37 protein-coding genes and 2 pseudogenes (1 of these 39 cut by a window edge) are annotated in these 54,987 nt (G+C 46.3%); 16 read left to right on the top strand and 23 right to left on the bottom strand.

Going from position 1 to position 54,987, the window contains the following annotated elements; genetic code table 11:
- Nucleotides 1-237: the 5' portion of a response regulator gene (locus EXU57_RS19255; protein ID WP_133269878.1), read on the bottom strand. 189 nt of this gene lie to the left of the window's left edge; only the first 237 of its 426 coding nucleotides appear in the window; the start codon lies at nucleotides 235-237; its stop codon lies beyond the left edge, outside the window.
- Between the two features lie 234 nt (nucleotides 238-471).
- Between EXU57_RS19255 and EXU57_RS19260 the strand changes: the two genes are divergently transcribed.
- From EXU57_RS19260 to EXU57_RS19310, 11 genes are all read left to right on the top strand, one after another.
- On the top strand, nucleotides 472-1,137 hold the full coding sequence (locus EXU57_RS19260) for an intradiol ring-cleavage dioxygenase (protein WP_133269879.1): 666 nt from the start codon (nucleotides 472-474) through the stop codon (nucleotides 1,135-1,137).
- Nucleotides 1,138-1,190: 53 nt separating this feature from the next.
- Nucleotides 1,191-1,673 (top strand): GyrI-like domain-containing protein, encoded by a 483-nt coding sequence (locus tag EXU57_RS19265; RefSeq protein WP_133269880.1) that lies wholly within the window; start codon nucleotides 1,191-1,193, stop codon nucleotides 1,671-1,673.
- A gap of 370 nt (nucleotides 1,674-2,043) precedes the next feature.
- Entirely contained in the window at nucleotides 2,044-2,928 is an 885-nt protein-coding gene (locus EXU57_RS19270) for a helix-turn-helix domain-containing protein (RefSeq protein ID WP_133269881.1), read from the top strand.
- Between the two features lie 36 nt (nucleotides 2,929-2,964).
- Nucleotides 2,965-3,423, top strand: coding sequence for a DUF983 domain-containing protein (locus EXU57_RS19275; protein WP_133269882.1), 459 nt, complete (start codon nucleotides 2,965-2,967; stop codon nucleotides 3,421-3,423).
- A 569-nt stretch (nucleotides 3,424-3,992) separates the two neighbouring features.
- Complete coding sequence (locus EXU57_RS19280) at nucleotides 3,993-5,321, top strand: efflux RND transporter periplasmic adaptor subunit (protein WP_133269883.1); 1,329 nt, start codon at nucleotides 3,993-3,995, stop codon at nucleotides 5,319-5,321.
- The gene (locus tag EXU57_RS19285; RefSeq protein ID WP_133269884.1) at nucleotides 5,248-6,708 is read left to right on the top strand and encodes a TolC family protein; all 1,461 of its coding nucleotides are present in this window, start codon (nucleotides 5,248-5,250) and stop codon (nucleotides 6,706-6,708) included. The genes EXU57_RS19280 and EXU57_RS19285 overlap by 74 nt, the downstream gene beginning before the upstream one ends.
- A gap of 80 nt (nucleotides 6,709-6,788) precedes the next feature.
- Nucleotides 6,789-7,454: an ABC transporter ATP-binding protein gene (locus tag EXU57_RS19290; RefSeq protein WP_133269885.1), complete on the top strand. Its 666-nt coding sequence runs from the start codon at nucleotides 6,789-6,791 to the stop codon at nucleotides 7,452-7,454.
- Nucleotides 7,455-7,574: 120 nt separating this feature from the next.
- Nucleotides 7,575-8,810, top strand: coding sequence for an ABC transporter permease (locus EXU57_RS19295; protein WP_133269886.1), 1,236 nt, complete (start codon nucleotides 7,575-7,577; stop codon nucleotides 8,808-8,810).
- Between the two features lie 26 nt (nucleotides 8,811-8,836).
- Nucleotides 8,837-10,012 (top strand): ABC transporter permease, encoded by a 1,176-nt coding sequence (locus EXU57_RS19300; protein WP_133269887.1) that lies wholly within the window; start codon nucleotides 8,837-8,839, stop codon nucleotides 10,010-10,012.
- 215 nt (nucleotides 10,013-10,227) lie between these two features.
- The gene (locus EXU57_RS19305) at nucleotides 10,228-11,601 is read left to right on the top strand and encodes a sigma-54-dependent transcriptional regulator (protein WP_133269888.1); all 1,374 of its coding nucleotides are present in this window, start codon (nucleotides 10,228-10,230) and stop codon (nucleotides 11,599-11,601) included.
- The gene (locus EXU57_RS19310; RefSeq protein WP_133269889.1) at nucleotides 11,585-12,901 is read left to right on the top strand and encodes a sensor histidine kinase; all 1,317 of its coding nucleotides are present in this window, start codon (nucleotides 11,585-11,587) and stop codon (nucleotides 12,899-12,901) included. Before EXU57_RS19305 ends, EXU57_RS19310 begins: the two co-directional genes overlap by 17 nt.
- Nucleotides 12,902-13,073: 172 nt before the next feature.
- Here the strand turns inward: EXU57_RS19310 and EXU57_RS19315 are convergent, their stop codons facing one another.
- On the bottom strand, nucleotides 13,074-13,433 hold the full coding sequence (locus tag EXU57_RS19315) for a winged helix-turn-helix transcriptional regulator (protein ID WP_133269890.1): 360 nt from the start codon (nucleotides 13,431-13,433) through the stop codon (nucleotides 13,074-13,076).
- 104 nt (nucleotides 13,434-13,537) lie between these two features.
- Between EXU57_RS19315 and EXU57_RS19320 the strand changes: the two genes are divergently transcribed.
- A complete protein-coding gene (locus EXU57_RS19320) occupies nucleotides 13,538-13,939 on the top strand; it encodes a DoxX family protein (protein WP_133269891.1) in 402 nt (133 codons plus the stop codon).
- A gap of 36 nt (nucleotides 13,940-13,975) precedes the next feature.
- Here EXU57_RS19320 and EXU57_RS19325 read toward each other — a convergent pair whose 3' ends face one another.
- The 5 genes and pseudogenes from EXU57_RS19325 to EXU57_RS19345 all read right to left on the bottom strand — a co-directional run bounded on the left by EXU57_RS19325 (nucleotide 13,976) and on the right by EXU57_RS19345 (nucleotide 26,046).
- Nucleotides 13,976-15,799: a cytochrome-c peroxidase gene (locus EXU57_RS19325; RefSeq protein WP_133269892.1), complete on the bottom strand. Its 1,824-nt coding sequence runs from the start codon at nucleotides 15,797-15,799 to the stop codon at nucleotides 13,976-13,978.
- A 157-nt stretch (nucleotides 15,800-15,956) separates the two neighbouring features.
- Complete coding sequence (locus EXU57_RS19330) at nucleotides 15,957-16,859, bottom strand: leucine-rich repeat domain-containing protein (protein WP_165958206.1); 903 nt, start codon at nucleotides 16,857-16,859, stop codon at nucleotides 15,957-15,959.
- Nucleotides 16,860-17,068: 209 nt separating this feature from the next.
- On the bottom strand, nucleotides 17,069-20,143 hold the full coding sequence (locus EXU57_RS19335) for an alkaline phosphatase PhoX (RefSeq protein ID WP_133269894.1): 3,075 nt from the start codon (nucleotides 20,141-20,143) through the stop codon (nucleotides 17,069-17,071).
- A 1,291-nt stretch (nucleotides 20,144-21,434) separates the two neighbouring features.
- Nucleotides 21,435-23,807 (bottom strand): annotated as a pseudogene (locus EXU57_RS19340) (PQQ-dependent sugar dehydrogenase); the annotation flags it as partial.
- Nucleotides 23,808-24,540: 733 nt separating this feature from the next.
- A complete protein-coding gene (locus EXU57_RS19345; RefSeq protein ID WP_133269896.1) occupies nucleotides 24,541-26,046 on the bottom strand; it encodes an MFS transporter in 1,506 nt (501 codons plus the stop codon).
- A 742-nt stretch (nucleotides 26,047-26,788) separates the two neighbouring features.
- On the opposite strand from EXU57_RS19345, the gene EXU57_RS19350 reads away from it, so the two are divergent.
- Complete coding sequence (locus tag EXU57_RS19350; RefSeq protein ID WP_133269897.1) at nucleotides 26,789-27,775, top strand: YihY/virulence factor BrkB family protein; 987 nt, start codon at nucleotides 26,789-26,791, stop codon at nucleotides 27,773-27,775.
- A 460-nt stretch (nucleotides 27,776-28,235) separates the two neighbouring features.
- The gene (locus tag EXU57_RS19355) at nucleotides 28,236-29,684 is read left to right on the top strand and encodes an META domain-containing protein (RefSeq protein WP_133269898.1); all 1,449 of its coding nucleotides are present in this window, start codon (nucleotides 28,236-28,238) and stop codon (nucleotides 29,682-29,684) included.
- A 69-nt stretch (nucleotides 29,685-29,753) separates the two neighbouring features.
- Here EXU57_RS19355 and EXU57_RS19360 read toward each other — a convergent pair whose 3' ends face one another.
- The 13 genes from EXU57_RS19360 to EXU57_RS19420 all read right to left on the bottom strand — a co-directional run bounded on the left by EXU57_RS19360 (nucleotide 29,754) and on the right by EXU57_RS19420 (nucleotide 47,819).
- Nucleotides 29,754-31,196 carry a glycoside hydrolase family 28 protein gene (locus EXU57_RS19360; protein WP_133269899.1) on the bottom strand — a complete coding sequence of 481 codons (1,443 nt, stop codon included), beginning with the start codon at nucleotides 31,194-31,196 and terminating at the stop codon, nucleotides 29,754-29,756.
- A 138-nt stretch (nucleotides 31,197-31,334) separates the two neighbouring features.
- Nucleotides 31,335-32,135, bottom strand: a complete 801-nt coding sequence (locus tag EXU57_RS19365; protein WP_207955536.1) for a rhamnogalacturonan acetylesterase — start codon at nucleotides 32,133-32,135, stop codon at nucleotides 31,335-31,337.
- 279 nt (nucleotides 32,136-32,414) lie between these two features.
- Nucleotides 32,415-33,455: a PmoA family protein gene (locus EXU57_RS19370; RefSeq protein ID WP_207955537.1), complete on the bottom strand. Its 1,041-nt coding sequence runs from the start codon at nucleotides 33,453-33,455 to the stop codon at nucleotides 32,415-32,417.
- Nucleotides 33,456-33,471: 16 nt separating this feature from the next.
- A complete protein-coding gene (locus EXU57_RS19375) occupies nucleotides 33,472-34,845 on the bottom strand; it encodes a Gfo/Idh/MocA family protein (RefSeq protein ID WP_133269900.1) in 1,374 nt (457 codons plus the stop codon).
- 163 nt (nucleotides 34,846-35,008) lie between these two features.
- Nucleotides 35,009-36,301: an alpha/beta hydrolase family protein gene (locus tag EXU57_RS19380; RefSeq protein ID WP_133269901.1), complete on the bottom strand. Its 1,293-nt coding sequence runs from the start codon at nucleotides 36,299-36,301 to the stop codon at nucleotides 35,009-35,011.
- A gap of 405 nt (nucleotides 36,302-36,706) precedes the next feature.
- Entirely contained in the window at nucleotides 36,707-37,510 is an 804-nt protein-coding gene (locus EXU57_RS19385) for a phosphatidylinositol-specific phospholipase C/glycerophosphodiester phosphodiesterase family protein (RefSeq protein ID WP_133269902.1), read from the bottom strand.
- A gap of 29 nt (nucleotides 37,511-37,539) precedes the next feature.
- Nucleotides 37,540-38,382, bottom strand: coding sequence for an endonuclease/exonuclease/phosphatase family protein (locus EXU57_RS19390; protein ID WP_133269903.1), 843 nt, complete (start codon nucleotides 38,380-38,382; stop codon nucleotides 37,540-37,542).
- 367 nt (nucleotides 38,383-38,749) lie between these two features.
- Complete coding sequence (locus EXU57_RS19395; RefSeq protein WP_133269904.1) at nucleotides 38,750-39,244, bottom strand: hypothetical protein; 495 nt, start codon at nucleotides 39,242-39,244, stop codon at nucleotides 38,750-38,752.
- Nucleotides 39,245-39,436: 192 nt separating this feature from the next.
- Nucleotides 39,437-41,329 carry an ATP-binding protein gene (locus tag EXU57_RS19400; protein ID WP_133269905.1) on the bottom strand — a complete coding sequence of 631 codons (1,893 nt, stop codon included), beginning with the start codon at nucleotides 41,327-41,329 and terminating at the stop codon, nucleotides 39,437-39,439.
- The gene (locus EXU57_RS19405; RefSeq protein ID WP_133269906.1) at nucleotides 41,326-41,907 is read right to left on the bottom strand and encodes a YfiR family protein; all 582 of its coding nucleotides are present in this window, start codon (nucleotides 41,905-41,907) and stop codon (nucleotides 41,326-41,328) included. The genes EXU57_RS19400 and EXU57_RS19405 overlap by 4 nt, the downstream gene beginning before the upstream one ends.
- Nucleotides 41,904-43,865 carry a TonB-dependent receptor plug domain-containing protein gene (locus tag EXU57_RS19410; RefSeq protein WP_133269907.1) on the bottom strand — a complete coding sequence of 654 codons (1,962 nt, stop codon included), beginning with the start codon at nucleotides 43,863-43,865 and terminating at the stop codon, nucleotides 41,904-41,906. Before EXU57_RS19410 ends, EXU57_RS19405 begins: the two co-directional genes overlap by 4 nt.
- A gap of 248 nt (nucleotides 43,866-44,113) precedes the next feature.
- Nucleotides 44,114-44,923, bottom strand: coding sequence for an SDR family NAD(P)-dependent oxidoreductase (locus EXU57_RS19415; RefSeq protein WP_133269908.1), 810 nt, complete (start codon nucleotides 44,921-44,923; stop codon nucleotides 44,114-44,116).
- Nucleotides 44,924-45,356: 433 nt separating this feature from the next.
- Nucleotides 45,357-47,819, bottom strand: coding sequence for an outer membrane beta-barrel family protein (locus EXU57_RS19420; RefSeq protein ID WP_207955538.1), 2,463 nt, complete (start codon nucleotides 47,817-47,819; stop codon nucleotides 45,357-45,359).
- 507 nt (nucleotides 47,820-48,326) lie between these two features.
- Between EXU57_RS19420 and EXU57_RS19425 the strand changes: the two genes are divergently transcribed.
- Nucleotides 48,327-48,956 (top strand): hypothetical protein, encoded by a 630-nt coding sequence (locus EXU57_RS19425; protein ID WP_133269909.1) that lies wholly within the window; start codon nucleotides 48,327-48,329, stop codon nucleotides 48,954-48,956.
- Nucleotides 48,957-49,025: 69 nt separating this feature from the next.
- On the opposite strand, the gene EXU57_RS19430 is transcribed toward EXU57_RS19425, so the two are convergent.
- The 3 genes and pseudogenes from EXU57_RS19430 to EXU57_RS19440 form a co-directional block, all read right to left on the bottom strand.
- Nucleotides 49,026-49,982, bottom strand: coding sequence for a D-2-hydroxyacid dehydrogenase (locus EXU57_RS19430; protein ID WP_133269910.1), 957 nt, complete (start codon nucleotides 49,980-49,982; stop codon nucleotides 49,026-49,028).
- Between the two features lie 180 nt (nucleotides 49,983-50,162).
- Nucleotides 50,163-51,929, bottom strand: a complete 1,767-nt coding sequence (locus EXU57_RS19435) for an L-lactate permease (protein ID WP_133269911.1) — start codon at nucleotides 51,927-51,929, stop codon at nucleotides 50,163-50,165.
- Nucleotides 51,930-52,358: 429 nt separating this feature from the next.
- Nucleotides 52,359-53,801 (bottom strand): annotated as a pseudogene (locus EXU57_RS19440) (erythromycin esterase family protein).
- 237 nt (nucleotides 53,802-54,038) lie between these two features.
- Here EXU57_RS19440 and EXU57_RS19445 point away from each other — a divergent pair.
- Entirely contained in the window at nucleotides 54,039-54,539 is a 501-nt protein-coding gene (locus tag EXU57_RS19445) for a DUF1579 domain-containing protein (RefSeq protein ID WP_133269912.1), read from the top strand.
- Nucleotides 54,540-54,987: the final 448 nt, after the last annotated feature.

Below are 54,987 nucleotides of genomic sequence, written 5' to 3' on the forward strand. Positions count from 1 at the left end.
TTTTTCATTTGTAAAAATCTTGTTCCTTAGTTCAAAGCCGTCCATCTTCGGCATGTTGATGTCAGATAAAATTAAAAACGGCTGGTCATCCGACTCATTCAAATAGCGCAGGGCATCATCACCATCCTGGAAAAACCTGATCTTGTTTACATAACCAAGCCGTGCAAATATCTCCACCAGGATCAACTGATCGTCGACATCATCTTCAATAACGATTATCGGCCCCAATTTATTCATATCTGCAGTATTTACTGTAATGTAAATAAATAAACCGGGGTGAAGTAATCACCAACAAACTTCTGCCCGGCAAGCGAAGTTCTTCTCTACTCCCCGCGAGTAAATCAAACATAAAACCTGCGGGTAAGGGTATACCACCTGTGTACCTAATAGCACTACCCCTTACTGCAATTGGGTTAAAGTAAGTAAATTCAATCGCAATTACTTCAGCACCTTTATAAACCTTCACTCCTCATGCAAGCAATAAGAAAATCGGTGTTCCTGCTTATCACCCTTTCCTTACTGGTAAGTTGTAATGGAACATCTACCGCCATGAAAGACGATGGAACAACACAAACCAGGAAAAAAGTCGTTGGCGGAGGTTGCGATGGCTGTGAACTGATGTTTGTTGGTATGCCAAAGAATATCGATCATATTGATACGAGTGCGGGGTGGAATGAAAAAGGACAAAAGCTGGCGATTAGCGGGGCGATATATAAAGCTGATGGTAAAACCCCTGCACCCAATGTGATCCTGTATTACTGGCAAACGGATAATAGTGGCGTCTATTCTCCGGTTGACGGTATGGCCGTTGAAGCAAGATCTCATGGTCATATTCGCGGATGGATTAAAACCAATCCTCAAGGCAGGTATTCAATTTACACCATCCGTCCGGCTCCGTACCGGGATCGTTCAAGCCCGGCACACATTCATATCTCCCTTAAAGAGCCAACAATAAACAACGAATACTACATTGACGATTTCCAATTTGATGACGACCAATTATTGACTAACGCAATAAGACAGCAAGCTGATAATCGTGGTGGAAGCGGGATCTTAAAAACGGTGAAGCGCGGCAACCTGGAGCTCGGCACACGCAACATTATACTTGGATTGAATATACCCGGGTACCCGCGATAAATTGCGAAGCACTATTTGCACGATAAAAAGTTTATTTTATTCAACTGAAGTGTATGCAAGCTCGATTTGAGAAGCTAACCAGGAAGCAAGTTATAGGCGTGAGAAAGCGCATGTCATTCGCTGAAGACCTTACCCCGGCGCTATGGCAAGCATTTATGCCAGGGCGAAAAGAGATAGCAAACGCCTTAACCAGCAACCTTTACTCCATTGAACAATACGATAGTCCTCAATTTTTAGACAACTTCAATCCCCGCGCCACCTATACCAAATGGGCGGCTGTTGAAGTCTCAGATCTAAGCTTCATTCCCAATGGCATGGAGGCGATGACAATACCTGCAGGGGATTATGCTGTGTTTGTACACAGGGGTCCTGCAAGCCTTGCCCGACAGACCTACCAATACATCTTTGAAACCTGGCTACCTTCTGCTGAAGTGAACCTGGACCACCGGCCACATTTTGCTGTGATGGATGAGCACTACCGCGCCGACGACCCGAATGCAACAGAAGAAATTTGGATACCCGTGAAAGCGCGTTAACCATTCCTTGTATTCAGGATAGACAAGACGATTAAAGTTGATTGTTCATTACCCAGGTTTATTCGTGAGCAAAAAGGCATTATAGCGCAAGGGTAGAATATTCTGCGTGATCTGTTCCTGGGCATTCGAAGCAGCTCTAAATAGCCCCGAAGCGCGTAAACATGATTAAACCAAGGCGAGACATCGGGTGCTCACCCGAATAGAAAAAAGAAAATCAAACCCCGCCCATGCTTTGACCCCGATTATCTTGCATGTTATCCGGCAAATCCCTAATCACTCTTAGCCAACCAGTAAAAAGTACCACAGAACACCTGAATAGTACCCTTAGGCCTGGTTAAAGGGCGGTAGTTTTGCATCAGAAATAAAGGTCATGTCAAAGCAACAACTTCCGGTCTACAGCATATGCAGTCTCACGAAAACACCGCAGTTGCCCAACGACTGTATTGCTGACGACTTCAAACATTACCTTGAGGTTCACAAGGACCTACACTTCCCACATAAACATTCTTTTTATCACCTTGTATATTTTTCCGAAGGCTCAGGAAGTCACTCCATTGATTTTCTAACATTCCCCGTACACCCTGGCCAAATATATTTTATGGTGCCTGGGCAAGTACACACTTGGGAGTTTGACAATGGTCCGAACGGGTACATCATTAATTTTTCTGAACAATATCTAAGTGCGCTGATCCAAAATCCGAGATACCTCGACCAGTTTACTTTTTTCTCCGGGCAAGCAAAAGAACAGGTAATTGATATACCGCTGGATGGCAGAAACCAGGTCGAGCAAACGCTTGCTGCGATAGTGCGGGAAGCAAATTCAACCAACAACTTAAAAGATGATTTTGTACGCGCAGCACTGGTGCAATTGTTCATCCAGGTCAACCGGTACACACAAACAGGAGGTCGTAGTCAACTTAATAATTACAACCGTTTACTACTTCGAAACTTTCAAAAACTCATTGAACAACACTTTAAAGAAAAGAAGTTGTCTAAGGAATATGCGGCTATGCTTTATGTGACGCCCAATCATTTAAATGCATTAACTAAAGACATCACTGGTTTATCTGCAGGTGAACTGATCAGGGATCGCATAATTCTTGAAGCAAAAAGATTGCTTGTAAATGCAGATATGTCGATTATGGAAATTGCAAATGACCTGGACTTTCTTGACAACTCCTACTTTTCAAAGTTCTTCAAAAAGTATGTCGGGGTAACGCCTGAAATTTTCAGAAAACAAATACATAAAACTTAGAAGATGGTAACTATACAAGGATCACAATTAAGCGACATGAATTTTACAGAACCGGCAGAAAAAAGGAGCCCGTTAAAGCTCCTTGCCTGCAAATGCCCGAGGTGCAGGGAAGGGGACATGTTTGAGGATAAGAATCCCTGGCACCTGAAAAACACGATGAAGATGTATCCCCAATGCCCCATTTGTAAACAGCCTTTCGACATTGAAGTAGGCTTCTACTTTGGTTCAAGCTATGTAAGCTATGCATTTACAGTTGCCTTAAGTGTGGCTACATTCATTGCATGGTGGGTGATCATAGGTTTCTCCATCAATGACAACAGGATATTTTACTGGCTCACCTTTAATGCCCTGCTACTGATTGCTATGCAGCCTTACCTCATGCGGGTAGCCAGAACCGGGTGGTTGGCCTTTTTGGTAAAGTATGATCGCAACTGGAAAAACAATCAGCCGAAGCCGGTAGAGCGAAACAATCGGGACCAGCAGAACAACTGGTAAAAGCGTATTCAGCTTCAATTGGCTTTTAGTAAAAGAAGCTTTTTGGCTCCGGCGGCAGATCTTTCCCGAACATTGTTGCACGCCCGCCTGCGGCAGTCGGACGGGTGTGACTCCCTTGTACAGCTGGTATTCTGTTCGGCGAACCTCTACGCCGGGGTTTAAAACAAACAAACAGCGGGTATACTTAACTCCCTTTCTACATGCAGTTTGCCCGACAAAATATTTTCATTCAAATGCGAGCCTCATTAAATTGATAGCACAGCGTGGCGCCACTTCGCTTTCTCACTTGATTCAATAAGAAGTCCGTCTACCTTTTAATGGTTTCCAGCCCTGCTTTGCGGGGCTTTTTTTGTTCTTTGCGGATCCCGACTGTAAAAACGCCGGTATGGCGGCATATTGCCTGCCTTGCCCTTTCCATATTCCATCAACTTCCTACCATTGTTTTCCGTTATCAAACATTTTGTCCGGAATCGGATATTTTTCATAATTAAATATTTCGCAAATCAGTGTAAATCACTCGTTTATGTCTGGCACCGTGCTTGGAACATACCAGTTCAAATCAGCACTGTATGGATAAAGAAATTGCGCGGGAGGTTGTAAAAGCAAAACAAAACAAAACGATCGTTTATGCGATCGTAATCGTGCTTGCACTTGCAATCGCCCTTTGGCTACTCCGGTCATCAATCAAATCATCGCTCGATGCCGGATCGTTTACCACTTCAGTTGTAGAAGTGGGTAGTATTGAAAATACCATTACGGCTACCGGGGAAGTATTGCCCGAATTCGAACAGGTGATTACCAGCCCCATCAACGCTGCGATTAAGGAAGTAAGTCTTGATGCCGGCACACACGTAAAAGCCGGACAATCCATCCTGGCGCTGGATAAGCAAGCATCGCAAAACGACTATGAAAAATTGGAGTTTCAATTAGAGTCAAAAAGAAACAGCATAAGCAAGATGCGGCTGGAGCTGAACAAAAGCTTCTTTGATATCAGGTCAAACAACGACATTAAGCAATTGCGCATAAACAGCCTTGAGGCGTCGGTTGAAGATGCAAAACGTTTGTTCAAAGCTGGGGGTGGTACCCGTGAACAGATAGCCCAGGCCGAACTCGCGCTCAAGGTTGCCCTGCTGGAGAAAAAGCAGTTGGAAAACGAGATTACGAGCAAGCAACAAACAATGAAGGTCGACATTCGGGAGAGCGAAATTGCCGCAGCTATTCAGGAAAGCGACCTGCGTGAACTCGGCAGAAAGCTACAACAAGCCACCATCACAGCATCACGCGAAGGGGTGATTACCTGGGTAAATAAAAACATCGGCTCAAGTATAAAAGAGGGAGAGTCACTGGTTCGTATTGCAGACCTGAAAAGCTTCAAAATAACGGGTAGTGTTTCCGATGCTTATCTGGACAAGGTTAAAACAGGTATGCGTACCATAGTGCGCATTAATGACTCAACGATCCGCGGCACCATCACCAATGTAAACCCTTCCGTGCAAAATGGCATTGTTGCTTTCGACATTGGGCTCGACGAAAGAGACAATAGCCTGCTGCGCCCAAACATGAAAGTGGATGTATACCTCGTTACAGCAAGCGAGAACAAAACAATGCGTGTAGCCAATGGTCCGGCGTTCAAAGGCTCTTCCACACAAGACATTTTTGTAATCAGGAACGGCAAGGCGTTTCGCACTACTGTAGACATCGGGATGACCAACTTTGATTACGTTGAAATTAAAAACAATGTAAAACCCGGCGACGTAATCATTACCTCTGACATGAGCCAATTCAAAAATGCAAAGGAGATCATCATCAACAACCAACCATCAAATGAAACGAAAACAACTGCCACTTATTTTCATACTACTGATATGCTGTTTGCAAAGCTGGGCACAGGCAATTGATACCACGGTACTCACCCTACAACAGGTTGTGGAACTCGCAAAGGCAAAATCAATAGCTTCCAAACAGGCTGCAACCCTAAAGGAAACCCGTTATTGGCAATGGCGGACGCATAAGTCGAATTACCAACCGCAGCTTTCTTTAAACGGCAACCTGCCTGGCTATAGCAAAACATTCCGTGAAGTTTTACAACCAAATGGAACCATCGAGTTTCAGCCTGTCCGCTACAACAACTCGTCGCTTAACCTTGCACTAACTCAAAGTATTGCCCGGACCGGTGGAACCATTTTCGCAACTACACAGATGCAACGGTTCGACGATTTTGATCGCAAAACGGTGCTTTATAATGGGGTGCCCTATGCGATCGGCTATAGTCAACCAATATGGAAATGGAACCCGCTAAAATGGGACAACAAGATTGAGCCACTGAAGTATATGGAAAGCAGGCAGGTGTACATTGAATCGATGGAACAAATTGCCATAAACGCGACCAGCTATTTCTTCGATCTCCTGGTAGCACAGGTAAACCTCCAGATCGCCGAAACCAATTATACAAACAACCAGAACATTCTTCGGATTGCACAGGAAAAGTTTGACATGGGCAAAATTTCAAGAAACGAAATGCTGCAACTTCAACTCGAGCAGCTGAAAGCACAGAAAGCAGTTGGGGTTGCAAAACGCGACATGGAGATTGCTACTTTAAGCCTGCGCTCGTATACGGGTTTGTCAACAACAAAAATAAGGCTGTCACTACCAGCATCTTCAATCAGGATGAAGGTGGATACGTCAAAGGTGGTTGCTGAAGCTTTGGAAAACAGGTCGGATGCGATCGCCTTTATGCGAAAATTAGCCGAAGCAAAACGGGACCTGGCAAAAGCAAAAGCGGACAACGGGTTGAATGCGACCTTAACGGCAAGAGTTGGTTTTTCAAAGTCGGCGAGGGACCTGGGTAAGGTCTATCAATCACCGATCAACCAGCAGCAGTTCCAGCTTGAGTTCGACATCCCGATCCTTGACTGGGGCAGGTCAAAGTCAAGAACCAAAACAGCAGAAGCAAATAAGCAGTTTATTGAATATGCTGTTGAACAGGACAAGCAGAATTTCAGCCAGGAAATCTATACCCAGGTAACCTTATTCGAGATGATGAAAAATCAATTGGTGCTTACCGCCAGGGCCGATAGCATTGCTTCGGAAAAGTACCAGATCGCAAAGGAACGGTATGTATTGGGCAACCTGAGCATAACCGATTTAAGTATTGCATTCCAGGAGAACGACCAGGCCAAGAGAGACTATGTTTATGCACTCCGCGACTTTTGGGGATCGTATTACCAGCTTCGCTACCTGTCGTTGTACGATTTTGAAAAGAACACAAAAATCACGTATCGATAAATCCAAAACTTATACATATGCTGCCAACTCAAATGCAGGAAACAAGCGCAACAAACAGATTACAAAAAAAATCCACCCCAATGATTAGTTTAAAAAACATTGAGAAAGTTTACCGCACCGACACCGTGGAGACGCAGGCGCTGAACAACCTGAACCTAAACATCGGTAAAGGCGAATTTCTTTCCATAATGGGACCTTCGGGCTGCGGTAAGAGTACATTATTGAACATCATGGGCCTGTTGGATGTGCCCACCAGCGGTGAAGTGCGAATTGATGACAACACCACAACCAATTTTCCAGACAAACAGCTTGCTGCATTCCGGAATAGAAAGATCGGATTCATCTTTCAGAGTTATCACCTCATCAACGACCTGAAAGTATTAGACAACGTTGAGTTACCCCTGCTGTATCGAAAATCGACCGGTAAAGAGCGAAGCATCCTTGCGGCGCAGGCACTGGAAAAGGTTGGACTCAGCAATAGGATGAAACACTTTCCAACCCAGCTATCCGGGGGGCAAAAACAACGGGTAGCCATCGCCCGTGCAATTGTGGGCCAACCGGAGATCATCCTCGCCGACGAACCTACCGGCAACCTCGATAGCAATATGGGAAACGAGATTATGGATATCCTGCTTCAATTGAATCGCAACGATGGAACAACAATCGTTATGGTTACACACGACGAACAAATGGCCCGTAAAACACACCGGCTGGTCAGGCTGTTCGATGGAAGCCAGGTGCTTTAAGCGCATTCGTTATTAGCTTGTATACACTAGATGGCAGCCCTTACCAGCAGCAACCAGGACACCATTGGTGTTTGCTTAATCAATCATTCGACATCTTCACCGCATTCATAATACTACGATATGCTCAGGAATTATTTTAAAATCGCAATAGCTGTATTGAAAAGGCGAAAGTTCTTCACTTTTATCAGCTTATTTGGGATCAGTTTTACGCTTACCATAATGATGGTAGTAACAGCGTTTATCGACGACGTTTTCAGTTCAGGATACCCCGACTATAATCGCGACCGAACATTATATGTAAACTCCATTAAACAGGTGAATACTAAAAAAGGGCATTCACAAATGGGGCCCGCTAGTTACCACTTTTTCGATTACTATGTCGGGCAACTCAAAACACCTGCAATGGTGGCTGTTTCAACGAACTTTTCCCCGAGCAACACCTATGTGAATAATAAGAAACTTGTGATCAACCTTAAGTACACCAACGCCGACTACTGGAACGTGTTGCAATACCGTTTCGTAGAGGGTAAACCGTACCAGAAAGAGCAGGTGGATCGGGGGGAGAAAGTGGCGGTAATATCGACAGAAACAAAAGACAGTTATTTCGGCAGTAATGCACCGGCAGTTGGAAAATACATCGAAACCGACAATGTCTGTTACCGTGTAATCGGTGTTGTTGACAATGTGCCCGTTACCAGGTTTATGGTATATGGAGATATGTACCTGCCCTATACCGTTTCAAAAGCAGACTACCGTGCAAAAACGCTAATGGGCAGCTACACGGGCATCCTGATGGCGAAGTCTGCCGGTGATGTCGAAAAGATGCAAGAGGAATTTTCCGCGATGGCACGGCGGCTACCCACAGATCGTAAAGAACTAGATAAAGTAATCGTGAATGCTGACCACTACCTCGCAAGCTTTACAAGACAAGTATTTGGAAACGCAGGTAGTACAGGGCTGGCTATGTTTTTTACAGCAGTGGGGTTATTTACGCTCTTGTTTATGCTGCTGCCAACACTTAACCTGGTTAATATAAACATCAGCAGGATAATGGAGCGATCATCGGAGATTGGGGTACGGAAAGCATTTGGTGCCAGCAGCAGTACGCTCGTGTACCAATTTATCATTGAGAACATCATATTAACCATTCTCGGTGGCATCCTGGGTGTAATCTTTTCCTATATCGTACTGCAGATATTTAACAGCAGCAACCTGCTTGCAAACGTTCACTTAAGCATTAACCTGCAGGTTTTACTATATAGTCTCATTGCCTGCATCGTGTTTGGATTACTATCGGGTGTATACCCCGCATGGCGAATGTCGCGGCTGCATGTTGTTACGGCCCTGAAGGCTTAATTAAATCATTTTACAAAAACGCTTATATGCTTTCACACTTGTTTAAACTAATCTGGAATAAAAAAAAGCAAAACTTTCTGCTGTTGATGGAGATGTTTGTATCATTTCTTGTGATGTTTGCTGTATTTACCTTGTTGGTATATTATTACAAAAATTTCAAAGTGCCCCATGGGTTTCAATACGAAAACGTGTGGGCAGTAAACTACAATGATGCTGTTAAACCCGATCGCCTGGACTCTGTTGCCTTATACATGCAAACCGTAAGGCAAACATTGCTTGGCGTAGACGGTGTGCAGGACATTACCTTTACTTCAGCAAACATTCCGTTTTCTTTCACCCAAAACAACAACTTCGTTTCTTACAACAAAAATAAAGTTCTTGCTAATGTATACGAAGCTGAAGACAACTATGCATCACTCTTTAACCTCAGCGTAATTTCGGGAAGATGGTTTGACAAAACCGACATCGCCGGCCAGACGAATACGATTGTAATCAACAACAGGTTAAAAGAGTCGCTGTTTGGTAATGATGAAGCTATTGGCAAAACAATCTTAGCCGGTGACGAAAAACTAAGAGTCATCGGGGTATCGAACGACATGAAAATCGATGGTGATTACCAGCCAACCGAAAATGGTTTTTTTCGAAAATTAGATACCGCAGGTTTAAAATACAACAGCACAATACTGGTCAAGATAAGGCCAGGTATAGATGCTTCGTTTGAGCCAAAACTCTTTAAGGTACTTAACAACGTAATCAGAAATGCCAATATCGAAATTGAACACTTTACAAAAAAAAGAGAGCGTAAAAATACCTTAAGCCTGGTACCGATGATCTTATTATCTGTTGTCGGCGGGTTTCTCATCATTAACGTAGCGCTGGGTTTATTTGGGGTGTTATGGTACAACATCAACAAACGCCGGTGTGAAATTGGCCTTCGGAGAGCCGTTGGCGCAAGTGGTTCAGCCATTTCATGGCAGCTCATTGGGGAGGCACTTGTACTCTCCACACTGGCCATAATCCTTGGATCCTTCTTCGCAGTCCAGTTTCCACTACTCAATGTTTTCGATCTACCTGCAGGTGTTTACCTGACTGCCATTGCCCTCGCAATAGCTTTCATTTATGGGCTCGTTATGATATGCGCATTATACCCTGGAAAACAGGCAGCAGCGATCTACCCTGCGGTTGCATTGCATGAAGAATAAGAAACAAACGGTTTAAGATAGTGTAATACTACGGGGACTCGTTGCCCGCCTTGACGCGGCTAAATTGAAAAGGATCGCTTCGTTAAGAGCTGCGCCCATAATCGATGAATTGGTCTATGGTTGATACCACCAAACAAATACAAATGGAGCAACAGTTTGGGGCGGTATTAATGACATAAATAACAGTAATTTCCCTTTTTGATTTTAACGCAAACATGATACTGATTATCGACGACGATATTGCTGTACGCACATCCCTGATGCTGCTTCTAGATCACGAAGGTTACGAAGCTAAAGCTGTGGATGGACCTGACCAGGCATTGGAAGCTTTACAAAAGGATACGCCTGAGCTGATCATCCTTGACCTAAACTTTTCCATTGACACCTCGGGAGGGGAGGGCATGGCGCTGCTTAGAAAAATCAGGAATATCAACGATGCAATACCGGTTATATTGATAACGGGATGGGGCAGCATTGAACTGGCGGTACAGGGAATGAAGCTTGGCGCAAGCGACTTCCTTAACAAACCCTGGAGCAACGATCATGTGTTGCAATCGGTAAAAACCTTACTTGAACTTAAAGAAAAGAAGACCCAAACGCATAGCCGCAGTCAACTCGATGCGATGTACAACTTCTCACAGATTGTCGGCGAAGATCCGGGCATGCTGGCAATTCTTGAGACAGTCGGAAGGGTGGCAAACACCGATGCATCAATATTAATTACAGGTGAAAGTGGCACAGGCAAAGAGCTGATTGCTGAAGCCATTCATCAAAACAGCCTTCGCGCTAACAAGCCATTTATTAAAGTAAATCTCGGCGGCATTTCCACTTCCCTGTTCGAAAGCGAAATGTTTGGACATGTACGCGGCGCTTTTACTGATGCAAGACTGGACAGGACGGGCCGCTTTGAGATGGCGAACAGGGGCACCATCTTTCTTGACGAAATCGGCGACCTCGATGCATCAAGCCAGGTAAAACTGCTACGGGTATTGCAGGACAGGACCTACGAGGTACTTGGAAGCAGTCGCACCAAAACCGTGGATTTACGGGTAATTTGCGCTACCAACAGGAACCTCGAAGAAATGGTCAGCCGCGGAACTTTCAGGGAAGACTTGCTCTATCGCATAAACCTGATTACCATTAAACTTCCCTCACTGCGGGAACGGCAGAAGGATATTCCAATACTAACCCGTTTCTTCATCAAAAACCTGAAAGAAATCTACCGTCGCCCGAACCTGGATGTCAGCAAAGACGCATTGAAGTGGCTGCAACAGCTGCCCTTACCTGGGAATATCAGGCAGTTGAAAAACCTGGTAGAAAGATCGGTTCTTGTTAGCCGGGGCGATCTACTGGACGTTGCTGATTTTAAATCACAACTCGAACTATCGCCCGGCCGAAAAGGAAGCCTGCAACTACCGGAAGTTGGCAGCATTACGCTCGACGAACTGGAGGTACAGATGATCAGGCGAGCCATGGATTTTCATAAAAACAAAATATCGAAAGCTGCTGCTGCACTGGGTATTACCCGCAGTTCTTTATATCGAAGACTGGAGAAATACAATATACCTTACGATGACGCTTCGGACTAAGTACCTGGTGTTTGTTGCCATCCTCCACGGGGTAACCCTCGTGCTCTCTTACTTTATCTTCAGGGAGCATAAAATCTTGTTTATTGCATCAGAACTGTTGATCATCGGGTCACTGGTTATTGCATGGCAGTTGTACCGGCAATTGCTTCAACCATTGCAGGCACTAATGAGGGGTGTGGAAGCAATCAAAGACCGGGACTTCAATGTTAAATTCGTAAAAACCGGCAAGTACGAAATGGACGAGTTGATTGAGGTGTACAATCGAATGATCGACGAGCTAAGGGATGAACGAACCAGGCAACAGCAACAACATTTTTTCCTTGAAAAACTTATTCAAACCTCCCCTACCGGTATCCTGATCCTGGACCATGATGAAAACATCCAGCAACTGAACCCACGTGCTTGTCAATTGCTGGGTGTCGACGAACAAGGTATCAAAAACAAGCCCATTGCCGGCATTCAAAATCCGATTTTACAGCAGGTAACGCAATTGCCATCCGGCAAAGCAACCACAATCACCATCAATGGCATAAACACCTTTAAGCTTCAGAAATCTCATTTCATTGATCGCGGCTTCCCCCGCCTGTTTGTGATGATCGAAGAACTTACTGCTGAAATTCTTGCGGCAGAAAAAAAGGCTTACGGAAAGGTCATCAGGATGATGGCACATGAAGTTAATAACACCATCGGGCCGGTAAATTCAATTCTACAGTCTACACTAAGCAAGGATGATCTCTGGTTCAACAATAAACACCAGCCTCTCCAACAAGCATTGCAAGTAGCGGTGGATCGCAACCATAACCTAAACCTGTTTATGCGGAATTTTGCAGATGTTGTCCGGCTTCCTGAACCAAAGAAGAAGCAAGTAGACCTGCATATATTAATTGCCAATGTGGGCGTACTGATGCAACATAAAGCAAGCGAAAAACGGGTTCAATTTAAATTTGAATTTGCGCCAGGCAACATTGTGATTAACGCCGACGAACAACAACTTGAACAAGCACTGATCAATATCGTAAAGAATGCCATTGACGCGATCGGGGATGCCGGGTGTATCACGTTTACAACGGGGGAACGTCCCCGCAGGCTTGTTATTACCGATACCGGAAAGGGTATATCCAGTGAAGAGGCCCCTCATCTTTTCAGCCCATTTTATAGCACCAAAAAAGACGGGCAGGGAATAGGTCTTACACTCACGAAGGAGATACTCATCAACCACCAGTTTGCTTTTTCGTTAAGGACGATTGAACCGGGTAAAACAGCCTTTGAAATTCACTTCGACCATGAAGTAATTTCCTGATGTCAATAAAGCAAAGAATGTACGGCTTCCTATTTCGTACTCCATCGATGCCACCTATTCTGCCGTTGAACCGAGCGTGGCAACGATGTCGCCCAAAGTAAACTACAGCCGGTAATATAAAAAAAAGTATGTGCTGTACGGTTTGAAATCCTATGGCACTCATGCCCGAACATCATTTCTTCGACATCATACGTTTTCGGTGCTGTAGTCCCCAGTCCCGCATTTCACCGATAATCTTTTGTAGCGACTGACTGTACTTTGTCAGTTCATATTCGACGCTCACAGGGGATGTGGCGTAGACCGTCCTGGTTACAAATTCATTCAGCTCGAGTTCCTTCAATTCTTTCGACAATATCTTGGGTGTAATCTCTTCAAGTGTCCGTTGAAGGTCCTTGAACCTGGTGGGTCCGGTACTAAGTGCAACGATAATGGGCAGCTTCCACTTGCCGCTCAAAACGTAAAGTGTGTCGCGAACTGCAGCAATACTTTGTTTGCAGGCAGCAGGGCTATGAACAATGTTTTCTGTCGGCATGTTGTGGTTGTTCAGCGGTATCCTCCAGGTTACTGGTATCCTTTAGTATACTGGTATCTAATGGATAGCTAAAATATATAGCTTTGTCGTCTAAACATAAAAACATGTCTCAGAAAACAAGAAATCTTCTCGGTTGGAGCCTGACTGCTATTCTTTCTATGGTCTTTTTTGCCAGCGCTGCTATGAAATTTACCGGTGGCGAAGATGCAATCAGGAGTTACGGAGCCATTGGCCTCAGCGCAGCAACAGTACGTTTAATTGGAGTTGTAGAACTACTCTCCATAGCGCTGTTTATCATTCCGCGTACTGGATTGTTGGGAACGTTGTTATTGGCGGCCTACCTTGGTGGAGCTATTGCTACCCACCTCGAACACCAACAACCCGTTATCGTACCTGTCATTGTCCAGTGTGTGGTGTGGATCACCGCTACTATCCGCTTTCCGGAGCTGAGTACAAGGATAAGAACCGCCGGCAGCGCACAACAGCATTCACCGGCCCTCCGTTAACTCCACTCCGCAGGTAGCAGCAGTACCGATGATAGCTTACCGGTTTGAAAGTGACTTAATAAAAGCGATTACCTGCCGTTTTTCAGTTGCGCTAAGGTTTAAACGCGTGGTAGGAAGGGTCTGGTTAGGTAACTCAAAACCAAGACCCGCACCACCACCCTTATCGTAAAAGTCCATTACCTGGTCCAATGTTTCGAAAACACCATTGTGCATATAAGGCGCCGTAAACATTGCATTTCGCACGGTTGACGTTTTAAAGGAGAACAGGTGTTGCGGTATATGGTATAGCTGGTACTTTCCGGAGTCAAGGTCCTGTATGGGATGTAAGGTGTCGGAATTCGCGGGTACGCCAAGAACTTCGCTTTCCATTTTGTCGAACAACGGCGGAACCGACCCGGAAAAAAGAGGCATGAAGTGGCAGGTAGCACACTTCGCCTTCCCGGCAAAAAGGTTAAAGCCTTTTAACTCATCAGCTGACATTTCGTTTTTACCGCCACGTATGTACTGGTCAAAACGGCTGTTCATTTTGATGAGCGATCGAACATATGCGGCCAGTGCCGACTTTACGTTGTCTGCAGCAACCCCGCCATCAGGATAGTTTTTCTCAAAAGCAGCCCGGTAAGAGGTATCCTCCTTAAGCCTTGCCACAATGTGCTTAAATAGTCCGCCCATCTCCTGCCGGTTGGAAATTACATCGTGGGCCTGGTCTTCGAGGAAAGCGATATGGCTGTCGTAAAACTGCACCGGCTGCAATGCCGAATTAATCAGTGATGGGGTATTGCGCAGGAGTTTCCTGTTTCCGCTAAGTGCTTCATTAAGGGCCAGTCCGTCCGTAAAATATTTTTCAGGCACATGACAGCTATTACAACTTCTCTTTCCGTTGACGGAAAGAGCCGGATCAGCAAACAACCTTTTACCCAATAGCACCTGTTCGTTACTTGCCGCAATGGCACCTGATGGTGCATAAAACAACGGATCAAATCCATCTTCATCAAACAGTGTTTCCGCGCTGGTACGTAAGGCACTAACCTGCTTTACGACAGGTATCTGTTGGACCTTCTGCCAGGCATAGAGCTCGCGACAAACCTTATTCAGGTAATCACGGATAAAAGTTCCGCGGTCGAAGTCGTCGAACCTGGCGATTCCGTGCTTAAGGAATACCTGGCTCCGGGAAACCGTATTTACTACCGCAGTGGAACTGTTGAAGTAGCCAAGGATTATGCGCGCAGACTCGAGTGTTGCTGCCGCTTCCGGCAAGCTGTTTTGGGCAATGGGTGAGTCGAAGCCGGTGATGCCTTTGGTGATCAGCCGGTAAAGGTTTAGCCTTAATGCATGTAGGATGTTAGCTGAAGAAAGCTCCAGTTCTGGCAACAAGGTGTACAATCGTTTTATACGATTGCTGATGTTGCTGAGTTCAAATGCAACCCATTTTGCTTTATCGTCAGCTTCATCTCCGTATACATGTTCTTCCAACACCTGGAAGCCTGAAGGATGTTGCGGTTCATTGGGTTCGCTGGGGTCACTTTCCGGAATGACTGGTCCATTTAGTTGTTCGGCCGATGCCGGGTAATGATACTCAACAAGGAACTCAATTTTCTTGTAGTGTAGCCTTACCTGCAAAAAGAGCTGCCTCATACGTGCTTCATTAGCAGTTGGCGCTTCCTTTTCGAACCGGGTGATCGAGCTATTTAAACTATCGAGGTTTTGCCTGTAATAGTCGAATACCCTGGCCACTGCCCTGCTTTCGGCAGGTGACTGCGTGAAATAGCTAAAGACAAATAGGATGACAGCGAGCAAAACAACTACACTCCCTTTTCGGGATACCGGAGATTTGTAAAAGGATGTTTGCAGGACTTTCAATTTTGGTGGTTGCACTGGTTTGTGGTGTTAAAATCAACCTCGTCAGTTCGATTTATTGACAGCTGGTCGGCGCAGTAAAATGCACAGCAAGCGGGCAACGATCTTCAATAGCGATACTGCTGTTGGATTCAAAATGGCTATTTAAAAATATGAATTATCAAAACATGATCCTTGTACCCGGTAGTTGTTGCTGTAATCGTGTAATGGTTTCCTTTTTTACCGGGTTATTCATCAGCACCAATGTCCTGAGCTTTTTCAACCGGCCAATTGATGCAGGCAAGTCGCTGATCCCGTTGTCGGCAAGCAGTATCATCTCAAGGTTCTCCAAATCCCCAATGCTTTCCGGTAAATAGGTAAGCGCATTGTTGTTTAAGGTGAGCACCTGCAACGACTTCATTACACCGATTGTTTCCGGTAAAGCCTCCAGGCTATTGAACGACACATCGAGTTGGGTCAGCTCGCGGAGCATGGTGATGCTCTCGGGCAAAAAACTCAGTCTGTTGTAGTTCAGTTGAAGCAATCGCAACCCCTGCAAGTCTCCAAATTCCTCGGGCAGGTACAACAGGTGGTTATGTTGCGCATTAAAGGTTTCAAGCTGCTTTAACCGCGAAAACTGTTTGCCAAAACTTGCAATATTGTTCCAGGAGATATCAAGAACTTTCAAATTCTGCAGTTTAGAAATGGTATGAGGTAGTTCATCCAAATTGTTTTTGTCCAACTGTAGAATATGAAGCTGGGATAGGTTGCCAAGTGAGTTAGGAAGTTTTTTAAGCTGGTTTTCACTGGCGATTAAATGTTCAAGGCTGTCGAGACTTCCCAGCTCATCGGGCAAATAACGAAACTGGTTTTTTTGCATGTCCAGGTACCGGAGCTTTCCCAACATAGCGATGGTGCTGCTCAGTGTTTCTTTTTTGTTCAGCCGTAGCGATAAACGTTCTGCGCAGCTGCTGCTGGCGATAGCCTCGGGCAGGCTATAGTACGTTTGGCTTTCACATTGCCCGTATACGAGGTTTAGGGTGGATGTGCCCGTAAGCAACACCAACCCTAAACTGCTGATCATCCGATAGAAAATTGAAACCCTCATACTATGTATCCTTGTCTTGCAGCCCGGTCACTAATCTCTTCTGCCGATATTGACAGATCGCAAAATAGCCGTTGCGAAGCAGAAGCATAAAGGCAGCACTTGCCAAATGGTTAGTGCTGCCTTATTAATCGTGTTATTGTTGTTTAGCTATAACGATTACCGGAATTGGTTTACAAAGCAGTTGATTATTGTTTTATCAACCGCGTTTTTAACAACTGGCTCCCGGCAGAGACCGAAACAAAGTATAGTCCAGCAGGTAAAGCTTTAGTGTCTAATGTAAGCGTATTTACACCGATAGAAAGGGCCTTTGTAGTTTGTATCAGTGCTGTTCCGGAAGCATCAAGCACTTTAATTTCTGCTTTGCCGGCGGCCGGGCTCATTAGTACAATGTTAAACAACTCTACTGTTGGGTTCGGATAGGTATTCACGAGTTGCAGCAGGTTGCCAGCAGCGATATCAACCGTTTTCGTTCCGGTAAATACTTCCCTACCATCTTGTTGCAATGCTTTAACCCGGTAAAAATTTCTGCCTGCTGCAGGGGTCTCATCAACCACACTCAATATCAAACCTCCTGGCGCGGCCGCCTGTTCAACCGACTTGATGGTTTCAAACGTTCCACCGGTAACCATACGCTGAACCTCGAAACGGGCTATCTTTTCGTTTGTGGTATACCTCCATTCAAGCATTACTTTGTTGTTATTTGTTTTCGACGCATCGAAGGCGAGAAAGCTGATGGGTAATGCCAATGTGTTACCAAGAAATTCCTTACGTGCAATTACAATGGCAGACTCCCTGTTAAACCTCACAGGGGTTCCTGCTGCGTCACGCATTACCGTAGCGTTTGTGCTACTTGGGTGCTGCATGGAAACAAACATAAACTTGTAATCCGGTGAGAATGTCATTCCTGTTGGCTCACAACCTGCTGGTGTCACTGCAAAGAGTTCTACCTGCGGATTAGCAGCGGTATGACAAGGCCTGACCATCCAGATGTGATTGCGGCCACCATCCTGTATTACATAAAGATTGCCTTCGTCATCAAACGTCAGGTTATCATTACCATCTCTCCACTGTTCAGGTGCTACACCCGTACCATAATTAATGTTGTACAGGCTGCTTGCATTTCCAACAAAAATGTCGAACGCATTTACCGAAGATCCATTATCGCTGAAGCGGTATACCCTGCTACTTGCCTTAGAGGTGAAATAAATCTTACCATCTTTCGGACTGATCTCTACGTCTTCAACAGAATTGAAATTAGTGGCACCAACCGCTGTTGCAAACGAACGCACATTATTACATTCAGCAGGTGTGCTATTGGGTACCTGTATCCAGGTTCCTGAGCTGGAGTTATCCGGAGTACCGGTAAGTTTCAGTACATAAAGATTGCCCGAACCCAGTTTGCCTGGTGCGTTTGCTACCATCTTGAAAATGTACCCGGGATTTTCATCATTGCCTTCATAAACCGTAAGGCTGTCGGCAGACACCACCACATTTTCGTGCGACATTCTTCCAAGTCCCCACAATTTGTCGGGTTGCCCGTCTCCGTCATGATCAATAACGGAATGTGTGGCAGGATCTATTTCAACGGCCCATCCAATATCCTGGTAGCCATCTCCATTTACATCAGATGTCGGCAATATTTCTTCACAGGTGATAACCGTGTTCCATGGTGTAACAGTGCCTGAGCAGTTGCGGCCTGTTCCGGCTACACCGCCGAAATCTACCGGAACGTTGTTGGTAATGTTCCATGTTTTTGGAGCCGGGTTATAATTTATGCTCAGCATGGATACACCTGCTGCAGGCCAGCTACCTTCTTCGTGATTAATGGATAAATATCCATTGCTGCTGCTGCCATTTATAGGCACATAGCCGGTAAAGTCGAAAGTTGATTTGGTTACGCCATTCGCAGGATTGGTGTACGGATCACCGGACTGCAGCAACATCTGGAAAGTATGCGTTGAAGGAATCCGAAGCGAATCGGGTTGTGCAGAAGGCAATACCGATACAAAGCTGGATATATGATTAGCAGGGATACTTTCACATGCAACAGGTGTAGCGGGTGGTGTGTATTCTTCGATTGCAAGGTCAAAGCCAAGGTCTGAACTTGTACCGTCACGTTGATGTACTTCAACGGCAATCGTATTTGTTCCCGTAATCAAGCCCGCCTTTGGAATAATATAAGTAAAGTAAGCAGACTCATCGGCCCCGTCTACTATAGAAGAGGAGAATGTATTATAATCTATCGCTCCGGAGGGCATGTTGCTGCGTACCACTTCTACACCATTGATATAAACAATGGCGCCATCATCGCGCAGTAACAACAGCTTCAATGAGTCGGTTAGCGCCGATACGTTTGTTACGTTAAACTGCTTTCTGAAATAATACGTGATGTATTTATTGTTGGCGTTTGAACCAAAGCCGAGGGTTGTTACCGCATTGTCGTTATATCCAAGTTTACCCGGACCAGAGCTCCACCCTGCATCAACAAAACCCGGTGCACGCCATGCTGTGCCCTGGTCGGTTCCGTTATCGAGGTATTTCCATTCACTTTGAGTGCCGAAAGGAAAGCTCGCCACAGGCAGCACCGCCGGCGAAGGTGCCGCGTATTCTACTACAAGTTTTGGAATAAGGTTCCGGTCGCCTGAACTACCATCAAAGGAATAAGCATTTCTAACGCCCTGGCCTGTTAACAATACAACCAAAGCATTACCCGGCATCCATCCGGCCCTGTTGATCACTGGTTGAATTAGGCTCGCTATGTCCGGTGTACGTTGTTCCGCGCCTGCAGCTCCAACAGACAACGTTCCCCAGGTGGAACTCGTGGTCCCTGGCCACAACACCGAGTCGCTTACCTGGGCGCGTGAACTGATGTTAAAAGCAGCCGAAGTAAAGAGGGCTGCGTTATCGGCATCTTGCGTTTTAATGTATACATCGCCTGCAACCGGTGCCTTGTCACCTTTATTCGCAAATTGAATATAAGCCCTGTTTACGGTAGCACCATTTGGGATGGTGATGCCGGTAAAGCGCAAGCCTACAAGCTGCTTCTTAGTTCCATCTAAAACAAGTTCAAGGTCGGAGCTCGTAAGATCCATTGAACCGATTGTACCGGAACCCCCGGGTACGGCTTCTTCTGCATCATTTTCTCCTGAAGAAACACTCCATGCCTGTGTTCTTTTCAACTGTGCAAACGATGGAATGGATGAAAGGCTCAGGCAGCAGGAAAATATCACTGCTGCAAATAGTGGGTAGCTTTTTTTCAAAGTATTTGGTTTATTGTTGGCGAGGATTACCAGCCAGCAAAACAAACGTGCTTATGTTAAGCTGCTTTGAACGTTAGATTACCAAATTGTTACCCCTCTGCTGTTGTGCAATAAAGCGAGGTATAGAAGTTTGTAAAGAAAGTAATGCAAGACTTGAGCTTAAAATCATTTTAGGCACATGGCAGGGTTTAGCCAACAGCATTCGCGCTTGATACCAGGGCGTACCCCGACCGTACACACCCCGTTTCCGATGCGTTTTCTTTTGGTACCAGCAGTGGTTTTCTATGGCAGCATCGTTGCGTCGCAATCACTTTATCCGGAAATCAATATGCATCTCCAGTCTTCAACGCACGGCTTCTTCCAACTTGCCGGCGTTTTTAAGTGCAAAGTGCATTTCTATTATAACGCGGTAGCCGACGAAAAGAGTTATTGTTTATTTACCCTTAGCCGCATCCAACAACTCATGAAATAAGAAGCGCTAATCCCCTTAGAATTGCTCGGTATAGATTGTACTAAAAAACCCGTTCAAGATGAGGTTTAATAAAAAGTTCTGGTCGTTGTTGGGGCCATTTGTTTTAATCACACCATCCATATTAATGTCCTCGGGTGCATATTGGTTCATCATTACAATCGACAAAGAGCCACCAAGCTTGATATTTTGTATCCTATCCTGGTCGTTTGCCGGACCATTATACTTGGTATTGTTGTTCGAATTGGCATTGCCACCCCGCATGAGCCATTTGTTACCCGCTTGCACAGTAGCGGTATACAACTGATTTTGAAAACTACTGGCCGCTGAAGCAGTAAAGTCGTGTACACCCGATCCATCAGTAAAGTCCACTGCCGATGACGAGCGAATACCCAGGTGATTGCGATGCCGGATTGCAACATGGTAGTTGCCGGGAGCGACTGCCGGGAAACTGATACTGGTTCCTGATCCGTCGGTTTCTACGATTGTGCCATCCCGTTGCACAAACCCGGCCCTTGTAGCGATAATTGTTAAAGGATTTGTTGCATCACGCAATTCGATAAGTACCCAGTCAACGATCTCGGGATGGGTTGCAAAAAAGTCGGCAGCCACACGTTCCGTCCCCTGGTAGTTGTAAATGGCAGCGTATGGTTGAGTTGCTGCTGCCGCCTGGAGCATACCCGAACTATTCAGCGTAGTGTTCATCAATTGGCTGGAAGCGTTAAAAGGAGATTGCAACAACACTTTCCCACTAAAGGTTATCGACGGTTGGGCTACCTGGTAATCAAACCTCAAAATCTGGTTGTCTACCCCATCCCAGCTATCTGTACAAATAAAAATGGATCTGCCATCGGGAGAAACCGTGATGTCCCTGTAGCGTAATGACAAGCTATCGGGAACGCTGAAAACAATTTGCGGCTCAGGCTCGGCCAGGGCTGTGCCTGCGCTATTTAGCTTAAACACGTATACGCCCGGCCGAAAAGCGGGGTTGTAATTTTTTAATGCCGTTACGAGCAGGCTATTGCGAAAGCCCGGGATTGCATTTGCGCCATAGTAGATCATATCTGATGGGGCAACTACGCACGTTTTGGTTGCATCCTGCGGATCTTCGGGCAGGGTAACGGCAGACGGGCACCACGAATAAATTGGCTCCCGAAGCGCGTCACCTGTAATGGTTGGTGTATAGTTTGCTGCAAAGTTCGACTCGCCAGGGTAATTGCCATCATTGTGGTATCCCCTTGCTTTGGGCCAGCCATAATTTTTTGCCTTTTCAAGAATGTTGATTTCGTCGTCAGAAGATTTTCCGTTTTCTGAAGAATACAGGATGCCGGTCGCGGGATTGTATGCAAGCCCAAGCGCATTGCGATGGCCTTTTGTAAATACCGGGCTACCCGGTATTGGATTAGAAGCGGGAATGGTACCGTCGATATTATAACGGAGTGTTTTGCCAAAACGGCTGTTCCAGTCCTGTGCCCGCAGGTTATCGTTATTGCCAGGCGGATAGCAGTTGTCGTTGTCAATTGATCCGTCCCCTGCGGTAATATAGATATATGGCATACCGCCTTGTGAAATGATCAACATCCGCATCCCATCGTGCGATAAGTCTAATGGGAGATCGGGAATAATGTCGAGCGGGTTTGATGCGGTTTTTGTAATGGGGTTCCAGGTGAGGCGCCGCACTTTAAACTTCGACAATGGTGCGGAGCCCGTACCCGCATTGTAGGAGTAGATATAGTAAATAAAGGGCACGTTGATGAAGTCAGGATGTAATCCCATTCCATACGTACCAGCGGATACCGGGTAGGTGCCACATAGTAGAGCAACATCCATTGAAGGATCACCGCCGAAGTAATCCGGCGCAGTGTATACCGGGCTAACAATTCCACTGTTTGGGTTCACCCTTGATATCCTGCCGTTAGACTGTGTTATCCACAGCATGTCATCCGGACCATACAACATTTCCCAGGGCCTGTTTAAGCCCCTTGTCAGTAGAGTCCGGCTAAACTCCGGCGCTGCTGTACCGCACGTAGCTGCAGGCTGAAAGCCTAATGTTGGGTCCTGGTCTAAACCATTTGCCAGATGTGGTGCATGTGTAATGGGGCCATAAATACGGCCGGCCACGGTTGCACCTGCAGATCCATGCCAGTTACAGGCTGCATTCAGGTTTCCGCTTCCACCATGCCAGATTGCGTACGTGCTGTTGCTGTTGTCGAAAGAATTAGCAGTTACATTTACTTGCTTGCCGCTGATCTCCTCACCCGCACGAACGGCAAAACCAATTCGGGAATTCCGAACCATGTTATTTCGAATAGTAATATTACCCATGAATTCGGATCCGTAGATATAAATTCCACCAACACCCGGCTCCTGCGAAGTATTTGCGTTTACGATCTCGTTTTCGCTGACAATGGCGTCGCCAACACCGCCGGCAAGTTCGATACCGAACTGACCTGTATTGCGGATATCATTGTTTTGAATCGAAACGTTCAGGATATTATCAACCGAAATACCGCCCCATGTGGCGCCGTCAACCCGGTTGCCGGTGATGGTTGCTTTAACGGTAGCTACAAGATCAGGCGCTACCCCGGCCTCTTTTGCATCGTTTAACTTGATTGCACTGGAAAATGGTGTTAAATCATTTGCCTCAAAAAAGTTGTCTGTTATTGTTACCGTTTTCCACTGGGTTAAGGTGCCTGCAAATAAGGTATTGCCATGGTGAACCCAGTTCTTTTCAAACCGTATAACAATATCCTGGTTGGGATGGCGGGCAACATTGCCATCTTTAAGCGGGGTTCCATTAATTAGTTTGAAACCCTTGATTTCGATTTGGGTACCGGGCGTATGTGCATCAAATATTAACTGGTTACCCGGGGAAGATATTACTGCACTGATGATGGCTTCCGGTTGCCGGGATGCAAGGTTTGGATTCGGTGAAATATGACGGTTTGGCCCATAAAACCGGAGTGACTTGGTGACGTTGATGTATTCGGTATAACTGCCCGAAGACACGTTGATGATGTCGCCATCATGCACCTGGTTGTGGTTGTTTGCGAATTGAATGCTCCGCCAGGCGGTGCCACTGGTTAATCCATCGTTGGCATCGTTGCCGGTAGTGGACACATACCAATTTGTTTGCCCCGGGCAATCAGGGCAGATCGCAATTATAAAGCACAATAACAGGAGGCAGCATTTCATGACCTTACGTTAATAGTTAGCGGAATTGTTTAGCGATATACTGCCTTAATCAAGCACTGGGGAGTGTACTGCTTAGCTGGCAGAGAGTGGCTTTAGAATAGGATCTTCATACGCCATTATTCAGTTGGAGTAAGAATGAACTTAAACATAGGCATTTTATATGAATGTTTAACCATTCCTACGATAGCCTTTACCGTTTATTGGATTAAACATTCCCGGCCAAATGCCGAACATAGGTGAAGCGCAAACATGAGGGATTGGGTACGTATAAGCGAGGGATAGAGATAGAACCGCAGCTCAAAAGAAATTGAACAACAGGGCTTTCGGGTACTTAGACGAATTCCGCCGAATAGCAGAACAAATCAATTGAATTCCAGCTTTACATTGTGCTGCGGATAACATGTGTGATGGTACATTTTGCATCGGTAACCATACTCCCGCAAATGTACTTTTGATGGCCTTTATTTCCTGGTTGCGGCTTACGTATATTAAAATGCCAGGCTATCCGCCTGGCATTAAGCACATGGTAACAAATTTAATTTGGCGGTTGGCCAAAGCCGGAACGGCGACTAAAATTTAAGGAGCGGGCCTATAATAAAACACCCACCGGTAGAATCTTTTTAAAGCCTTTTTGAAGCGCGGTGACATAGCGCAAGTTTTATAATCTGATAATTATTTTCCACCTTGTATTTACGCATTCAGTGCTATTACAGATGAAAACAAATCGTTAATGCTAAGCGGTACGTTTTACCTCCCGGCTGAACTTATATATTAACATGCGGCGTTTGATCGCAGGTAAGAATACCGGGTTTTTGATCCGGTCTTTTATGGCATTACTGCTCAGGTTTTTCCGAAGTCCCCTTTGCACACTCTTTCTCATAACAATGGCCACCATTTCGCGATGTGCTTCGCCCTGTTCTTTGATTTTTTTAACCAACTGGATCGAAAACAGAGCAAGCACTGCACTGATTACGAAAAAGAAGTTCCAGTTTGCCAGTTCGAGCAAATGAAATGTTGAAACACCAGAGGGTCCCTGCCATTCGATGTTCCAGTTGAGGTGATGTGTTGCAAAAAAATCTGCCATCAGACCACCCGCCATCGGGCCCGCAGCCGCAAAAATGGCGACTACAATATTCCTTGCCGATATATATGAAATTGCCTCGTTTTTAGGGGCCAGCTTAATTGCAAGATTATTGATCGCAAGATCAATCCCCGCGGCCGATATTCCGCTCACGAGATGGATAATGATCAGCAGTGCAATACCTGCCCAATGGTTGTCAATCATCGATACAAATGTCCAGCTGAGTATGCAGGTGATAAATGTTGGTGCACAAATGCTGATGATGGTTTTGTTGCTGTATTTATCTGAGAAGGTGCCCCAGAACTTAAGCGAAAATATGCTCCCAAACTTTGCGAGCAGCCCAAGAACAATGATCCAGGCAAATGAAAGCCCTATGGTTTTCATCATATAAACCACGAAAAAGGGAAGCGCCAGGCTAGTTGCAAACGCATAAAAAGAGTGGAAGGTAAGCAGGTTTCTAAAGTTTACATCCTTCAATGGTTTGCTGAGCAATGCAAATAGCTTTTGATCTTCCAATGTGGTTTGTGGTTCGGGTGCCCTTGACAACAAGTAAACTCCCCACATCCCAAAAACGCCCCCAACAACAAACATGGATGCATAAGTGGCAACCTCGTACTGGGGATAATCGGATTTTATATAATCAACAAACATGGCAACGCCAAGGCTTAAAGAAACATTCAGGATTTGTGTTAGCCTGGCCTTTCTTGAGAAGTATGTTCCAAGTATTTTATCCGGCACCACATCTTTGATCCAGGAGTTCCAGCTTGCACCGGAGATAGATGCGAAGAGGTAATGAAAAAACAGGAAACAAAGAAGAACGTTTATGCTTGTTCCGGTAGAAAACATTAAGGGTAGTACACCAATGATAAAAAGTGGCACCCTGGCCAGGAAAGAGCAGATTACACTTATCGCGCGGCGATTTTTATATCGCTGAACCATCCAGATCGACAGGAACTGGAAAACGTTTGTGAGTATGGGCAGTGCCGCCAAAAGGCCAATCTGAAAATTTGATGCTTTTAGTAAAACGGCCATTGCAACGAGAAAAGTTCCGCCGGTGAATGTGGCCATTGCTTCGGCAGCCAAACCTTCCTGTACAAAATATTTTAACCCTGATTGAACCTGTTGTTCATTAAGGTTGGGTGATGGACGAAGTTTCATTTGGATTGGTAGTTCAAGGATGGATAAAGGATATGGATGGGAAACAGGCGGCCAGGGTACCAGTAGTGCAAACCAAAGCAGCGGAAGATCAGGTGAAAGTTGGCAAACCTTAACACCGGTTCTTCAACTTCCAATCGAGCTCATTTCTTCTAAAACTAACGTAGCACATTTGAACCTTATTGTAGTTGCCGACATTTATTCACGAAATAGCCCGGCCGGCTGTCTACACCCGGTTTGTGCGACAATCCAGGAACATTTGATTGGAACAGTTCGTTAAGAACCGTAAAGGCATCAACTGGGAGCCGAAACAGGGTTGTTTATTTACAACGCTCCCAAACGATGGATGAGCCTTTGCAGCGTAAGCGCAGTTCTGATGATCAGCTGAATTCTTTTGACTTTTCAAAATGATAGGCTCGGCTGCATTTGCCAGGCCCCTTAGGTATTCATCACCATGAATGCAGCAGTTCTTGATAGGTGTAAATAGGAATTCGCTAATGGATTGCTGCTCTGTTTAGCCGCCTGACCCATGGTAACTATCAACGGCATCCCTCGCTTCAAGGCGAGTTTGAAATCGACGATTCAGGCATGGAATCTTGCTGATTTTACTCAGGCTTCTGTTAAGGCGTGGTAATTGATTCTCAGCAATCGGGTGTTAACAGCGAGATTACAACAAGTGGGCTCGCGTTGCAATAACTGGTTTGTTATTAAAAACCGTTTCTATAACCTAAAGAATACTTTAGATATGATCATCGACAAGCTTAAAGCGTTTGGAGGACTGTTAAAACAGGCGGGTCAAGGATTTATGCGTGATAAAGTCCCAAAGCTGAGCGCTTCCCTCTCCTATTATACGCTGTTTTCCCTCGGACCTGTGCTGTTGGTGGTCATCTTTTTCGCAGACCTGTTTTATGGTGAGGATGCAATCAAGGGTGCATTGTTTGGACAATTAAAGGGACTTGTGGGCGAAGGTGCCGCAGCCCAAATACAAACGATCATCCAGAACGCAGCAATTACGGGTAGTACCCTTACCACGGTCATCAGTTTCGTTACGTTGATTATTGGGGCAACCAGTGTATTTACCGAGATCCAGGACTCAATCAACAGCATATGGAAACTCAAAATCAAAGAAGGGGCCAGTTGGAAACTCACGGTAAAAAGCCGCCTCACCTCCTTTTCCCTCGTTGTAAGCCTTGGCTTTTTGCTACTGGTTTCCCTGATATTAAACAGCCTGATCGAAGGTTTAATGGGCGCACTACAGCGGCGGTTCCCCGAAGTGACTGTAGTGGCACTTTACCTGATCAATCTGGCCGTTACCTTATTGATCACCTCTACCCTTTTCGGGATCATCTTTAAGGTCCTTCCGGATGCCCGGGTTAAGTGGAAGGATGTTGCTGTGGGCTCCATCTTCACCGCCGTTCTGTTTATGTTGGGTAAGTTTGGCATCACCTATTATATCACCAGCAGCAAAATAGGAACGGCTTACGGTACTGCAGGTTCGGTGGTTATCCTGTTGCTATGGGTTTACTATTCCTCCATGATTTTGTACTTCGGCGCAGAGTTCACCAAAGCGTATGCGCTGAAGTTTGGAGACAAGATCCGACCTAAGGTTTATGCAACCACCTTTCAACAGGTGAACATTGAAAGCGACAGCGAAAGCATACAGGAAAACGAGACCGATGAAAAACGGACCCAGGCGGCACTAGAGCGTGCAAAGAAGAAGCGAGTGCTTTAAGTCATCCAGCAATTAAAAAAGGCCATTTTAATTCACTTCACGGTTCGGGATTAATGTGCAATCAATACAATGCTGCCCGGCAGATCCGGACTGAACTTCGTTCTCGCTTCGGTATAATGGGCCGCATTCCGGTTTTGGATGCTGAGGGATAGTGCACATCGTGGGAACGTTTACGACAGATTGTTCCTGGCCTGAAATGCAACTGGCTCCGCTGACACTTAACCGGAAGAAAACGATTAGTCAGCTTGATCAGGTCATGTTGGATGAACCCCGACCCACCCAAGTGAACGTTCCTGAAAAGACCTCGTTTACTTGACTGCAGCTATGTAGATAGCGGATAACCAGGCACCTCGCCAGACTTACGTCTGAGCAACCAATGCGCCCTGCTAATCGTACAGAACCTTTGTTTTGGAAAGCGCATCATACCTGTAAACATCACAACCTTCAATATACAACGTGCATGGTCAAATCTCTTGCAGCTTCATTCCTGGTGGTTTTCTGCAACCTCCTTACCAGTGCCCAAAGCCTGGTACCGGGCTTTAGTAAAACCGAATACATTAATCTCATGAAAGTGTCTGCGCAGTTTGGTGACTCGGTGTATGCTGCTGCCATTCCTCCGCCGACAGGTTACCGGCTTATCTACCCTTCACCGGTAGTTGGCTTACAAAATAGGTGGCAATTGTGGATGACTGACAAAGGTATACCGGTAATCAGCATCCGCGGCACCACCCGTGATGAGACCAGCTGGCTTGCAAACTTTTATGCTGCTATGGTGCCCGCAAAAGGAGAACTTCAGTTGTCTGCAACCGAAAAGTTTCGTTATGAGCTGGCTACCAATCCACGGGCAGCAGTGCATGTTGGCTGGCTGGTAAGTACGGGCTTTTTGGTAAAGGACATCATGCCAAAGCTTGACTCTTTATACCGTGCAAACCACAAAGAACTGTTGATTGTCGGTCATAGCCAGGGTGGCGGAATCGGTTATTTACTGACCGCCTACCTGTACAATCTGCAACGCCAAAAGGGCCTTCCTGCAGACATGCGTTTCAAGACCTATTGCAGCGCTGGTCCGAAGCCGGGAAACCTGTATTTCGCATATGATTACGAGGCTATGACCCAGGCCGGTTGGGCATATAATGTGGTAAACTCCACGGACTGGGTCCCGGAGTCGCCGGTATCGATCCAGACGTCTGCTGATTTCAACAACATCAATCCATTTGCTAATGCAAAAGGGGTGATTCGTAAGCAGGGATTTTTTAAACGGCTAGCCTTAAACTACGCTTATCGAAAGCTTACCCGCAACAACGAAAAGGCAGTGCATAACTACCAGCGCTTTCTAGGAGGCTACGTAGTCAGGTCTGTTAAGAAACAATTGCCGGGCTTTGTAGAACCGGAATATGCCAATACGAACAACTATGCCCGTACCGGGAACACGATCACACTTGTGCCGGACTCTGCTTATTACCAACTGTACAAGCAGGAAAAAGACAGGGTGTTTGTAAACCACTTTCATGCACCTTACCTGTACCTTGCTGAGCGACTCTCCATGCCCGGAGCCGATGACAGCACTGGTGGGCAACTCAGCGGATCCTGGCTCCTGCGGAACATCACTGACTCGAAAGTATCGATGGATAGCCTATACCAAAACAGGAAGCCCCTGCTGATCATCAACCAGGAAACCGGAACGATAAAGGGAAATACCGGATGCAATTCGTTGAGCGGGAAAGTAGATGTTTCGGCCAACAGCATCCGCGTGGGCGCGCCCCTTGCAACAACAAGGATGTTTTGCCCGGGACAGGGTGAGCAAACCTTCCTGGCAGCACTTAGAAAGGTCAACCGCTTTGCTATAGCCGGCCAGGTTCTAACCTTGTTAGCGGATGATGTTACTGTTATGCAATTGGTGCGGCAGTAGAATGGATGATGGGTATTGGGGTATTGAGGTATTAAGGTATTGAGGTATTGAGGAGTTGAAAATTCTTACCTATTTAACGCTTTCGGGTGCCCTGGCCAACTTCCCATTAATGACTACGCTTTTAAACTCGGCGTTGGTTATGTAGTCGGTTTGCATAGGTGTTTTTACGCCTCGTATATTGCAGTTGACCATTTTTAGATGTTGTACCGGCGATGCTTTGTATGCCTTTACAAACAGGCCAAAGTCTCCACCCTTTTCAACATCGAGGTTTTCAACCCAGATGTTGCGAATGGTTGGCATAAAGTTGCCCGGTTGTTCATAAAACATATTACACGTTACCGCCGCATCCCGGTAAGTTCCCACTTTCACATCTTTCATAAACACGTTTTCAATTACGCCACCCCGGCTTGAGCTGGTTTTTAAGCGCAGGATCCGGTCGAGATTAGGACTATCCATCGAGCAGTTGATGGCAAAAATATTTCTGGCTCCACCCGAAATCTCACTGCCAATCACCACCCCACCATGACCATCTTTCATAATACAGTTTTCAATGATGTGGTTCTCTGCTGGTCTGCCAATGGTTCTGCCGTCTTCATCCCTTCCCGATTTGATGGCAATGCAATCATCACCCGTATCAAAATAACAATTGCTTATAAGTACGTTTTTACACGACTCCGGATCAACCCCGTCGGTATTCGGACCGTGCGCGATAATCGTAACCCGGTCGATGGTGACGTTTTCACATAATACCGGGTTTACGTTCCACATGGGGGAATTGATCATCTTAACACCCGAAATCAGGATGTTTTTGCAATTGTAAGGTTGTATAAAGTTGGGGCGCAAATAACTGCTGTCGCCGAAGATCCTTGTTCTTGCATCTTTTTTATGGTGGTTGTATTCATGCAGCAGGGTGCGCGCCTTCACCTGTTTCGATGGCCGGCCGGCATTCCACGACCACCAGGTGGTACGGTCGGCGCCTCCATCCAGCGTGCCATTACCGGTGATGGCGATATTCTCCTGGCCATACGCATAAATCAGGGCGGAATAGTTCATCAGCTCCATACCTTCCCAGCGGGTGAAGACAATAGGATAGTCTTTTGGGTCAGGACTGAAAACAATTTTAGCGCTATCCGCCAGATGAAGGTTGACATTACTCATTAGGTGTATGGCACCGGTTAACCAGCTACCCACCGGAACCACTACCCTGCCGCCGCCACGCTTGTTGCAGGCGGCGATTGCCTTACTAAAAGCTGCAGTATTGAGGGTTTTACCACCTTCGACCGCACCATAATCTGTGATCGGAAACTCGCGCGATGCAAATTTTGGGGGTCTTATCTGCGTCCTGATCTTTGCCATCTCCCCTAAAGGTTCTGCATTCGTTTTCCACACTACTCTTGCCTGCTGAGCTTGTGAGGGCGCAACCACAAAGCTTAGCAGAAGGACAGTTAGACCAACCTTAACTTGTTTGGTTGATTTATCAAAAAAACGTTTTAAGCAAACTTTATGCTTCATGTGATTAGTAATTAAGCTGAACCGGATCGTAATGATGAAAGTCTATCAAACCAATGCAGGTACCTGTTATGGGGACCAGCGTTTATGAGTCAGTCAGGTCATTGGCACAAACCGGTTGTTATTCGTGATTGTTGATTATTATCTCGCAGCAACTTCTCGCCGGATGATCCGTTCTGCTAAATCAAGCTTCAATAGCCTTATTTCTGCCAGTACAATCTCAGCCATCTTCCGGGCGCCAAAATCGCTGAAATGGGTATCGTCGTGCATACCCGCAGGATATTGCGGAGTTTCACCTGCCTCAAAATTGAGGTAGAGGTATTTTGAAAATCCCGGTCCTAATTTTTGCAACAGTTCACGACTCCTTGTGTCGAGGTCTACCAAGGGCACCTTGTATTCGGCGGCAACTTCTGCAACCATTTTTGAATAGGGCTGATGTACCGCCTGCGGCTTACCATTGTCACCAAACTTGCGGCGGGTTACCGGAGTTACCAGCACCGGAGTTGCCTTTTTCCTCCTTGTATCATTGACATAAACAATCAGGTTTTTCTTATAATCTTCCGGCGATGCAAACCTGGCCGGATGGGCAGCCGAATTTGCAGCATCATTGTGTCCGAACTGTATAAACACATAATCACCCTCGCCGAGGTTTTCAACAATGGGCTTCCACAAGTTCTCAGTCATAAACGATTTGGAACTTCTTCCACCCCTGGCGTGGTTGCGGACAATTACTGTTGAGTCGAAGTAATTAGCGAACGGCATCCCCCAACCAGCCTGAGGAAACCTAGTATTATCGTACAGGCACATGGTGGAGTCGCCAATAAGGTAAACTCTGATCTTTTTGCCATCGGGATAAGCAAACCCCGCGAGCACAAAAAACATGATGATTGCACACACCCTATAACGGTGGCGATAGCACCATAACCAAAGAGATCGATACATATGGATTTATTAACGGAGAAACTAAGAAGTGTAGATGACCAATACGGCTCCGGGACAATTATCCGATTTGGATATTGTCCCGAACCGCAAGGTGTGAACATGTTTATTTGAAGTAAGCCCGGGCTCCGTAATAAACCAATAGTACAAGAGTGCGACGCAAGTAAAGCTTCATCGCCAACCAAAAGCCCGGTACCAAAAAAAACCTGTTATCAGCAACCCGGGTTTCCCGATGTTTTAACCGGGATTGCTTCGTTGCACTGCCAATTACAAACAGGCAAATTATTTGCCGAAAGCTGTTGCGGCGGTATTCAGTTGCGCAGGGGTTGGTAGTGTACCATTGTTTATAATGACCTGGTAGCGGAACGTAACCGACTTACCCGGATCGAGCGAATAGTTCAGCTTTTCTTTGCCACCACTTAAAGCTTCCTGGCCCAGTGGATTTGCGGCAAACAAGCCATAGCCACGGGCATGCCAGTAAGTAGGATAACCCGGGTTTGAAGGATGATCAACAATGGTGATCGCAACGGGCTCGCCTTTCTTTTTGCCATACATCATACACCATTTGCCGCGGGTACCCCAAACATCGTTGCCGGTTTTGCCTTCGCTGGTTAGGAATGTTCCGGTAACCCCTTCGTTGTTTAACACGGCAACCTTTGTAGGAACGCCCTGGGCATCGGTATAGATCTCTGGTTTGTCGGAAGGAATTTCCAGTTCGCGGCTCACCCGAACGCCCAATACCCCCTCTTTATTGTCCTTAAATGACACCCGTTCTTTTTGCGCGGTAAGCGTGCCCACTCTTTCGATGGTGCGGCTATTTGCATTTCCCCTGAACGTAAAAGCAGTTTGCTCTTTTAGCAACACGTTGCCCTTGCTGTCTACCCAATCGGCCTCTACCACCAGTGTGCCCTTGTCTTTGCCATTTTCGGTTTTTACAATCCGGCGGTGGCGAATGCTGCCAAACTTTGGCTTGTCTTCGGGTTTAATTGCGTACGAATTGTTCCAGAAGTCGAGCCCGTTTACATCGCCATAGTTAAACCAAAGCCCGATATGATGCGGGTGATCGGTTCGCTCATTAGGCTGGCTATTTAATGGAAACCCGCGGGTGACCAGTGTACCCGATGCGGTGTGCAGGGGATACAATACGGGTTTGTCGATATCGCTCTTGTACAGGTAGGAGGTAAACAATTTTCCATCGATCATTACATCCACTTTTTGCGCTTTGTCGTCCTGCACAAACCTGACTTCCCGTTGTGCTGATGCAGCTGCAAACAAAAAGAGTTGAAACACAGCAAGGCTCATTGTCTTAAGTATGCGTATCATCTTATTGTTCTTCTGATTATGATTGATATGATTTAAAAGGCTGGAACGGCTTTCCACCAACCATGATTTCCTGTGTTTTTTCATCGAAGACTGCCTTCTGCCCGGTAAGTACCGCAGCATTGGTCATGATGGTTGCTATGGAATGGCTATAACCTGCCTCTACGGGCGCATTTGGTTGCTTGCGGCTGCGAACACATTCCATCCAGTTGCGGATGTGGTTAGAGGTGAGTTTATCGCCCCCGGTGTCGGCCGAAGCGATCACGGGTTCAACCACCGACAAACTTGACTCGGGTAATAGGAACGGCTTTAAGCCAGCGGGTGTAGCTGCCCGCTCGGGAAGACCACCATTTGGTGAAACCTTGTTGGTGTTCAGGTTTAGCTCGCCGCCATTGGAATAATAAATCTCGGCCGGCCGTTCGCTGCCGTTGTGCATACGTGAGCCAAAGGTTACCTGGAAACCATTTGAAGGATCGTTTACCGGACCATAGTCGAACACTGCATAGATGGTATCCCAGTTTTTGCGGCCATCTTTCCACTTGTAGATGCCACCGTTTGCTACAACACTACGCGGATGCTGGAGCCCACTGAACCAATGCACGGTATCAATCTGGTGGCTCATCCACTGACCAGGCAAACCTGACGAATAGGGCCAGAATAAGCGAAACTCGAGGTACTTCCTGGGGTCAAACGACTCAAACGGGCGGTTCATGAGGTAGCGTTTCCAATCGGTGTCTTCCTGCCTTAGTTCTGCCACCGCTTCGGGTCTGCGCCAGCGCATGGGTTGGTTTACGTTCCAGGTTAGCTCCACCATCGTGATGTCGCCAAACTTTCCTGATTTGATAAATTGTTCCGCAACATGATAGTTTGAACCACTGCGTCGCTGCGATCCAATCTGCACAATCCGGTCCGAAGCTTTTATGCCTTTCAGTGCCGCACGATTGTCTTCCATTGTTTCGGCAAATGGCTTTTCGCAATACACATCGCAGCCAGCTTTAACCGCTTCGAGGGCATGAAGCGCGTGTTGGAAATCGGCAGTACTCACAAAAACGGCATCAACCAGTTTCTTATCATACATTTCCTCGTTATTCCTGCACGCAGTAATGTCGTGCTGCATCTTTTCTTTCCATAATGCGGCACCGGCTTCCCGTCTTTTGTTCCAGATGTCTGAAACCGCAACCACATCAAAATTCAATTCTTTATAGTGGTTCATAAAACAGGGAACATGCGAGCTGCGGTGGCGGTCGGCAAAGCCGACTACACCAACCCTAACGCGATCATTGGCTCCAATGATCCGGTTATAACTTTGTGCGCTCCAACCCATCTGGGTGGCCAGGACCCCTGCTCCTGCGAGCGCTGAATTTTTGATGAAATCACGGCGTGTATTATTCATAATGGCAATTGAGGTGAGAACTAATATAGTTGACTGAATTTCGAAAGAAAGAGCGGTAATGGCTTGTAAAAGAAGCCAGGATAAAGCGTTGATGTAATTCCCATTTTCTTGTGGCTGAAGTACAACAAGCAAGGTGTTTACTTATGAAATCCGGCAAAAGGTACTATAAAAATCTTTTCATATAATCTATAAACAGGGGCCAGTCGGCGGGTATGGTTCCATGGCCGCCTGCATGCATATAATAAGCGAGTGTATTACGTAACAGTGATTGGTCACCGGCCCCGGGCATATCGCCTGAGGGACCACCTTTTCCGAATAACTTATACACCGGCTCTGCCGCCACGGCGGCAAGAAACTCTCCTTTGGGGTCGGACCAATAATCGGTATCCCCGGTTTGTAAAAGCAGGGGCCGGGGTGCCATTAGTGCAACCAACATATGCGCGTCGACAGGCGATGCATTAAAGTTGGCGGCATAGCTGTGCCAGTTTGGTGCAAACTGGTAATAGTATCGCGAAGTGTCGGTCATATGTTTGATGTTTTCGCCATAGTCTCGCCTGCTGATGGCCGCGCCGCCTTCGCCTGAACAACTTGCAATGACCATTTTAAAGCGGGGGTCGCGTGCACCGGTCCACAATACGGTTTTCCCAAGGCGCGAGGTTCCCTGTAGTGCAACCCTGTTTGCATCAATCCCCGAGTCGGTTGCAAAGTAGTCCATTGCACGGCTCAGGCCCCACGACCACGCCGAGATGGCACCCCATTCATTGGGGGCAGGTTCAGTTTGTCCCGGCTTCAGGTAAGTTGACCGGATACCATATTTGAGACCCTGCTTAAAATCGGGCTCGATGTCGGTGTAACAAACGGTAGCAACACCAAAACCCTGCGATACGAAACCGGCTACATCGATTTTACCAAAGGCTCGCTGTTCCGATGCAGGCACTTTTTTTCCTTCGCGTGTCCAAACAAAGCCGGCTTTCACTCCCGGGTCGTCAACGGCGTTTACGTTTGCGGAGAAATTGGCAATCAACAGCAGGGGCGACGCCTTGTCGGCTCTGGCGGGCAGGTAAATTAACAGGTCCATCTTGTGGCCTGTGGTGTCTTTTGTAAAGTAAACGATAACCTGTTTACGAAGCGCTTTCCCGTTGAATGCGGGGGTTCCTTTATCAAACACCTTGAACCGCATGTCCTTTGGCCGGGGCGGCACCTTACCAAATTGGTGCTCTTCAAACAGTCTTATAATCTCAGGCCGGCGGCGTTCGGTCCATGTCTTTGCATCGCTAACTTTTGTCCCGTTTTTTAGTGTGAACAGGGCAGGCAACGTGTAGTTGCCCGTTAATTCCTCTTCATAATTTATGGGGAACCCTGCTGAAGTTTTGGGTAAGTTTTCTTTCTGCGCAAACAGGCAGTTCGAGGCGAAAACGAAAAATATCAATAACAATTTCTTTGGGGCAAGCTGCATGTTATCGTAACGTTTGATGGTCGAATATAAAACTAATCGTATGCAATTATTTGGGAAAGCAGGGTTGATAAAAAGAAAATAAGGTGAGCACCCCGGCAGAAACGATCTGGCAAGTCATTCGGCGGCTGAAAGCCACAACCTGTTTAATTCAGTAAGCAAATGCTTCAACAAGGCATCCCTTCAGGAGATGTTGATTGCAAATACTTTTCGGGACCAAGCCTTTTGGAACGCTATATGGCCCCGGTTGCCCGCCCGGCTGCGCCAGTCGGAAGGGCTTCGCACACTTGTACAGTTGAATTTTTTCAGCAAAACTTCCAGTTTTAAACGTGCAGGCACAGTAAACGCGACAACCAGCCGTTGTAGACAATGCCTATCGGAAATATATCTGTGAGGGGAATACACGACTTACCTGCCGTCAGCTGAACGCTTAAAGAAAGCAGCGATTTCAGCTACCTTATCCGTGTTGATATAGTCGGCTTTCCATTCAATGAACTGCTTCCAGGCCGTTGGTAGATCGGGCGCGTTCCAGAAGCGTATCGGTTTTTTAAGCGCATGCGCTTTGTCGATTAGTGATTGCACGAGCGCACGCTCTTCCGTTGCGGGCACCCCTTCCCCACTCCATTTCGAATAACGTTTAAAGTTGTCGCTGAATAGTGCAATCCTGCCAAGGGTCCCAATGGTGTATTCCTTTGCCAGGTTGCCATCGAACCAGATGTAAGTTGGATAACCCGTAAATGTCGCTATAGCGGGTTGATTGCCGGTAATCACAAGCTTCAGGCCCTTGCAGTTGACAATGCTTTTGTATCGACCCACTACGGTTTCAATCCTGGCTAAGGTTGCTACTGCTTCGGTCTTTATGTCGATCAATAAGAGCAATGTTTTTGCCCGATCAGCATAGGCATAACCCCTACTATTCGCTATCGCTTGCTCAAGCGGATCAAGGTAAAGCGACTCTAACGTTCTTGCCCGTGCCGTGTCGGCAAGATTATGCGCAACATACAATACGGTATCGATTAAAAAGACATCGGCTTCAATAGAGCCAAAGCCTTCCTTGTAAGCTGTCCAAAAAGGCACAGGGTGGTTATAATCGTTGTGGGCATGCGCGTTTGCAGCCGTATAAGTTGTTTGTGCTGATAAGGTATTAACACCGGGTAGTAACATTACCGTTATGTTCAGCACCAACAGGTAACGATACAGGCTATTGCGCACAGGCTTAGTTTAACTTTTTAAAAATGGGGTCACTTAAGGCTCAGGCTAACGAGAACAGGAAAGTGATCCGAGGGAAATTTGCCATAGTACGTATCGGTCAATATTCCCCATCGGCTAACCGTGAATTTGTCGTTAATAAAGATATGGTCGATGATTTCGGTGCTTTTTCTCGCGGCGCCAAATGCATTGAAGGATGCGTTGTTTACGTAAGGATATTTGACCTCCTTGTAGGTATCCTTCAGGAGCCCGGAATTCGCCAATTGCAGGTACCATTCACTTTGCTGCGAGCCGTTTAGGTCACTAGTGAAAATAACGGCTTCGTTGCCTGCAATCGATTTGATCTTTTGGAGGATGAGTTTACTACTTTCTTTTCGGGCCTGTACCCCCTGGTGATCAAAATGGGCGTTGAAGAAGTAGAACTTTTTACCGGATTTGTTGTGCTGCAGGTATAACCACGAACAAATGCGATTACAGCAGGTTGCGTCCCACCCGAGGGAAGGCTTTTCCGGTGTCTGTGAAAGCCAGAAATCGCCTTTGTTCAGCACCTTAAACAAGTCTTTACGGTAGAAGATGGCCGCGTGCTCCCCTTTGTCCTTACCGTCATCGCGACCGGCACCAAACCGGCTATATTCAGGCAGGGCACTACTCAGGTCGTCCAGCTGATTTTTTAAACCTTCCTGGGTACCCAACAGGTCAAAGTTGTGAAAACGTATCAGTGCTGCAACTACCGGTGCCCTGTTCACCCATAAGTTACCCGAGTCGCGGGCATTATCAAACCTGATGTTATAGGTACCCACGGTCATTTCCTGGCCGTAGGCATGCCCAAGCATATTCAGTATTAACACAGTAATACAAGCGACTCTATTAATCATACGGGAATTTATTAAACTGCCAAAAGGCAATACAAAGAAATACATTCTGCAACGATTAGAACACTAAGTTTATGTTGTCATTACAATTGTTGGCCACAACGGATTGACCAGGTAAATCACCTTAAAGCCCTGTGCATGGTAAGGTTCAATACTCGTGAAAACCCGGCAGCGTACAAAAGAATAGGGGTGTTAAAAGGGAAGTGCAACTGCAGCATATCGCCTGACTCCTCCAAAATAAAAAGGGAGAAGCCGATTCGACTCCTCCCTTTAATCAGCCTCTTGAAGCAAATCACGGCAGCTAGGTTCGGAAGACCTGATACTACTTCAGTATTAAGGTGTTTCCGGGTGTTGAACAATAACGGATCGCTTACTTCTTTTTGATCCTCTTTTGCACCTTTTTCATTGCCACACCCGCCAGGAGTCCGCCGGCCGTATACAATCCAATAGTTAAGATAGCATCCCTGTTAGCGTTCCAGAAATCGCTTGATGGCTTACCATCCAGTTCATTGTTTAACCCGCCGCTGTAATCGTCTTTATGCCGTTTGCTTTTTGACTCAAGAAAGGCAACACCGGCACCTGTTGCTGCGCCAAGTAATGCGCCCGTGAGCAGAGCGTTTTTCTTTTTGCCAAGCTTAATAAAACCGTAATAAGTCGCTGCGCTAAGCAGCTCTTTCGAAACTTCAATCAACATCTTGTGGCTGCCTTTCTTTTTCGAACTTTTACGAAGCTTCTTGATAATTCCCGGTTTATTAAGCAACTTCATTTTAGGCTTTTTGCCATCAATGTTTTGAAGCGCCTTTTCAAGGAGGCCCAGGGTAGTAGCTCCTGCTATTCCGCCCTGTAATGCATTTGCCAAATTCATAGTTGTAAGTATAAGTGTAGGTTATCAGAACAAACCGGGTGCCAGCACGATTGATGCGGGCCGTTATCCTGGTTTACGACAAAGTACAATAACCGCACCCCTGTTTGCAAACTGCCAGGCACTTGAAATTTTTGAAATGCTCCAGGTGAGCTAATGATTGAGCCAACCCCTGGAGCAACACCTAAACCTGGGCTACTTGTTTTCCTGGTTCATCGGAAGAATGATGGTAAAGGTTGATCCTTCGCCTGGCTTGCTTTTCACGGTTATGGATCCATGATGATTTTCAACAATTTTTTTGCATAACGCGAGCCCGATACCGGTACCGGGGTATTCCTTCCGGCTATGCAGTCGCTGAAAAACGGTAAAGATTTTATGGGCATACTGTTGGTCAAAACCGATGCCGTCGTCTTCAAAAATAATCCTGAGGTACTGACCTCCGGTTGCTGAAGGAAATTCGGGTTTTAAGGCATCTCCGTTTATTATATTACAACCAATCCGGATGTGCGGCACTTCGTTTGAAAACTTCAGCGAATTGCTCAAAAGATTATACAACAACTGGTTTAATTGAAGCCGGCTTCCTTCTATTGGGGGCAGTACATCACGGACGATTACCGCTTTTTTTTCGCTAATGGTAAGTTCGTGGTCGCTAATGATTCCATCCAGTAACTCGGTAAGGTCAACGCTTTCGATTCTTCTTTCCTGATTGGTAAACTGGCTGTAATTCAGTACCGCTTTAATGAGGTTCGACATTCTGCCTGCTGAAAGCTGGATTTTGCCCAAAAGAACCCTGATCTCCTCAGGGTCCTGCCAGCGGTTTTCAATCATCGTTGCGAAGGTTTGAATCTTGCGCAAGGGCTCCTGCAGGTCGTGAGATGCAACATAAGCAAACTGCTCCAGTTCCTTATTCGACTTTTCCAGTTCGTCGTTCAGGTTGCTTAACTTTTCATTTGCGGCTACGATATCTGTAATGTCGTGACCAACCAACAAAACCCCATCAACCTGTTGGTCCTTGTCAAAAAGCGGGATACAGAAATTTTCAAGAATGCGTGCGGTTAGCCGCGACCGGTAATTTGGGGTATGTATGATTTCGCCCTTGAGCGCCGCTATTAAATCGTGTTGAATTTGCGTGCCGGTTAGTTGCGGGAACACTTCCACCATATTCTTTCCCTTAATGTCTTCGGAACGCACCTGGTACAAGTCTTCAGCCGCTTTGTTCAGGATAACATAGTTTAGTTGTTTGTCGAAGACTGCTATAATATCAACCGAGGAGTTGATGATCGTTTCCACGAATTCGTTGTTGTGTTTTAATTCCAGGTTAGCAAGCTCGAGTTCCCCGGTACGTTTTGCTACCTGGCTTTCCAGCTCTTGGTTAAAAGCCAGGATTTCCTTGTTTTTAGTTTCTATCTGCTCAAGCATTTGATTAAACGAGTCGGTAAGTTGGCCAAGCTCGTCTTCGTCGTATTTGCGGGCACGGATGGTATAGTCCTGTTTTGCAGAAACATCTCCTGCCGTTTTATACAGCGCCAGGAAAGGCTCAGATATTGTACGTTGCAGGCGAACCGAAAGCAGGTAGGCAACGAATATTGAAAGCATCAGCACAGCGGAAGCAATCACGAAATATAATTTCAGCCGCGCATTGATCCCCTTGAGGTTGGATTGAAGATAAAGCGTGCCGACCTTCCTGTTTTTATAAACCACCGGCTCAAATCCTTTCAGGTCACCTTCGCTGTAAGTGTACCCCTCGGTCGCCGGAGCAGCAGGAAGCCTGGATGGAAGTATAAATGCCGGGTACTTGGCAAAGAGCTTGCCGTTGATATCGTATAATGCGCCGGCGATTACATGGGGTTCAGCTTCCAGTGACTTTAGCACCTCAGCGGCGTCTTCTTCATTTTCGAATGCAAGGGCTGCGGTACTGTTGCTCGAAACAATTTCTGCCAGTGTTTCCAACTGTGCCTTAGTGGTATCCCGGTATGAAATGATTTCGTAAGTAAAAAAGGCGGCACAGGTAAGAAATACAACAACGCTACTTGTCAGCATTACTATCCGAAGAAGCTTTTGTTGTATGGAGATGGTCTTCTTATTCATTGCTGTTCCCGCACGGGGGCTACGATATCGGCCAACCGGAGCATCTTTGAACTGATATTGAGTTCCGCTGCTTTTGCTGCTGCCAGGTTGATCTGCAGGCGTATTTTGTTATTCAGTGTTTGAAAACGTACGATTCCGCCGAGCCGTGCAAACGCATATTGTTCCCCTACGGTTAAGGTGTACCTGGCCGGAAGCGCGGCAATCAACGCCGGTATGTTGCCTTCAGTTTTTTCGGGAACGTACAAGATATGACATGGCAACACTTCTTTTATCGTTGCATAGCGCTGAACAACAATCGGGTGATCTTTTACTTTCTCCCCGGCAACAGTTTGATCGATCACTGTTTTAAACGGATCGTCGCCAAGAATACCGATTACAAACGGTGAGCCCGGAGCACCAAAGGCATGTTCCGGCCACACAACAAACTGACTGAAGTTAAACAGGAAAGCCGCTTTGATATTATACTCACGCGATGACGACTGCGTATATGCGGAAAGCAACGAGCATGTCATAAACAGCGCCATTGCCGTGCGACCGACCCGGATCCCTGGTGATATTTGTTTCAGGTACTTTCTCAAAGCCTGGCAGTGAGTTTTAAATAATAGCCCCTTGGTATCCGAAGGGATCCAAATTCAGTATGACGTTCGCGGAAAAGGTTCTGACCCGTGAGGGAAAGTTCTGCGAACTTAAAACGGTAAGCAAGCCGGGCATCATAAGTAAAATATGCGGGCACTTGAGCTGTTGCCAGTGTTTGTGGAATAGAATCGAGGTACCTGGCGATAAGATCAAGGTGCAAATTAAGTGGCAGCTTTATCATCGAGTGAAGTTGCGCCTGGTGCCTGGCATCGTTGGCCAGGTAGTCCGGATTGAACTTATGCCCTTCCTTTGCGCTAAGGTCCACATCAACATAGGTGTACCCGATTCTCATACGCCAATTTTTCGACAACTGGTAAGTTCCGGAAAACTCTGCCCCCCACGATTGCCCCCGCGAGCCATTTTGTTGCTGAAATGTGGAGGTGCCTGGAATCGCTTCAAGGCTATAAAGGTCGTTGTAACGGTTGTAGAAAGCAGCTACCGAGAAAGCTGACTTGTGGTTTGGCTGAACCCGGTAACCCAGCTCGTAAGCGACCATCTTTTCAGATACGAAGTCAGGACCACCAAGCACACCTTGTGCTGGTGGTGTAACAGGAATTGCCGGAGAAAAATAGTCAACGTCTATCCTGCTGGGTGTACGTATTGCACGGGAAACTGCCGCCCAAATGGTGTTGTTATCTGACACACTTACGGCCAGGCGGGCGCTTGGCTGCAAGCCAAAGCCGGTATACACATTGTGCAGGAGCTTTGTGCCCACAGTAAGCTTAACGGCTTTTGACAAGGTTACCTGGTCCTGGATGAAGGAATTGAAAAGGTCGAGGTTTTTTACCCTTGGTAAAATCGCTAACCGGGAATTTTCCGATTCAAATTCGTCTTTCACCCACCTGTACCCGATACCCGTTGTCAGGTGGTGAGCCTTTCCGACAGGAAAATGTAACTGCATATCAATGTCTGCGGTATTCATCTTATCTGATGAGCGACCTGGGGCGTCGGTTTTGTAATAACGATCATAATATACCTGCACACTAAAGTCCGTAGTCTCAGAAAATGACTTGGTCCAGCGACCGATAACATTCTGACCGTTGAAGTCAGAATTACCACCCGCAGTTTGGATGCTTCCGGTATAATAGTCACCCTGCACGGTATAAATGTCGCTTTTGCCAGCCGCACCATCAACCCTGAAACCGCCCTGGCTCACCCGCCATGCATCAGTGAAATCATCGCCGGCCGGTGTTTGTGTGGCCCCTCTGGCGCTGTGCTGCCCATATACCCTAAAGTTTGTATTACTCCCAAGCTTACCGCCATAACGTACCGAAGCCTGGTTATCTAAAAAGCTCCCTATTGCCAACGCGGCATAGAGCCCGGTCGTTTCTTTACTGGATTTGGTGATGACATTGATAACACCGTTGACGGCATTTGCTCCCCAAAGGGTGCTGCCAGGTCCACTTACAACCTCTATTCTTTCAACATCTTCCAGCAGTACGTTCTGCATATCCCAGAACACGCCGGCAAAAAGCGGGGTATAAACGGTTCTGCCATCGATCATCACAAGAAGCTTATTGGCAAAGAGGGTGTTGAAGCCCCGCGAACCGATGATCCAGGTATTCGAACGCATTTGCGCAACCTGTAGATTGCCAACCAGCCGAAGTGCTTCGGCAATGTTTGTTGCCGCAGAGTTCCGGATATCTTCACCCGTGATTACCTGAACGGCTGACGCAGCAGTAGCCAGTTTTTGGGGCGACCTGGAGACAGAGGTAACTTCGAGTTCCATTAGTTCCTCTATGGACAGTGCTTTTAGTGCATGCGGAGATTCAGGGATAACTACCTGGCCTTTGCTCGACAAAGAAGCAAGCAGGAAAAATGCCGTCAGCAGACCGGCCGCGAAAGAAGGTAAGCAGAATTTGGAAGGCGGTTGATCTTTCTGCGGGGACGTACAAGGCATGTGGTCTTTTTAGGATTGGGTTAATGGAAAGATACCATGCAGAAGACAACTGTGGCAAAAGAAAGTAAAAAATCCAGATGAACCAAATACAATAAGCTGGTAATTAGATGTATACATCTTGAATCAATTCAACACTAATAGCCGGAATCAGTATATACATGTCGGATCAAATGTTGATGAATCAAAAAAGCCTCCGTTTCGGAAGCTTTTTTGATCGGGCCGCAGGTACGGTGTTTACATTTACTAATTTATTCTTTACCCGATTTTGGTTCCTGCATTTTGTTCATTTGTTCGGCCAGCATCGTATCGGGGACCACGTTACTCATACCCACCATAATCTTGTTCTTTAGCCCCGAAACAATCTTATCATCACCTTTCATAAGGGCATTGTAACCATCTCTTGCAACCTGGGCAGCATCAGACAATTTACTATCAAGAATCTTGGATGATTGCATATGTGCCTTATTGAAAAAGTCGGTGTCGGTTGCCCCCGGCTGTAAGGCGGTGATGGTAACTTCGCTGTCTTTTAGTTCGCTGATAAGTCCCTCTGTAAGGTGTAAAACATAAGCCTTGGTAGCATGGTATACGGCTTGCCATGGCCCGGGTAATTCTGATGCAATCGAAGCAAGTTGCAGGATCTTACCACTGTTGCGTGTCACCATGTCTTTCAAATACAGGTGGGTTAACACGGTAAGTGCCGAAACGTTAAGCTGAATAATCTCCAGTAGCCGGTTGATGTCCTGGTCAACAAACAATCCATACTGACCTTGCCCTGCATCGTTTACCAACACGTCGACGGTTATGCCCTGCGCATTAACCTCATCATACAACTCGAACGCTGCACGAGGTTCAAAAAGGTCCTTAACGATTGTTGTTACCTGTACATTGTACTGTTGTTTAAGTTCACTTGCGCTTCGCTGCAAGTCACTTTCTGTTCTTGCTACCAGCACAAGGTTGTAGCCATCTTCAGCAAAACATTTTGCCAGTTCGTAACCGATACCGGCAGATCCGCCGGTAATCAACGCATAACCTTTTGAGGAACTATTTTCTGTTGCCATTTGGTTCTTTTTATTGAATGATGAATGGAAGAAAAACCAGGATGATACCAGGCTGAATACCGGTTGTCGCCCCCTATGACCAGGTCCAGGTTGCCGGTAATCATCCTATGGTTTCCTTCATTGCATCATTTCCACGCAATTAGAATACCGCCTCTTTTATGATGATGCGCTACCACAAAGAAAATTGTTGTTTAAGCCTTCACGGGTATAAAGGCCGGTATTCTAGATAAACCAACGTTAAGGTGGGAAATTATTTCTGCACTACTATCTCACCAGTGAGAGGCTTAGTGGATTAGATGAAGGACGTCTGCAATGCAACTGCGCATCACCTTAGAACCTTATTCTTAAAGCTGCCCATTATTTTCTAAACATTTAGAGAGGAGCAAACAGGGATAATAACATGGCAATTTAGGGGGTTCGGTAATATGTACAATCAGGTTCGGTTTACTTCTTCAGCACCGCTGCTTCTGCGCTTTTGTTCTACTTTCTGCCCCCTGCTAAAATTATAACGCAGCGAAACACCAACTGCCCTAATCCGAAAGTATTGATCAAATTCATTTACCTGGCCGCCGATATCTGTTGTCCACAAATACCTGAAGCCTTCGAACAGGTCCAAACCATTGATGGTTAAGTCGAGCTTTTTATTTAAAAAGCTGCGTTTAAAAGCGAGGTCAACCCTGCTCATGGCAGCCATATGGTACAGGCCCGAAGCCGCAGGGCCGCGCAGCATAATATTCACTTCCATACGGATTTCTTTTGGCAACAATATGATATGATTTGACTGTAGCATAACAAACAACTGATCATTTATTACTTCCCCGAAGTTTGTTTGCATAGCATATTTGTTATACGATGCCACAAGCGTATTTTGGGTATCCCACTTCTTTAAGATTTTTACCGGTGCAACGGCAGTTAAACCAACGCTATGCCCTTTGTTGATGTTTCCAAACGTGTACACTGTTGTGGTATCTTCTACATCTAACAACGGCACCTCAGATATGACATCGATATAATGATAATAGTTGAATGAAAGATTATACGCTTTTTTAAACACCTGTGTTACGCTGAATGAATTGGTGTATTGCGGCCGTAGTTGGGTATTGCCTTCATACCAGGTGTATGGATCGCGATAAGCCCTGAACGGATTTAAATTGCCATAATTAGGACGGGTGAGGCGACGGCTATAACTATAATTGATGCCATAATTGTCGTTTACTTTTTGCTGCAGAAAAACACTTGGAAAAAGATTGGTGTAATTTCTTGGGGTAACAACGCCCAGGGTTATAGAGTTGCCAAGTGATGCCGTATGTTCGAGCCGTAAGCCGGTTTGAAGTGTAAGCTTTTTGTTGATCGGACCGCTGTAATTCAGGTAGCCAGCATAGATATTTTCACGGTATTTAAAATGATTTGTTCGCAACGGGTCAAGTACAAGTGCTCCGTTATTAAAGTAAAATTGAAAGTCGTTGTCGGAGATCACCCTGCTCGCCTTTGCGCCGGTTTCAAGTTTGTGGACCTTTCTTATTGGCAGCGTCAGGTCTATCTTACCGGAATAAATATCGTATCCGTTTGGAGTATTGGTAAACAGGAAGTCCTGGGTTTTAGGACCATTGCCTGTGCTTGCATAGTAGTTATAAAAATCCGACGTTCCCCTGTTTGTAATTCTAACATAATCAAGATCGGAAGTAAGCAAAGCACCATTGGTATCGAGTTTGCCCGTGTAATGAAGATTGGTCGTCAAATTCCGGTAGGTATTTGTGCTGTAATTATCTGCTTCAACAATCTGTGTAGGTTTCCCCGCTTCACTGCCCAGCCGGGTGTCGGTAAGAAACTCCTGGTCGCCGGTATTTTTGGTATAGTTAACCATTACCCCAACAGTATGCCTTTCATTGAAGCTGTAATCGGTACCTACACGCACCGAGGGCGGGCCCCAATTTGTATAGCTGCCAATGGCATCCTGGTCGAAATAGGTGGTCTTGTTGGTGCCATAAAACACCCGCGTGAAAGTGGCATCACGTCCACCCACCCTACGTGCGAGATCAATATTTACAAAGGAGTTCCATTTGCCGCTTTTATGATTGATGTTGAGACCGGAAGAAAAGCCATGTTGTTTTTTGAAATTGTAATTGTAAGTGGCATAAACACTGCCATTCATACCCTGTTGCGTATTTTTTTTGAGGTTGATGTTTAGTATACCCGATGTGCCTTCTGCATCGTATTTAGCAGATGGATTGGTGATGATCTCAATGTTTTTCAAGTTTTCGGCTGGCATTGCTTCGAGCATGTTGCGAAGGTCTCTTGCCGACAAATAAGTAAGCTTTCCATCAAGCATTACGGTCACGCCGGAACGCCCATTGAGTTGAATGTTGCCTTCGGCATCGATAAACACGCCGGGAGCCCTCGACAGTACGGCATACGCAGAATTACCTGCAGCCATAGCGGTTCCCTCAACACTTACTACCATGCGATCCGCTAATTGAACAATAGTTGGCCGAAGCGTTGTGACTGAAACATCCGCCAGGTTTTTTACTTCCGGCTTAAGCGAAAAGCTGCCGAAATCGCGGGAGAATTCGGTGGTATTCACCTCGAACACTTCCGTTTTTAGCTCACTAAAGCCAATTGAAGTAAAACGCAGTAAATATTTGCCCGGAGCAGGGCTTTTGGCTGAAAACTTTCCATCGACACCAGTAAGCGTTCCACTTATCAACGACTGGTCACTGACCCGGATTACGGATACATTGGCATATGGCAGGGGGGCCGATTTCTGGTCGAGGAGTTTTCCGGTAAGTGTGCCTGTTTGAGCCGATGCAATAGTGCCGGTGCAAACGAGTAAGGCACAGATAAACAAGATGCGGTATACACCGCTGGTGTTTCTTAAAGCTAAGGTTGCTGTTCTCAAAATTATGATGGTTGTATCACTGGATCTTCAGAACAGTGCCAATTATATAACTTGCTGATTAACAATTTTCTGAAACTCCTCATAACTACGAAAGTGCTCGTAACCGAACAGGTGATTGTCCGGTTTTGATACATATCGACATAAGCGTACAGTAACCGTGCAGCAGGCGTACCACAACCCAGATTGCGCCTCGCCAATTGTAAATGTATACCACCCCTTTCTGTTCCCTGGAGCTCTTTCAGCAAACCCTTCCACACAGACAAACAGAATCCGGTTGTACCGGAATGAATTACAAATAACAATGCAGCCGGTCCTGGTCGTCAGGTATAAATCAGCAAACCCGTAACTGCCTAACCCACTTTCAACAGTTCTGTAACGACTTGTCTGCCTGGAATGCCAAACCATCGCATTATATCGCAATTCATTTAGGTCAAGGCAGCTATTTGTCTTTTCCTGTACCAACTTGCGGTGGAAATTAATCAACAGCAAAACCGGACAGCAATTCCAATGGCTGCTGATCCGGCAACCGAAACAACAAATTCAAATAACCGTACAACTTATTATACGATGCGACTCATTTTTTTTCTTGTGCTTGTTAGTATTATTGCCTGTAAGGAGTTACAACACAACAATAACCCCGCACCATTAAAGGTGGGTTCAGTCGTGGATAGTATGCCCGTAATACCAAGGTTGCTGGCGTTAGGGCAGTCGGCAAAAGCCGAGATCGAGCAGGCAAAAACCGAAGATCAGGTGACTATTATCTCCGAAAAGTACAAGCAACGTATTCATCGCTACCTCACGGATTCAAGCCATTCCATTATTGCCGGAATACCCACCAGGGTAGAACGGGTTGAGCCTTCTTCAGACCAGGTGTATGTGTCTGTGTCAGCCGACATGTTCAAGTTTTACGCATACCTGCCAAAAGCTCCAAACGACAGCCCTGCACTGAACCAAATTTTCCGGTCGGTTAACCAACTACAGGTTAACAGTAGCAATCCGATTAAGATGATCTACCTGGGCGAATGCGAAGTTGGATTCTTTAAAGATCAATTTGAGATCACCATCAAAGCCATCCCGGTTTCATCCAATACCAGGGTGGATGGAAAACTTGTTCAGCAACTGGCGCTGCTGCAATGAGCTACAGGACACAAGGCTAACCAGGTGTTATCACCATAGCCCATTTAAACTTTTAGCATTTGAGTAAATTCAATGTACCACGTTCACCGGCTTACCCTGTAAAAAAGCATGAAGGTTGTCAACGGCTATGTTCATTAGTCGCGACCTTGCCTCAAATGTTGCCCAGGCAATATGTGGAGTAATCAGGCAATTGTTTGCCGTGAGCAGGGGATTATTTGGTGTGGGCGGCTCATCCGATAGTACATCAACCGCAGCGGCGGCGATCACGCCCGTGTTCAGCGCGTTTGCGAGGTCGTATTCATTTACAATCGGTCCACGCGAAGTATTGATGACAAATGCCGAACGCTTCATCCTGGCAAGGTTCTCTTTGTTAATGAGCCCCCTGGTTTCCGGTACCAATGGACAATGTATGCTTACCACATCTACAGTTTCGAACAGTTCCTTAATTGGCACCCACCTGAAGTTTTCACGATGCGACTGATCAGTTTGCGTGCGGGTGTATGCAACGACTTTCATACCAAACGCCGTTGCAACATCGGCTACTTTAGCACCGATATGGCCAAAGCCAACGATACCTATTGTTTTACCAGCAAGTTCCAGTAGGGGGAAATTCCAATAGCACCAATCCGGCGAACGCGTCCACATGCCATCAAATACCGAATCGCTGTGCCGCTGTACACGATGGCAGAGTTCGAGCAGCAGCGCAAAGGTCATCTGAACGACCGAGGAGGTACCATAACCCGGTATGTTCGACACAACAATCCCTTTCTGGTTTGCAGCGGCAACGTCCACCACGTTGTAGCCGGTAGCGAGTACCCCGATGAACCTGAGTTCAGGCAGTTCGGCGATCACAGTAGCGGGCAAGGGGGTTTTGTTGGTAAAAACGATTGCCGCATCCTTAGCACGGCTTACTACCTGGTGTGCAGGAGTACGGTCGTAAACCTGCAATTCTCCGGGCGCCCCCAACGCATCCCAGCTGAGGTCGCCGGGGTTTAATGCATATCCATCTAAAACAACGATTTTCATGTTATTCTTTCTGCTATTTACCAGCTTAAACCACCGCCGGTTTCGTGATCGTTTATCCGTGATATCAGGCGAACTTATTAAAACTAAAATCCCGCATCCGCCACTCCCACTCATATCATGGTTCATGACATTGATCTGCTATTGTAAGAAACAGGCAGATGAAGCTATGAATGAATTGCGTTAGGTCTCTGTTGCGGGTTGTTCACCCTTTCTGCTGCCTACAATAACCAACAAAGCCACCGTCACAATGGCGCCAAGTAGCAGTAATAAATAATTGTACCCTGCAGCAAGATTTGCAGGTGCAACTCCAGTACGACCGTCGCTCATCACATAATGCGGTATTAAAGTCGTAAGCACATAAGCCTGCAAGAAACTGAGCATACAAATAAGTATTAATAATATAAAGCTGTGCTTTACGGTAAACCGGAAAAGCTCCCCTTCTTTTCCGACCAGGTGTCCGGCAGCGGCGGCAATCGCGATTGATTGTGGCGATATCATTTTTCCCACCACACCACCAGACACATTAGCACCCACGGCCACGACAGGGTCAACCCCGATGGAAAGCGCCGTCTCAAACTGCAGCTTGCCGAAAAGGGCATTTGCGGAGGTGTCGGAGCCGGTGATAAATACACCCAGCCACCCAAGAACCGGTGCAAAAAACGGGAACAAATAACCCGTGTTTGCAAGTACCCCTGCCATGGTAGCAGATATTCCTGAATTGTTGAGCACGTAAGCAAAAGCAAGTATTGCAGCAACAGTAATAATCGGAAACCGGAGTTGATGCAGGGTAGCAAAAAAAGTAGTGACCGCAGCCCTTACGCCAACGCCAATCAGGGGCAACGAAATTAATGCGGCCGCGAAGATTGCAGTACCTGCAGAACTTAGGTAGTTCAGTTTAAAAACCTGCGGTAGCAAGCTTCCGTTACCCAGCACAATGGCGTGGTGCAAAACAGGTATTTCGTATTGAGCATGGCCATATAGGGCAAGTACGTCTTTAACTGGTTGCAGCCCCCATGCGATAACCATCAGGGTTAAAATGATAAACGGCGAAAATGCCCTGAATACCTGCCAGCCCGAATAGTTGATGCCCAGATCAGTTGTTTGATGCGGCTCATGGTCAAACTTCCAAACGCTCTTCGGCTTCCAGAATTTCAGCAGAACAATCAAACAAACGATCGATCCAATTCCAGCGAGTACGTCGGGTAACATGGGACTGAGGTAATTCGAGGAAAACCACTGGAGGAATGCGAAGGAGATACCACACACCATTATCGCCGGCAATACCTCTATCGACTTTTTGAACCCGCAAATCAGTACCACCAGGTACATCGGTAATACCAGTGATAGCACCGGTAGTGTTCTTCCGACCATCTGTGATATCGCCATTTCGGGTATGCCAGACACCTGCGACGCCACCGTGATCGGGATGCCAATCGATCCAAATGCAACAGGGGCGGTGTTTGCTATAAGGCAGATACCTGCGGCATACAAGGGGTTGAATCCTAAACCTACCAACATTGCTGCAGTGATGGCTACCGGTGCACCAAATCCGGCTAATCCCTCCACGAAAGCGCCAAAGGAAAACGCAATCAACAATGCCTGTAATCTCCTGTCGGGAGTTACCGACGCCATAAAACCTTTTATGATCTCAAGTTGGCCGCTTTGTACGGCGATGTTGAAAAGGTATACGGCGGTTATTACGATCCAACAAACGGGGAATAGCCCGTACAATCCCCCATGCATAGCAGAGCGTAGCGCAAGGCTCACCGGCATACCATAAGCAACGATGGCGACCAGAAGGGAAATTAGCAACGCGATCAGCGCCGCCTGGTAACCTTTCATTTTCCTTATGATCAGCGCATAAAAAATAAACAGCACCGGCAGTACAGCAACGCACGCCGACAAGCCAATGTTACCAAAAGGGTCAATTACCTGTTGCCATTTCATAATGCCTGCAGGCTTGAAGTTGATTTTTGAACGATCAAATGCGCTTAGCCTGTAATACCTACCCGGCAACCAGATCCGGGTTTTGGGCTACCGGCCATTAACTATTTTCAACAAAAACAATGTGAGACTCCTGGCTCCAGGCATTTATCCTTAACCCGGCATCGTTGCGTCGCACTCTTGTACCGCAAATCATAGCTGAACTTTCCAGGTACAGCATGGCATCAGCGAAAAGTGGTATGCAAACCAGCTCACCTTAAATGTATCAATTATCCGGTGAAGGGTAAACAGAATTAGTGGATTAGCTGGTATATTTTCAGCGCTGTTTGCGTTCACCCTGTTGATCTGTGACTGGCTATAACTACAGGTCAATATTACAAAGCACCTCCCATAATGATATCTCATGAAGCCGTTTCCACGATAGGCCTGGTGTTAACTACCGGAAGGATATAAGTCAGGAGGTTCGTTCCGCAGTTTTATATTCAGCGGATGCAAGGCGTTGGTTTGATCGATAAAAATAAATGCATCATAACGACTCGGCATTACCGAAGGAACGAAATACGGGAACTGTACATTGTCCGGGTGATACACTACGCCAATTGCCCGATGGCCGATTTGTTTTTTGAAAAACGCGTCGTTACTGATATCTTTTGAGAGCACGATTTTGTTTGTAGCCCCGGTCAGGTGTAACAGTTCTTCCCAACTGCCCTGCTCAGCTTTTGGAACATCCATCACCTTGAAAGGCGCTCCCCAGGATGTTGCTGCGATCACCCTTCCCTGGTAGGTTCCAAAGCCAACGATAAAAACATTTTCTTCACCGTATTCTTTTCTTACCAATTGGCCAACGTTTACTTCGCCACTTTCAGCCATATCCGTAAAACGGGCATCACCAACGTGGGTATTGTGTTCCCAAAGTACAGCCTTCGAAGCGGGTCCATGAAAGGAAAGCAGCCGTTTAAGCGTAGTCATCATATGGTTGTCGCGAATATTCCACGACTCCGGACCGCCCTTGGTCATTTCCCTATAGTATCGCTCGCCGTTCAGGGCAACCAGGGCGTTTTGTTCCATTACGAAATCGGCTTCCGTTTTGGTCGTTTTATCTTCAGTCATCTTTTGTACCGACCGCCAGAAACGGTTTGTTTCATTGCGGCAGTCGTCGCCCTGGTTAGCAACGGCCAGGGCATATTGCTGCGCATCTGCATTATACGGCTGAAAACAATCGTGAACTTTATTCGCGGCACTAACTAAAGAAGGACCAGCTTCCTTTACATAGGGCATTACTTCCGACATCGACTCCCAGAGACAATAAACATCAAGGCCATAAAAACCAACTTTTTGATCTGCACCTTTAGCCTGGTTATTAGTATTTAACCAGTTTACCAGTTATGCTATTTCGGTATTGCCCCACATCCAGGTTGGCCACCTGTTGTAATGGTGCAATAATTCAATTACTTCGCTGCTGTCCTTTAGTGGCCCTTTTACAAAATTGTTTACCCGGTAAGAGTCGGCCCACTCGCTTTCGGAGGCGATAAAGTTGAAGCCTTTTTCCTGGATGAGCCTTTTGGTTATTGCAGAGCGCCAGGTATAAAATTCGGAGGTTCCATGGGTAGCCTCACCCAGCAACACCACCCGTGCATCGCCGATTTGTTGCATCAATATATCAAGGTCCCTTTCATTGCGCAGCGGGTAATTGGGAATTTTTACACGAACAGAATCTCTGTCACCTGTTTGTGAAGCAAAGCTATACCCGGGATTTTCCGTATTGCTGCCAACGGGAACCTGCTTTTGATTAACAGGTTTTTGTTTGCAGGAAATGCAGATCATCAGCAGGGATACCGCAATTGTAAATGCCCGGGTTTTCATGGTTGCAATCATCACATAATTTTTTTATAATATATCACAATTCAGGGGCCAAACCGGGATAGTTTAACCCTCAGATGCGAAGCTTCTACATTCATGTGATTGTTTGGTATACCCAATTGATAATTAGCGGATCCCGCACGGGCTAACCGCATTAAGTTATTATATTGGAGCTTCTAAAGGTTATCGAAACAGCAAGCAAATCGCTGTTGTTATTTATCCTGTTCACGACCTTAAAACAAACAAGATAATATGAGCGAACAATTTCAAGATTCCAAAACATCGGGTATACATTACCAATTAAGCAGGTTAGCCGGCAATTGGGAAGGCAATACGAAAACCTGGTTTGAGCCCGACAAGCTTGCAGATGAATCGCCGATGCGTGGCCAGATGCAAACCATACTTGATGGCAGATTTATCATGCATGAGTATACCGGCGCATTCGGCGACAAGCCGTTTAGTGGTATCGCCATTTTTGGTTACGACCTTGCTTTACAACAATTCCAGGGATTTTGGATTGACAGTTTTCATACCGGAACCGCAATGATGTTTTCAACCGGTAGTAAAGGTGATCATAACCTTAACGTACTCGGCAGCTATGCCTATGTTACCCCCGAAGTAGAACAGCACTGGGGCTGGCGTACAAGTATAGAGATGGTCGGCGATGACGAGCTGGTGCTTACTGCTTACAATATCACACCCGAAGGAGACGAAAGTAAAGCAACAGAAACGGTGTACAAAAGGGTTAAATAACTATCCCGGGCCCATGCCTTCGTTTCAGCCTGTACACCGGGACTGCATCCCGGAGTATGCGGCACAGGATTTCGACCCTTGTGCGATCATGCTTTATCAGCCCCTCGCTGCTTAATAGAATTACGTGTTGAGGGAGCTAACGAACTCCGTCGTTCAGCAATGTTGACGCTGTTTTTAGTTCCAAGCGATCACTTGTTGAATTATCGTTTGCATACTTCATCATTCGATCATGTTTAGTGAGAGCGGTATTCCATATGCTGCTTGAAAATATGCGGTACAAGGGAGTGATTGCTATGATACGCCTTAGCTTTTTGAAACTTTTTTTTCTGTTTTGTTTATGCCACTCCTTTGTAGTTATTCACATATTTGGCCTGGTTATTTATCACTGCGACAGCTCTCAACGCTATTTTGCTTCTTATAGCGTTTATTGCAGATAATTCATGTTTTC

Origin of the sequence: Segetibacter sp. 3557_3, assembly GCF_004354985.1 — a bacterium.
Lineage (GTDB): Bacteria > Bacteroidota > Bacteroidia > Chitinophagales > Chitinophagaceae > Segetibacter.

Excerpts from the sequence above, each read along its gene's own strand:
- EXU57_RS19260 (WP_133269879.1), top strand. The coding sequence starts at position 472 with ATGCAAGCAATAAGAAAATCGGTGTTCCTGCTTATCACCCTTTCCTTA.
- EXU57_RS19265 (WP_133269880.1), top strand. The coding sequence starts at position 1,191 with ATGCAAGCTCGATTTGAGAAGCTAACCAGGAAGCAAGTTATAGGCGTG.
- EXU57_RS19270 (WP_133269881.1), top strand. The coding sequence starts at position 2,044 with ATGTCAAAGCAACAACTTCCGGTCTACAGCATATGCAGTCTCACGAAA.
- EXU57_RS19275 (WP_133269882.1), top strand. The coding sequence starts at position 2,965 with ATGAATTTTACAGAACCGGCAGAAAAAAGGAGCCCGTTAAAGCTCCTT.
- EXU57_RS19280 (WP_133269883.1), top strand. The coding sequence starts at position 3,993 with ATGGATAAAGAAATTGCGCGGGAGGTTGTAAAAGCAAAACAAAACAAA.
- EXU57_RS19285 (WP_133269884.1), top strand. The coding sequence starts at position 5,248 with ATGAAACGAAAACAACTGCCACTTATTTTCATACTACTGATATGCTGT.
- EXU57_RS19290 (WP_133269885.1), top strand. The coding sequence starts at position 6,789 with ATGATTAGTTTAAAAAACATTGAGAAAGTTTACCGCACCGACACCGTG.
- EXU57_RS19295 (WP_133269886.1), top strand. The coding sequence starts at position 7,575 with ATGCTCAGGAATTATTTTAAAATCGCAATAGCTGTATTGAAAAGGCGA.
- EXU57_RS19300 (WP_133269887.1), top strand. The coding sequence starts at position 8,837 with ATGCTTTCACACTTGTTTAAACTAATCTGGAATAAAAAAAAGCAAAAC.
- EXU57_RS19305 (WP_133269888.1), top strand. The coding sequence starts at position 10,228 with ATGATACTGATTATCGACGACGATATTGCTGTACGCACATCCCTGATG.
- EXU57_RS19310 (WP_133269889.1), top strand. The coding sequence starts at position 11,585 with ATGACGCTTCGGACTAAGTACCTGGTGTTTGTTGCCATCCTCCACGGG.
- EXU57_RS19315 (WP_133269890.1), bottom strand. The coding sequence starts at position 13,433 with ATGCCGACAGAAAACATTGTTCATAGCCCTGCTGCCTGCAAACAAAGT.
- EXU57_RS19320 (WP_133269891.1), top strand. The coding sequence starts at position 13,538 with ATGTCTCAGAAAACAAGAAATCTTCTCGGTTGGAGCCTGACTGCTATT.
- EXU57_RS19330 (WP_165958206.1), bottom strand. The coding sequence starts at position 16,859 with ATGATCAGCAGTTTAGGGTTGGTGTTGCTTACGGGCACATCCACCCTA.
- EXU57_RS19345 (WP_133269896.1), bottom strand. The coding sequence starts at position 26,046 with ATGAAACTTCGTCCATCACCCAACCTTAATGAACAACAGGTTCAATCA.
- EXU57_RS19350 (WP_133269897.1), top strand. The coding sequence starts at position 26,789 with ATGATCATCGACAAGCTTAAAGCGTTTGGAGGACTGTTAAAACAGGCG.
- EXU57_RS19355 (WP_133269898.1), top strand. The coding sequence starts at position 28,236 with ATGGTCAAATCTCTTGCAGCTTCATTCCTGGTGGTTTTCTGCAACCTC.
- EXU57_RS19360 (WP_133269899.1), bottom strand. The coding sequence starts at position 31,196 with ATGAAGCATAAAGTTTGCTTAAAACGTTTTTTTGATAAATCAACCAAA.
- EXU57_RS19365 (WP_207955536.1), bottom strand. The coding sequence starts at position 32,135 with ATGTATCGATCTCTTTGGTTATGGTGCTATCGCCACCGTTATAGGGTG.
- EXU57_RS19370 (WP_207955537.1), bottom strand. The coding sequence starts at position 33,455 with ATGATACGCATACTTAAGACAATGAGCCTTGCTGTGTTTCAACTCTTT.
- EXU57_RS19375 (WP_133269900.1), bottom strand. The coding sequence starts at position 34,845 with ATGAATAATACACGCCGTGATTTCATCAAAAATTCAGCGCTCGCAGGA.
- EXU57_RS19380 (WP_133269901.1), bottom strand. The coding sequence starts at position 36,301 with ATGCAGCTTGCCCCAAAGAAATTGTTATTGATATTTTTCGTTTTCGCC.
- EXU57_RS19390 (WP_133269903.1), bottom strand. The coding sequence starts at position 38,382 with ATGATTAATAGAGTCGCTTGTATTACTGTGTTAATACTGAATATGCTT.
- EXU57_RS19395 (WP_133269904.1), bottom strand. The coding sequence starts at position 39,244 with ATGAATTTGGCAAATGCATTACAGGGCGGAATAGCAGGAGCTACTACC.
- EXU57_RS19400 (WP_133269905.1), bottom strand. The coding sequence starts at position 41,329 with ATGAATAAGAAGACCATCTCCATACAACAAAAGCTTCTTCGGATAGTA.
- EXU57_RS19410 (WP_133269907.1), bottom strand. The coding sequence starts at position 43,865 with ATGCCTTGTACGTCCCCGCAGAAAGATCAACCGCCTTCCAAATTCTGC.
- EXU57_RS19415 (WP_133269908.1), bottom strand. The coding sequence starts at position 44,923 with ATGGCAACAGAAAATAGTTCCTCAAAAGGTTATGCGTTGATTACCGGC.
- EXU57_RS19425 (WP_133269909.1), top strand. The coding sequence starts at position 48,327 with ATGGCTGCTGATCCGGCAACCGAAACAACAAATTCAAATAACCGTACA.
- EXU57_RS19430 (WP_133269910.1), bottom strand. The coding sequence starts at position 49,982 with ATGAAAATCGTTGTTTTAGATGGATATGCATTAAACCCCGGCGACCTC.
- EXU57_RS19435 (WP_133269911.1), bottom strand. The coding sequence starts at position 51,929 with ATGAAATGGCAACAGGTAATTGACCCTTTTGGTAACATTGGCTTGTCG.
- EXU57_RS19445 (WP_133269912.1), top strand. The coding sequence starts at position 54,039 with ATGAGCGAACAATTTCAAGATTCCAAAACATCGGGTATACATTACCAA.